Here is a 57,523-nt window from a genome sequence, read left to right on the forward strand (position 1 = left end):
GTTTTGCCCACACCCGTGGGACCGATCATCAGAATATTTTTGGGGGTTATCTCGTCCCGTAGGCCGACCTCAAGCTGCATACGGCGCCAGCGGTTACGCAGGGCGACGGCGACGGCTCGCTTGGCTTCTTCCTGACCGACGATATGTTTGTTGAGCTCATGAACAATTTCGCGGGGGGTCATTCCAGACATGGTGGCTCCAATCACTCGTTGGCAGTGAGCACTTCCAGGGTGCGGTTGTGGTTCGTATAGATGCAAATGTCGGCGGCGATATCCAGGCCCTTCTCGACAATCTCATCCGCTTTCAGATCTGTGTTTTCCAGTAGTGCCCTGGCTGAGGCTTGTGCGAAAGGGCCACCGCTGCCGATAGCAATTAGGCTATCCTCGGGTTCGATAACGTCGCCGTTGCCAGTGATGATCAAAGAGGCGGTGTGGTCGGCGACCGCGAGTAAGGCTTCCAGGCGCCGAAGGGCGCGGTCCGTTCGCCAGTCTTTGGCCAGTTCCACCGCAGCACGCGTCAGATTCCCCTGATGCTTTTCAAGCTGGGCTTCAAACCGTTCGAACAGGGTAAAGGCATCGGCCGTTCCGCCGGCGAATCCTGCCAGTACCTTGTTGTTGTGAAGGCGGCGTACTTTCCGGGCGTTGCCCTTCATGACGGTGTTGCCGAGAGAAACCTGGCCGTCGCCGCCCATGGCGACGGTATCGCCGCGGCGGACCGAAAGAATCGTTGTCATGCGTGCTCCAATTACGAGGTGAGCGATTCAAAGAGTTAGTGCACTGTTTGGTTAATTCGCTGACTTAATGAGACCCTGAAAATCTGGCTAGCAAGGCGCGGTGATGAAGGTGTGGTGGTTCCACATCGAGTCGCCGCAACGCCGCTAGCCAGATTCTCAGGGTCTCCCTTCGGGCGAGCTTCTGAAGGCTTTGGATCTGCGTTGCTGCTCTTTGACATGGAACCACCATGCCTGCAGACCAGCGCCTTGCCCAAAGCCTTCAGAAGCCCGCAGTAAGTCAGCGAATTAGCCAAACAGTGCACTTAGATATGGCCATCGAGCGGCGAATTTCAAGGGCATGCTATTGGTAGTGGGGGTGAAGAAACAGCAATAAAGAAGCGGCGGGGAGGGCATGGCGCCCCGGCTGGCGCTGTGCATCCAGCCGGGGGTGGGAGTCTTATCCTTCTTTGGTCGCTTTTTTAGGGACTTTGCGAACCAGCGGCTGGATGTTGATGCTGACGAGTTTGTCCAGGGCGCTGTTCATCTTGCTACGGGAATCGAACGGACCGACGTTGACGCGATACCAGATTGTGCCGCTATCCAGGGTGATCTTCTCGATATTGGCTCGCAGGCCTTGGAAGGCAATTTGTGCGCGCTGACGTTCGGCATCGGTTTGTCCTTTGAACGAGCCGGTCTGGACCAGATAGCGAAATTGCCTCTCCTCCGGAGCTGGGCCGGGGTCGTACTCCTCGACCTTGGGCGGCACCACTTCCGATTCAGGGAGCATGTCGTAGAACTGAAAAGATTGTTGCTGTTCTTTTGGTTTTTCCGCTGGCGCGGGTTTGAGCGGTTTGGAGGGCGCCGGCTTGGTCGTCGCTGTTTGCCGGTTTTCGGACGTCGGCATGGAGTTCAGATAAGCGATAAACCCGATAAACCCGCCGACCAGCGCCAGTGAAAGAATCCAGCGTAAAGACAGCCCTCCCGACTGGCGCTTAGGCGCTGTCTTGGGACGGGCTGCCGCGCGGGGCTTGGCTTTTGCGTTGGTTCTGGACGTGGCGGCCTGCCGACGACTGTTAGGCTTTTTGGCGTAATCACGTGACATCGAGTGGGGCCTCGCGCGTTAACTGCTCGTGTGTTGCTTTACATCTCTTCCGGCGCGCTGACGCCAATCAAATCCAGACCGTTGACCAAGACCTGCTTTACCGCGAGGCACAGGGCGACGCGGGCATCCCGAAGCTCAGGCTCATCCACCAACACCTTGTGAGCGTTGTAATAGGTGTGGAACTGGCCGGCCAAATCCCGCAGGTAATGCGTCAGGTGGTGCGGTTCGCGCTGGACGGCAGCGCTGGCGATCAGCTCTGGGTACTGGGCCAGGCGATTCGCCAGGTCCCGCTCCTCTTCAAGCTCCAGGCCGTCCAGCTTGTGGGCAAAACGTTTGGTCTCGACCTTAACGCCCAGTCCGTCCAGTTTGCGCAACATGCTGCTAATTCGGGCATGGGCGTATTGCACATAGTAGACGGGGTTTTCATTGGATTGGGAGCGAGCCAGGTCAATGTCGAAGGTCAGTTGCGAATCGACCCGGCGCGCAGCCAGGAAGAAACGAGTGGCGTCACGGCCCACTTCGTCGATCAGATCGCGCAGGGTGACGTAGCTGCCGGCGCGCTTGGACAGTTTTACCTCGACGCCAGAACGTGTCACCAGCACCATCTGATGCAGAACGTAATCCGGCCAGCCCTCGGGGATGCCTGCACTCAACGCCTGGAGTCCGGCCCGGACGCGGGTGACCGTAGAATGGTGGTCGGCACCTTGTTCGTTAATGACGGTGGTAAAGCCACGCTGCCATTTGTCCAGGTGGTAGGCCACATCCGGCAGGAAATAGGTGTAGCCACCGTCGGATTTACGCATCACCCGGTCTTTGTCGTCGCCGAATTCCGTCGTACGCAACCACAAAGCGTCATCCTTTTCGTAGGTATAGCCATTCTCGCTCAGCTTCTCGACCGCCTCGGCTACTTTGCCGTCGTTGTACAGCGAGGATTCGAGGAAATAGACGTCGAATTCGACGCCGAAGGCTTTCAGGTCGAGATCCTGTTCGCGCCGCAGGTACGCCACGGCGAACGCCTTGATGGCATCTAAATCATCGGCATCGCCTTTGGCGGTCACTTCCCGGTCGTCGGCGGACACGGTTTCTTTGGCCAGATAAGCCTTGGCGACATCGGTAATATAGTCGCCGCGGTAGCCATCCTTCGGCCAGCCGGCATCTTCCGGCGTCATGCCTTTGGTACGGGCCTGAACCGACAAAGCCAAGTTGTCGATCTGGGCGCCGGCATCGTTGTAGTAGAACTCGCGGGTCACGCGGTAGCCGTTGGCTTCCAGTAACCGGGCCAGGCAGTCACCGATTGCAGCCCCCCGGCCGTGACCGACGTGGAGAGGGCCGGTGGGATTGGCGGAAACGAATTCGATCTGGACGGACTCGTCCTTGCCCGAATCGTTGCGGCCGAAGGTTTCTCCGGCTTCGATAATGGTGCGGACGATATCGAAGCTGCTGGCGTCGCTCATGAAAAAGTTGATGAATCCGGGCCCGGCGATCTCCACCTTGGCGACGCTTTCATTTTTTGGCAGCTTGTCGATGATCGTCTCGGCCAGCTGTCGCGGTGGTTTTCCGGCTACTTTCGCGGTGGCTAAGGCGATGTTCGTTGCAAAGTCGCCGTGGGCCTTGTCGCGTGTATTGTCCACATTGGGCGTGAAGGTCTGGTCAGACGGCAGAACGCCATCAGCCTGGAGCGCCGCAATAGCGGCTTCAAGTAGCTGGATTACCGTGTCTTTCATACTGGCAGATGACTCAGTCGGATCGGAGCATGGATAGGGGCCGCGGCCCCCGCTATCGGGGACGGCGTATTATCGCGGAAAAATGGGCTTTTAATCAAAGAAGCCAGACAGTTTTGCCGGGCTTCCTCAATTTCTCTGACTTAAATTTCTAAAATTGCTGCAGCTATTTCTTCCTTCGTGTACGCACAGCTGCTGTAACGGTGGCTGAAGCCAAGCCATCGCTGTGATTTGCGTATATGCAGGTGTTGAGCTTTTCTAAATGCCAGGCGCCCCGATAGTGCCTTTGACTTTGCGGTTTATAGTGCTCAGATCATAGCATAACGTGAAAAAACGCTAATCTTGAACGGTATGATTTATGCAAAAGTTTGTAACCGTTCTCATCCCGTTTCCAGCGGATCTACGTCGATCTGCCATTTCAGGGAGGCGGGCTTTTTGCGGTCGTCGAGGTGTAGGCAAAGCGCAGACAAATGGCGCTGCAGAGGGCCTTTTTGATCGCTGACCAGGACGAGTTGAGCGCGGTGGCGGTCGGCGCGTCGGGCGATGACCGCCGGTAGCGGGCCCCAGATTTCAAGATCTTGGCCTTGCAGGCGGCTTTTCGCTTCATCGAGAAAGGCGAGACTTTCCTCCATAGTAGCGGCTTCGGCTCGTAATAAAGCCATCGCACGAAAAGGGGGGAGTTGGACGGCGCGCCGTTCGCTCAGAATGTGTTCGGCCATAGCCAGGTAGTCGCCGGTGCAGAGCTGGTTTAAAAGGGGATGGTCGCTGTGGCAGGTCTGGATGAGTACGGCGCCAGGAATGCGCCCGCGGCCAGCCCTGCCGCTAACCTGAAGTAGGGTCTGGATCAGCTGTTCCGGCGCTCGGAAATCGACGCTGAACAACCCGCCATCAGCGTTGACGACGACCACCAGGGATACGTTGGGGAAGTCGTGACCTTTGGCTAGCATTTGGGTACCGACGAGGATGCAGGGCGCGCCGCTATTGACCGTGTTCAGGATGCGATCGATGCTGCCGCGTGTTCGGGTGCTATCCCTGTCGACTCGTATAACGGGCGTTTCGGGGAACGTGGCCTGGAGAACGTCTTCGGTCCTTTCGGTGCCCTGGCCGACCGGGCTGTAGGCCTCGCTTGCACACTCCGGACAGGTGACCGGCGCTGCGGTCTGATAGTCGCAGTGATGGCAGCGTAGGGCCCGGTCGCGCCGGTGGTAGGTCAGGCGTGAGTCGCAGCGCGGGCATTCGCTGATATGGCCGCAGTCGAAACACATCATTACCGGCGCGAAGCCCCGGCGATTGACAAAAACCAGCACCTGCTCCTTACGGTTTATGCGTTCGCGAATGGCCTGAATTGTGCGATTCGATAGACCGCCTTCGAGTGGGCGGCTGCGGATATCCTGCAGTCGAAGCGCCGGAGGGCGAGCGTCGCCCACGCGCTCTTCCAGTCGAACCAGCGTGTACTTACCGGAGGTTGTGTTTTGGTACGACTCGATCGACGGTGTGGCAGAGCCGAGCAGCACCGGGCATTGGTTGAGGTGGGCGCGGTAGACGGCAAGGTCGCGTCCGGAATAGCGAAATCCTTCGCCTTGCTTGAACGACGTATCGTGCTCCTCGTCGACGACGATCGCTCCCAGCGCAGTGAACGGCAGAGTGACTGCGGAGCGTGTGCCGATAACGATGACGGGATCGCCACGACGGATCCGGAGCCAGGTCTGTAGGCGTTCGCTATCGTTGAGGGCCGAGTGCCAGACGCGAATGCGGTCACCAAAGTAACGGGTGAACCGGCTCACAGTCTGGGGTGTAAGGTTGATTTCCGGTACCAAAACCAACGCTTGTTGGTCAGGTTCCAGGTAGCGCTCAAGATAGTGGAGGTAGATTTCGGTCTTACCGCTACCGGTGATGCCGTAGAGAAGGGCTGCACTAAAGCCTTTTGCGGGCGAGGGAAGTTCGCTGAAGGCTATATTCTGGGCTGGAGTCAGCGGTGGTAGTTTCTCCACTGGCGCTGCGGCTTGGGCTTTTTGTGCCGTTTTTTCGATGAGCTGCCGCCGTTCCAAATTGCGAATCTGATCGAGTGAGTAACCTGCGGCCTGAATAGTGCTTTGACTCGTAGGTTCCGGTTGTGCTCTGAGCCAGCTAAGCAATGCCTTTTGGCGGTGGGCCTGGGCCGGAAGGTCGTCATCCGTTGACGCCCGACGCGCCTGCCAGGCAGGCTCTTCCGTGGCTTCAGCGGGCCGGCCCCGGCGCAGCGCCGGCGGCAGGCTCATAAAAAGACACTCACCCAACGGGTGCTGATAATAGGCAGCGGCCCACTGCATCAGTTGACGGGTTTCCGGGGGCAGAGCCGGCCAGGGTTCGAGGGCTTCGGTGATCTGGCGCAATGTGATGTTGGCAGGAGGCTCGACGCCGGTCTCGACAACCAGGCCTACCAGTGACTGGCGGCCAAAGGGCACACGTACCCGTTGCCCGGGTTCCAGTTCCACACCTGGCGGGATCTGGTAGTCGAATAGTCTGCGCAAAGGGCGGGACAGCGCAATACGTGCCGTCTGAATCACAAAGGCTCCGCTACGAGAAGAAAGGCGCAGTATAGGGGAAGATCACGATCCCCTCATCTATTGCGATCAAGCCGGTTTCTGATATGATTGCCGCCCTGATTTCGGCGGTATTGTTCGTTTTTTGCTCGCCGGATTTTTTCAATATGCGGTGCCTGGCAGCAGATCAGGTGGCGGCATGGCCAGAGAGGTTTCCCTCATGAGAGAAGGTATCCACCCCAAGTACGAAGACATTACTGCAACCTGCAGCTGCGGTAACGTCATCCAGACCCGTTCGACCCTCGGTCGCGACATGCAGCTCGACGTGTGCTCGCAGTGTCACCCGTTCTACACCGGCAAGCAGAAGGTGATGGACACCGCGGGACGTATCGACCGGTTCCAGAAGCGTTTCGGCGGCCGTATCAAGAAAGGCAGCTGATAGACTGTATTCGGCTGGCAGACAGTGCTGGCGAGAGCGGCAAGATGTTGCTGGCAGGATTAGCAGAAAAGGCGCCTTACGAGGCGCCTTTTCTGTTTCTGGCAAACAGTCGGAATTTGGCGGTAAAGCTGGTTAGTATTTGCGCAGCGGCCCTTGTTTGGGTTGGGTAGTCACGCCATAATGTCGCGCTCCCGTCAGCCTTGGCGGGACAATAAAGTGAGAGCAGTGTCGGAGGCTGTGCAGCGACGCATGGACGTCCTCTCAAATCATCCGAAAAACAGGATGGGAGGTCTCCGGCCAGTACAACGAATCTCCACCCTATTAACGTGACAAACGGAACAGTGGCAATGTCTCAAGATCTGAAAGCAGCGGCCCTCGATTATCACGCCAACCCGCGCCCCGGTAAGCTGAGCGTTGAAATCACCAAGCCGACCCAGACCTCCCGCGATCTTTCCCTGGCTTACAGCCCAGGTGTAGCGGAGCCGGTTCGCGAGATCGCAAAAGACCCCGAGAATGCATACAAGTACACCGCCAAAGGGAACCTGGTGGCTGTCATTTCCGATGGTACCGCTATTCTCGGTCTGGGTAATCTGGGCCCGCTGGCCAGTAAGCCGGTAATGGAAGGTAAAGGCGTTCTGTTCAAGCGTTTCGCCGGTATCGATGTTTTCGATATCGAGGTCAATTCCGAGAGTCCCCAGGCATTCATCGAGACTGTGGCGCGCATCGCGGACACGTTTGGTGGTATCAACCTGGAGGACATCAAGGCGCCGGAATGCTTTGAGATTGAGCGCGCCCTGAAAGAACAGTGCAACATTCCTATTTTCCATGACGACCAGCATGGCACGGCGATCGTAACGGCCGCCGGTATGCTGAATGCGTTGGAGCTTCAGGGTAAAACGCCGGAAGAAGCCAAGGTGGTATGCCTCGGTGCCGGTGCAGCGGCGATTGCCTGCATGAAGCTGTTGATCAGCTGTGGCATCAAGTCTGAAAACATCTACATGCTCGACCGCAAAGGCGTTATTCACGCCGGTCGCGACGATTTGAACCAGTATAAGGCCATGTTCGCCAACGAGACGGACAAGCGTACTCTCGACGATGCGATCGATGGCGCCGATGTATTCCTGGGGCTATCCGGTCCTGATCTGCTGACCGCCGATCAGCTCAAGAAAATGGCGGCGAATCCAATCGTTTTTGCCTGTTCGAACCCGGATCCTGAAATTAGCCCCGAAGTCGCTTTGGCGGCTCGCGATGACCTGATCATGGCAACGGGGCGCTCGGATTATCCGAACCAGGTCAATAACGTGCTGGGCTTCCCGTTCATCTTCCGTGGAGCACTGGATGTCCGTGCCACCGCTATCAACGAAGAGATGAAAGTGGCTGCGGTTCTCGCGATCCGTGCCCTGGCCAAAGAGCCGGTGCCCAAGGAGATCTGCGAAGCCTACGGCGTGGAAAGTTTTGAGTTCGGCAAGAACTACATTATTCCCAAGCCGATGGATGTGCGTCTGCTCGAGTTCGTTCCGGCGGCGGTGGCCAAGGCTGCTGTCGATTCTGGGGTGGCTCGCCATGCCTACCCGGCGCATTATCCGCTGAAGTCGCTCGACGACATCAAGTAAGGCCTGCCAATCGACAAAGAACCCGCCAATCGGCGGGTTCTTTGTTTCTGCTGTCATATCCCTTCACCAACTATCTCTTCACCAACGTTGCCGCCTGTCAGCGTGATGGTGCGGTGGCATGCCGGTTAAGCCTAGAAGAGCTCCTGAGGAAGCATGGTATCGCCATCTTCGCCGGTTTGGATGGCATCCGATGACTGCTGGGCTGGCACGTTTTCTTCCCGAAACAGTTCGAATACAGCATTGGTATTGCCGGGCGCGGCGCGCTCGCCCGTTTCCGGATCGATCTTGACCGTCACGATGCCGTTGGGGCGTGGCATGTGGGCGGGCGGCTTATCCGCCAGGGCGACCTCCATGTAGTCGAGCCATATCGGCAGCGCGGCAACAGCGCCATATTCGCCGCGACCCATGGGGCGCGGCTGGTCAAACCCGACCCAGGCCGTGGTGGCAACCGAGTGGTTGAAACCGGAGAACCAAGCGTCCCGCTGTTCGTTTGTCGTGCCTGTCTTGCCAGCGATGTCGTCACGATTAAGGGCAAGAGCCCGACGTCCGGTGCCGCGCTTGATAACGTCGCGCAACATTGAATGCAGGATATAGACTGATCGCTCATCGGCCAGCCGGGGCGCGATCTGGATGGCTGGAAAGCCAACCTCCGGTGTTGGGGTCTGTTGGGCGATTTCGGCACAATTGTCATCGCACTGGATGATACTCGGCGCTGCATACACGATATTGCCGCGGCTATCTTCGATACGCTCGATCAGATACGGCTTGACGTCATAGCCGCCATTGGCGATGACCGCAAAGCCTCGGGCAACCTCCATCGGCGTCAGCAGTCCGCTGCCCAGGGCCAGCGAAAGATCTTTCTGCATCTGGGTCGTGTTGATCTTCAGCTGGTTCAAGTAGTCGATGGCGTAGTCGATGCCGACCGAGCGGAGGAGGCGGATAGAGACCAGGTTGCGGGAGCGATAGAGCGCCTCCCTCAAGCGGGTGGGTCCGTAGAACTCGCCGCTGGAATTTTCTGGCCGCCAAATCGTCTCCAGGCTCGCATCATCGAACACGATAGGGGCATCGTTAATCAGCGTTGCGGCCGTCTTGCCTTTTTCCAGGGCCGAAAGATAAAGGAACGGCTTGAAGTTTGAGCCAGGCTGGCGGCGTGCCTGGGTGGCCCGGTTGTACTTGGATTGCTGGAAGCTGTAGCCCCCCGAGAGCGCGAGAATGCCACCGCTCTGTGCGTCCAGTGAAATCAAGGAGCCTTGAACTTCCGGGAGCTGTGAAAGAGCGACACGAACTGCTTTCGGTTCGGCTTCCGCGGCTTGCTCAGTCACTTCTTGCTCATTGATCGCTTCCGCATACACCACATCGCCAACGGCGAGCACATCGGCGGGTTTTTCAAGCGCTGGACCGCGCCGATCCTGGTTTTCATAGGTTCTGGCCCAGGCCATGGTTTCGAAGGGCATGGTGGCAGCGCCAAATTCCTGGGTGTAGACCTCTGCAGCGTCGTCCGTGAGAGAGGTCACGACGACGGGGCGTAGGGCTGCATAGGTTGGAAAATTGCTGAGCGCCTCGGCGAGGTCGCCGGATTCGAGGGTGCTTTCGTCGAGTTCGCCAACGGCGCCACGGAATCCATGGCGTTGATCGTAGGCTTGTAGTCCGTTCTTTATTGCATGGTTGGCGGCTTGCTGGTTCTCGCTGTTAACGGTCAGGTGGACCGCGTAACCATCGGTATAGGCCTCATCGCCGAACCGTTGCACCATTTCGCCCCGCGCCATTTCGGCAATGTAGTCCGCATTTAATTCGGTTTCCGCACCGTGGAAGCGGGCGGTGATCGGGGCACCGGAGGCCAGTTCGTAGGCGCTATTGGAGGCGAAGCCTAGCTCATTCATGCGCTGGAGGATCCAGTTACGACGGGCCAGGGCGCGCTCGGGGTCGGCCAAGGGGTTATAAGCAGAAGGGGCCTTGGGTAGGCCGGCCAGCATGGCCATCTGAGCGAGCTCCAGCTGTTTGACCGACTTGCCGTAATAGACGTGGGCGGCGGCTTCAATGCCGTAGGCGCGATTCCCCAGATATATCTTGTTTAGATACAGTTCCAGTATCTGGTCTTTAGGAAGTTCGCGCTCGATCTGAAAGGCTAGCAGTATCTCATTGAACTTGCGGATAAACGTACGATCACGTGTCAAAAAGTAATTTTTTGCAACCTGCATGGTGATGGTACTGCCCCCGGAACGGATCGAACCGGTAGATATCAGTTCGACTGCAGCCCGCGCCAGGCCTTTGATGTCGACCCCGCTATGCTCGTAAAAACGTGCGTCTTCAGCGGCCAGGAACGCATGTAACTGAAGTGTTGGGATCTGTTCGATTGTGATCGGAGCCCTTCTCTTTTCACCGAATTCTGCTATTAATCTGTTGTCGCTGGAATAGACCCGAAGCGGCGTCTGGAGCCGGATGTCGACGAGTTGTTCGACGCCGGGCAAACCGGGCCGCAAATAGAGATAAAAACTTGAGAGCACAATGGCGCCAAGTGAAATTCCTATTAGGAAGAACCAGGCCGTTATGCGAGTAAAGCGGATCATTCGGGACATTTTTCTGACAACTGTTAGGTATAGGTCTATTATTTAAGAAATTGCTTTAAGAGTTTAACGCATCTTCCGATGCTTCAGTGCCTTCCTTCCAATGAAAGAATGGGCATTGTAGACGCAAAGCAGAACAAATTCTCTTAAATAAAAAATACGTAACCGGGTGCATTTAACCAGGTATAGGGTGAGCGCGTGTTCGGATTGTTCGGTAAAAAGTCCAGTACCGTTCTGGGCATCGACATCAGTTCAAGCTCGGTCAAGCTCCTGGAACTCTCCAGGCTGAGTGGCGAGCGATATAAGGTGGAAAGTTATGCGGTCGAACCGCTGCCCGCCAATGCTGTAGTCGAAAAAAATATCACAGATGTTGAGGCGGTTGGCGATGCGCTGAAAAAGGTCGCAAGTAAAGCCCGCACCGGCGTGAAACAGGCGGCCGTTGCTGTCTCCGGTTCGGCTGTTATTACCAAGCTGATCCAGATGAATGGTGGTATCAACGAGTTTGAAATGGAAGATCAGATCGCGCTCGAGGCCGATCAGTACATTCCTTATCCTCTCGATGAAGTGGCTATTGATTTCGAAGTTCAAGGGCCTTCTGAAACCAATCCCGATCAGGTCGACGTTCTTTTGGCAGCTTGCCGTAAGGAAAACGTCGATATTCGGGAGGATGCGCTCTCCATTGCAGGTCTTTCTGCCAAGGTCGTCGATGTCGAGGCCTATGCCCTCGAGCGGGCTTACGACCTTATCGAGCCCCAGTTGGATGCCCAGGGCGAAGAGCTGGTTGTCGCTATCGTTGATGTCGGCGCGACCATGACAACGCTGAGTGTTCTCGCCGAAGGCAAAACGGTATACACCCGCGAGCAGATCTTTGGCGGCAAGCAGTTGACCGAGGAAATTCAGCGTCGTTATGGCCTTTCTCTCGAAGAGGCTGGTCTTGCCAAGAAACAAGGCGGTTTGCCGGACGACTATGACTCCGAGGTGTTGTCGCCCTTCCGGGAAGCGGTTGTGCAGCAGGTTGCGCGCGCGTTGCAGTTCTTTTTCGGAGCCAGCCAGTACAACGCCGTCGATTACGTGGTGCTTGCCGGCGGAACGGCCTCTATCCAGGGTTTGACCGAGATGGTGGAGGAAAAGACCGGGACCGCGACTTTAGTTGCCAACCCGTTCGCGGATATGGCGGTAGGCTCCCGCGTCAACGCGTCTGCACTGAGCAATGATGCGCCGTCGTTGATGATTGCCTGTGGTCTGGCGATGAGGAGTTTTGACTGATGGCGAAGATTAACCTCAGACCCTGGCGCGAAGAGCTGCGGGCGGAGAAACAGCAGCAGTTCGTCGCGATGTTGCTGGGTGCCGTTATCGTTGCCGCCGGCCTCGGCTTTTTGTGGAATACCAACCTGGATAATCGTATCGATTATCAGGAATCCCGCAACGCCTATATCGAAAGTGCCACGAAGGAGTTGGACTCGCAGATCAAGGAGATCGAAGATCTGCGCCGCAAGCGCGACGAGTTGATTTCCCGGATGCAGGTTATTCAGGATCTTCAGGGCAAGCGGCCGGTTATCGTGCGCGTCTTCGACGAGCTGGTTAGGACCTTGCCTGACGGGCTGTTCTATATGGATTTGAAGAAAGCCGGTAACACCGTATCCATTGTGGGTATGGCTGAGTCAAATAGCCGGATTTCAAGTCTGATGCGGCAGTTCGATGAGTCGGAATGGTTTGCCAATCCCAACCTGACGAACGTGTCGTCGGCGGATGAACGCCGTGCCGGATACAGCCAGTTCAATCTCTCGGTCAACCAGAAGACGCCTGAGCCCGAAGTGGAGGAGAAGAAATGAGCCTCGCGGACTCAATGAAAAGCCTCAATGAATTCAATATCAACGATCTCGACGTCAATAATGCCGGCATTTGGCCGATGCCGATCAAGATCATCGTCGCCCTGATCGTATTTGGCCTCATTCTCGGAGGTGGTTACTGGTTCTTCGTCAAGGATCAGTACGCGCAGCTTGAGCGAGTGGAAAAGCGTGAAGTCGAGCTGAAGGAACAGTACGAGCAGAAAGCCTATAAGGTCGCCAATCTACAGACCTTCAAGAACCAGATGGCGGAGATGGAAGAAACCTTCGGTGCGCTGGTCAAACAGTTGCCGAGTGACACTGAGGTGCCTGGCCTACTCGAAGATATTACCAATACCGCGCTGGGCAGCGGTCTGGAGCTGCAGGAAATTACGCTTCAGCCCGAGCAGACCCGCGACTTCTACATTGAGTTGCCGATCAACATCCGTGTTCGGGGGACCTACCACGAGTTGGCGTCCTTCGTGAGTAGTATTGCGGGGTTGCCGCGTATTGTGACGCTGCACGATTTTACGATTAAGCCAACAGGCGGTGAAGCGGAAAAGCTGGATATGCAGGTTCTGGCCCGTACCTACCGCTACCGGGCTGGGGAGTGAGCATGATGAAAAAGCATGCAAGTAAGGCCTGGGCCGGCATTTGTCTCGCATCGTTGCTGGCGGGCTGTTCCCAGGGTAGTGGCTATTCCGACTTGGATCAGTTCATGGCAGAAACCCGTTCCAAGCCGCGCGGTTTCGTCGAACCGCTGCCGGAGTTCAAGGCCTACGAGGCATTTACCTACTCGGCCTCGGATCGCCGTTCACCGTTCGAGGTGCCGGTCGAAGTCCAGCTCACGATGGTTGACGAGCCCCCGCAAACCGATATCGAGCCGGATCTGGATCGGCCTAAGGAAGTGCTGGAGAACTTCCAGTTAACGGAGCTCAACATGGTAGGGACCTTGCGCCGTGCCGATGGCAACAGTAGTGGTCTCTATGCCCTGGTCAAGGACACCGGCGGCGGGATTCATCGCGTGCGCAAGGGAAATTACATGGGACAGAATTATGGGCGGGTTGTCGGTGTCAACGAGACCCGTATTGAGCTCATTGAAATCGTGCCCAATGGCCGCGGTGGTTGGGTGGAGCGCCCCCGATCCCTGTCTTTGAATGAGGGCTGAGGAGCGGCGTTATGAAGAATCAAAGAAGACTGTTTGTACAAATAAGTTTGGGGTCGAGGCTAACGATGTTCAGAAAATTCGCAGTAATGTTCGGCATGGCCGCACTCGGCATGTTTTCGGGACTGGCCCATGCTGTCAGCCTGAATGATGTCGATTTTACGTCGCTTCCTGGCGATGGTACCGAGGTAACCTTGACCTTTGACGGCACGCCGCCTCAGCCCACGGGCTACACCATAGAGCGCCCGGCACGTATCGCTGTAGACCTGCGTAACACGCAAAGCGCCCTTGAGAGCCGAAGTGTTTCTCTGGGGGGCGGTAACGCCCAAAGCATGACCGTGGTCGAAACCGACGATCGGACTCGCCTGATATTCAATCTCGTGGAATTGGTGCCCTATACCACGAACGTATCGGGTAACACCGTGACCCTCAGGATCGGTGGCGATGCCGGTGGGTCAGCGTCTGCCCCGGCATCGGCGTCAACATCGTCAGCGCCTGTCGCCTCCGGGCGTGACGCGATCACCAATGTGGACTTCCGTCGGGGTTCGAACGGCGAAGGCCGGATTATCGTCACGATGAGCGATCCCACTATCCCCGTCGATCTGTCGGAAACAGGCGGTCGGATTCGGCTGGTGATGGATGAAGCCCAAGTGCCTGAGCAGCTGCGTCGTCGTCTGGATGTGACGGATTTCGCAACGCCCGTAACCCGAGTCGATACGTTTATGCAGGGTGACGATGCGGTTGTGGAGATTCGCCCTCAAGGCAACTATGACTACCTGGCCTATCAGGCGGACAACCAGTTTACGGTCAGTGTGGAGCCGCTGACGGAAGAAGAAGCCGAAAGCCGTCGTGACGAGAAATTCCCGTATAGCGGTGAAAAGCTCTCTCTGAACTTCCAGGATATTGAAGTCCGTTCAGTTCTTCAGCTGATCGCTGACTTCACCGGGCTGAACCTCGTAGCCAGCGATACCGTCAGCGGCAGCATCACGCTGCGTCTGCAGAACGTGCCGTGGGATCAGGCACTGGACCTCATTCTGAAGACTAAAGGGCTCGACAAGCGTCAGATCGGTAACGTACTGCTGGTTGCTCCGGCGGACGAGATTGCCGCGCGTGAGCGTCTGGAGCTGGAAACATCCAAACAGATTGCGGAGTTGGCGCCTGTACGCCTGGATATTATTCAGGTGAATTACGCCAAGGCAGGGGATATTGTCGCTCTGGTTCAGGCCGATGCGGAGTTGATTTCCGACCGGGGCTTCATTTCATCCGATGCGCGTACTAACACTATTAGCGTGAGGGAGACGGCTGAGAAGCTTGAGGAAATTCGACGCCTGGTTAATACCTGGGACATTCCTGTGCGCCAGGTCTCCATCGAAGCGCGTATCGTACGCGCTCAGACCAACGTGGCCGAAAGCCTGGGTATTCGTTGGGGCGGTGCCGGGTACGATGTGAGCGGCAATAACGTGTTTTCCGTCGGCGGCTCCCAGAGTGCTGTTGGCGAAGCTCGCGATGCGGCCGGCGGCGGATCCGGAGACATTACTTTCCCCGGCGCTTTGGCCGTAGACCTGGGCGTAACCGCGAATGGCGCTTCGTCTTTTGCCTTTGGTTGGGCGAGCGATGACTTCTTGGTTGACCTGGAATTGTCAGCGCTTGAAACCGATGGCAAAGCCGAAGTCGTCTCCCAGCCGCGTGTCGTTACTGCTGATCGCCAAACAGCGTCGATTAAATCCGGTGAAGAGATTCCATACCAGGAAGCGTCATCAAGCGGTGCAACGTCTGTATCCTTTAAAGAGGCTGTGTTGTCTCTCGAGGTAACTCCGCAAATAACCCCTGACAACAAGATCATTATGGATCTCGTGGTCAATCAGGACTCCAGGGGCGAAGTAACCGCGGGCATACCTTCTATTAACACTAACGAGGTGACAACCCAGGTGCTGGTCGGTGACGGAGAAACGGTTGTTCTGGGGGGTATTTTCCAGTCAGAGGTATCGACCAACATTACCAAGACGCCGTTCCTTGGTGATATCCCTTACGTTGGACGTCTTTTCAAGAGAACCGAAAACATCGACGAGCGTAGCGAATTACTTATCTTCATTACGCCGACGATCATGCGCAGCGAGCTCATTAACTAGTCTGTGCATTTGTCCTCGAAGCCGCCTCATTGAGGCGGCTTTTTTGTGTCTTCGCTTAATGATCACGTGGCGCTTATCGGTTAAATAGAGGCTATGCTATGCTCTGCGCCCTGTATTGAATTGAGCTGAACTATGCCATTGCCAGAGCGTATTGTTCTCGTGGGCCCCATGGGTGCAGGTAAAAGCACCATCGGCCGGTTGCTGGCGCGAGAGCTGGGTTATTACTTTGTCGATTCCGACCGCCTCATCGAGGAACGCTGCGGTGCCGATATCCCGTGGATTTTCGATGTTGAGGGCGAAGACGGATTTCGTACCCGGGAAAGTAATATCCTGGAGGAGCTTTCTCGCGAGAAAGGCGCGGTGATCGCCACTGGCGGTGGTGCCGTAATGCGTGAGATCAATCATGAGAGCTTGCGCCGCAATGCGCTGGTCGTCTATCTGAAAACCTCAGTCGAGCAGCAGTACGACCGTACCCGCAGAGATCGTAATCGCCCGTTGCTGCAGCACGATGATCCCAAATCAATCCTTGGTGACCTATTTGCTCGCCGGGACCCACTATACAGCCACCTGGCTGATATCGTGATGATGACCGACCGTAAAAGCCCGCGTCTGGTGGTGCGTCAGTTGATCAATCGCCTTAGTCCTCGCCCTCATCGCAAGAAGCGTCATCTCAGGAAGGAAGGTCAGAATCATGTCTGAATCCAGTCGTGAACTGCATGTGGATCTTGGCGATCGCAGCTATCCGATCATTATTGGCCAGGGTTTACTGGGTCGCCAAGACCTCTCGGTCTTCGTGCCGGGTGAGCGAGTATTGATCGTCACCAACGAAACCCTTGCGCCGCTTTACCTGGATCGGGTTGCTGGCAATTTCCCCGGCAAGCAGGTCGATCACGTCATTCTCCCCGATGGCGAGCGATTCAAGAACTGGGAAACGCTAAACCTCGTGTTCGATGCTCTGCTGGAGCAAAGGCATACCCGGAAAACTACGCTCGTCGCTTTAGGCGGCGGCGTGATCGGCGACATGACGGGTTTTGCGGCAGCTAGCTACCAGCGTGGCGTGAACTTTATTCAAATACCGACAACGCTGTTGTCGCAGGTGGATTCTTCGGTCGGGGGAAAAACGGGCATTAATCATCCGCGTGGCAAAAATATGATCGGCGCTTTCCATCAGCCTCAGGCGGTCATGATCGATACCGATACCCTATCCACCTTGCCTGAAAATGAGCTGGCAGCTGGCTTGGCCGAAGTGATCAAGTACGGGCTGATTCGGGATATCGAGTTTCTCGAATGGCTGGAGCGCACTATCGATCGTCTCAACGGTAAGGACGACGAGCTACTTGCCGAAGCCATCTATCGTTCCTGTGAATGCAAGGCCGACGTGGTGGCTGTTGACGAGCGCGAAGGTGGCCTAAGGGCAATCCTGAATCTGGGGCACACGTTCGGCCACGCGATTGAAACCCACACGGGTTACGGTTCCTGGCTGCATGGCGAAGCCGTGGGGACAGGTATGCTCATGGCTGCGGATCTATCCATGCGGTCCGGGTATATAACTGCCGATGATGTGGCCCGCACGCGGCAATTGCTCGAGCGCGCAAAACTCCCCCTGATACCGCCGTCTGGAATGACGCCGGACCATTTTATGGAACTGATGGCCGTCGACAAGAAAAATGTGGACGGCGCGCTACGGCTGGTCCTATTGGAGTCCCTTGGCGAGGCCGTGGTCACCAGCTCGTTCCGAACCGAAAATCTGCATGAAACCCTTGCGCATTTCTGTCATTAAGAAGAATTGGATGTCTAAGGAAGGGTGCAATGGCTGAAGATCTGCTAACTGGAGATCCGAGTGGGCTGTTCCAGCGACTTCAGGAGCGTTACGGTCTTGGCCAGGACCCACTGGCCATGGATTCGCCGTTCTTCCCTGGCGCACAGCGACAATATGCGCTGGAAACGATCAGGCATCTGGCGGCCTTCGGCGATATGGCATTGCTTGTTACCGGGGCGAGAGGTTCGGGGAAAACCCGATTGCTGGCCGAGTTGGTTCGAGCAGAATCCGAAAGGCTGACGTTTCATCGCCTCACTGTTGCCGAAATCAGCAGTGAGCAAAATCTGGCAGATGCTCTGCTACGTATTGCTCATCGTGGTCTTGGCGCTGGCCGCTCACCGCGGGATGCTATATTCGGCTTCTTCAAGTGGAGCGAAGCCGCCACCCGCAAAGGCAAGCGTCTTGTTTTATTGATGGATGACGCCGACCACATGCCAGCTGCGGTCGTTCGCTCGCTGCTGGCGGCCCATCGCGAGGCGGACTGTAGTCAGTGCGCGGTGCCACTACTGGCTGGTGCCGACACCCTTGTCGCATCTTTAGGTATCGCCGAGGCGGGCGGTAGCGCACAGCCGCATGTTCATCAGGTTCACCTGCGGCCTCTAACCCGGGACGAGCTGAAGGATTATCTGGTACCGCGGATTGAAAGGTCCGGCGTCGATCCGGCCGTGTTGCTCAATAACGCCCGCCTCAAGCAGTTGCACGAATTGAGTCATGGGAGCTTTTCCCGTCTCAAACGAACGGCTCCCGCAGTTTGGCTGGATATGGCGGGGCATCAGCCCAAGCCCTCGGAAAAAGGCGAACCGGGACGAAAAAAATGGCTATGGCCCGCCATGGCCGTAATTCTTCTGGGGGGTTCTTGGCTGCTCGTCTCCTGGCAGTACGACGCCATGATTGCGTCCGAAGCCGAACCGCCCGAGCCATCGGTACCGGAACCGGAGCGTAAAACCGTCAGGTTGGGGCCTGATGCCGAGATCTGGGCCGACGTTCCAGAGCCGGTCGAAGACAACCGTTCGCAGGCTGAGAACTCGGTTGCCGAGGCGCCGGGCGAGTCGGCGGAACAGCCCGCATTCTCCCCTGCAGACACCTTGCCGGAAACGGAAACGGAAACGGAAACGGAAAGCTTTGACCAGCAGCCGGCCATGATCGAGCCGACTGATGCTGCGGAGCGCGAGAGCAGCGGAGAGGGCAGCTCTGAGCAAGTCGAGACGGTTGATGCCGTGGGCACGGAGTCTTCGCCGGAAACGGAGGAAAGTGCTCAGCAGGGTGATAACGGTATCAGTGATCGTGCCGAGTTGCCGGCTGACGATGCCGCGGCGGATCCGGAAATCGCCCAGGAGACAGCTCCGACCGTCGGTGATCAAGCCGCTGAAGCTGAAGAGTCGGCCCCAGCAAGCTCAGTGCAAACGCCGGGATTCGATGCCGGTAACCCCGCGCGCTTTCAGCCTGTCGAGCAGCTGCGCCAACGCCAAGGCTTTACGGTGCAGTACATTGCCGGCTTTGAAGAAGACACTGCGCTGGACTTCCTGGCGCGGTACCCTGATATCGATAACTTGATCTATACCCGCTCTACACGCAAAGGCAAACCGTGGTATGTTGTGATTTACGGAGGGTTTGTCAGTCGTGACGAGGCTGACCGGGCAATCAGTCAGCTTCCGCAGCCGTTGGCCCGCCGCGATGTGTGGGTCCGTGCTTTTTCAGGACTTTAAGGAACTTGCGCCACTCTTCAGGATCTAGTGCACCAGTTGTTCCGCGGTCGCGGTACCCGGCGCGCAAGCAAGTAGGGCGTTGCCAGTGACGGCATGAGCCTTCGGGCCGTACGGCGCTGTTTTTTATTCTTTTTTATACCAATCTCATCGATTTCATATTCCGTAAGTGCGCTAAAAAGTGCTCAATAATTTGAGTAGGTATTAGTGCGCATGTAAAATAGCCAGCCCCCATTTTCAGTGTCAGTGGGAGATGTGCCTGGGCTCTGCAGTTATCCCATTGATTGAAAAAGAATTTTTAAGTGAGAGAACGCTTATGATGACAGGTTTGTATCATCCCAGTGAGTTCAGGGACAACTGTGGATTTGGCCTGATTGCCCACATGAAGGGCGAGGCTAGTCACAAGTTGCTGCAAACTGCCATCGAGTCGCTGACCTGCATGACCCATCGTGGTGGTATTGCAGCGGACGGCAAGACCGGTGACGGCTGCGGCTTATTGCTGCAGAAACCCGATGCCTTCCTGCGCAAGGCTGCCCAGCGGAGCTTCGGCAAAAAGCTCGGCGAACTTTACGGCGTGGGCATGATCTTCCTTGATCAGGATGAGAAAAAGGCCGAGCGTGGCCGCAAGACGCTGGAAAAACATCTGGTCGAGCAAGGGCTCGAAGTCGCTGGGTGGCGTGAAGTGCCAACAGAGAGCGATTGCTTGGGCCCCATGGCCCTGGACTGTCTGCCCCGTATTGAACAGGTGTTTGTCGAGCCTGCAGGTAAGGGCGAGCGGGAGTTTGCGATCAGCCTGTTTTTGAGTCGTCGCCACACCGAGCGCGAAATGGCGGACGACGCTGAGTTTTATATTTGCAGCCTGTCCCACAAGACCCTGGCCTACAAAGGCCTGATGATGCCGTCCGATCTGCCGACGTTCTACAAGGACCTCGGCGATCCGGATCTGCACACCGCGATTTGCGTGTTTCACCAGCGTTTTTCCACCAATACCATGCCGCGCTGGCCCTTGGCGCAACCGTTCCGCTTTTTGGCCCATAACGGGGAAATCAATACCGTTGAGGGTAACCGCAACTGGGCGATTGCCAGGGCCTCCAAGTTCAAATCCGACGAATTGCCAGACCTTCAAACGTTGCAGCCGCTGGTTAATCGGACCGGGTCCGACTCTTCCAGCATGGACAACATGCTGGAAATCCTGCTGGCCGGTGGCGTCGATTTGTTCCGCGCGGTACGTATGATGATTCCGCCTGCCTGGCAGAACGTGGACACCATGGATTCCGACCTGCGGGCGTTCTACGAATACAATTCCATGCATATGGAGCCGTGGGACGGTCCGGCAGGTATCGTGCTATCGGACGGCCGTCATGCCGTCTGTATGCTCGATCGCAACGGCTTGCGTCCCGCGCGGTGGGTGATCACCAAGGACGACTTCATTACCCTGGCTTCGGAAATCGGCACCTACAGCTACAAGCCGGAAGACGTGGTTGCCAAGGGACGGGTCGGTCCGGGACAGATCCTCGCCATCGACACCGAGTCCGGTGAAGTGCTGCATACCCATGACGTCGATAGCCGGCTCAAGAACAGTCAGCCCTACAAGCGCTGGCTACGCGAGAACGCACTGCGGGTCGAGGCAACCCTTAATCAGGACACGCCCGAGTTCAAGCTGATGGAAAGCGACGACCTCAAAATCCATCAGAAGATGTTCCATGTGTCGTTCGAAGAGCGTGATCAGGTGCTGCGTCCGCTGGCTGAAAATGGCCAGGAGGCGGTGGGTTCCATGGGGGACGATACCCCTATGGCCGTGCTCTCCAGTCGCGTGCGTCACGTTGCCGATTATTTCCGCCAGAAGTTTGCCCAGGTCACCAATCCGGCCATCGACCCGTTGCGGGAATCGATCGTCATGTCGCTGGAGACTTGTCTTGGCGCCGAGCGTAATGTTTTCGAGGAGACGCCGGATCACGCCAACAGGATCATCCTATCGACGCCAGTGCTGTCGCCTGCGAAATTCCTGAAAATCGAAAGTAACGACCGCCCCGGGTTCGAAGTGGCTCGCATTCGGATGAGCTATAGGCCGGAACTGGGCCTGAAGCAGGCTGTGGAAGCAGTGTGCGCCGAAGCCGAGCAGGCCGTGCGCAACGGTAAAGTTCTGCTGATCTTGTCGGACAAGGATCTCAAGGAAGGCGAATTGCCGGTCAACGCGTTGATGGCTACAGGTGCGGTGCACCATCACCTCGTCAACAAAGGCCTGCGGTGCGACTCCAATCTGATTGTCGAAACCGGCTGGGCGCGGGACTCGCATCAATTCGCTGTGCTGTTCGGGTTCGGTGCGACGGCGGTTTACCCGTATCTCTCGTATCAGCTTCTCAATGACTTGATCCGTACCGGTGAAGTCATGATGGACCCGATTGAGGCCAAGAATAACTACCGCAAAGGGATCAATAAGGGGCTGCTGAAGATACTGTCGAAGATGGGTATCTCTACCATTACCTCTTACCGTGGCGCGCAGCTGTTCGAGGCGATTGGTCTGGCCGAAGAAGTGGTCGATCTATGTTTCCCGGGGGTGCCAAGCCGTATTAAAGGCGCGACCTTCTACGACTTCCAGCAAGATCAGGCGTTGCTCGCCAGCACCGCATGGAAGCCGCGCAAGCCGATCAATCAAGGCGGCTTGCTGAAGTATGTCCACGGGCAGGAATACCACGCGTTCAATCCCGATGTGGTCAACACCTTGCAGCGTGCGGTTATTGATGGCGATTACGGTATCTACCGCGAGTATGCCGGCCTGGTGAATGAGCGCCCCGTAGCGACACTCAGAGACCTGCTGGGTTTCAAGCCGGGCATCAAGGCAGTTGAACTCGATACTGTCGAGCCGGTGGAGAAAATCTTCCCACGCTTCGATTCCGCCGCTATGTCCCTGGGGGCTCTTTCGCCGGAAGCGCATGAGGCGCTAGCGATGGCGATGAACACCTTGGGTGGGCGCTCCAACTCGGGTGAGGGTGGCGAAGACCCCGCTCGTTACGGCACGGATCGTCGCTCCAAGATCAAGCAGGTCGCCTCTGGACGCTTTGGTGTGACTGCGCAATACCTGCGCAGTGCCGATGTCATGCAGATCAAGGTGGCTCAAGGCGCCAAGCCGGGTGAGGGCGGACAGCTCCCAGGCGGTAAGGTCAACGAGCTGATTGCGCGTCTGCGCTATTCCGTACCCGGTGTGACTTTGATTTCACCGCCACCGCACCATGATATTTACTCGATTGAAGATCTGGCGCAGCTGATTTTCGATCTCAAGCAGGTTAACCCGAAAGCGCTGGTCTCGGTAAAGCTGGTATCCGAGCCGGGTGTGGGCACGATTGCCGCCGGTGTGGCTAAGGCCTATGCCGACCTGATCACCATTTCCGGCTACGACGGCGGGACGGCCGCCAGTCCGCTGACATCCATCCGTTACGCGGGTTCGCCGTGGGAACTCGGTCTGAGCGAAGCGCAGCAGGCGCTGCGTTCCAACGATCTGCGCGGCAAGGTGCGGCTGCAAACCGATGGTGGCCTCAAGACAGGCCTGGATGTGGTGAAGGCGGCGATCCTGGGCGCGGAAAGTTTTGGTTTCGGAACGACGCCGATGGTTGCTTTGGGCTGTAAGTACCTACGCATCTGTCACCTCAACAACTGTGCGACCGGTGTGGCGACGCAGAATGAGCGTCTGCGGGAAGATCACTTCAAGGGTACGGTTGAAATGGCGATGAACTTCTTCCGCTTTGTGGCGGAAGAAACCCGGGAGTGGATGGCGAAGCTAGGCGTGACCAACCTGGAAGAGCTGGTGGGCCGGACTGACTTGCTGGAGGCGCTGCCGGGCGATACGCCGCGCCAGAAGAATCTGGACTTGAGCCCCATTCTGGGCAACGACCTGATTCCCGCGGACAAGCCGCATACGTGCCAGGTCGAGCGCAACGAGCCCTTCGACCAGGGCCAGCTCGCCGAGCAAATGGTCAGCGATGTCAGCGAGGCCATTACCCACAAGTCCGGCGGCACCTGGCAGTATCGGGTGACCAACTGCGACCGCTCCATCGGCGCACGGATTTCCGGCGAGATTGCCGATAACCACGGCAATCAAGGCATGGCGGCTTCGCCGATTACCCTGGAGTTGACGGGTACAGCCGGACAGAGCTTTGGCGTCTGGAACGTCGGCGGTCTGAACCTGGTCCTTGAGGGCGATGCCAACGATTACGTTGGTAAGGGGATGACGGGCGGTAAACTGGTGGTTCGTCCGCCTCGGGAAAGTAATTTCAAGACGCAGGAAACGTCGATCATCGGCAACACCTGTCTCTATGGTGCCACCGGTGGCCAGCTGTTTGCCGCTGGCACCGCCGGTGAGCGCTTTGGTGTCCGTAACTCCGGTGCCCATGCAGTCGTCGAAGGTGTCGGTGACCACTGCTGTGAGTACATGACCGGCGGTCTGGTCACTGTTCTCGGCCATACCGGGCATAATTTCGGCGCCGGTATGACCGGCGGCTTCGCCTATGTTCTGGACCAGAAGAACACCTTTGTCGACAAGTACAACCACGAGCTGGTGGAAATCCAGCGTATTGCTAGCGAAGATATGGAGCCGTACCGTAACCACCTTCGCAGTGTTATCCGGGAGCATGTGACTGAGACCCAAAGCGAATGGGCAGAGCACATTCTCGACAATTTCGATGATTACATCGGTCGTTTCTGGCTGGTCAAACCGAAGGCGGCAAGTCTGCGGACGTTGTTGGCCAGCACCCGCGCCCGTCCGGAATAAGGGCGCGCTGAAACGAACCTTCCAGCATCGAAATTGAATAATTGAGAGTCGCGTGATGAAAGAGAGACTGAATAACGATTTCCAGTTTATCGAGGTTGGCCGTGTGGACCCGAAAAAGGTCCCTGCCAGCAAGCGGAAAAAACAGTTCCAGGAAATCTATCACCCGTTCAAGCAAGACGAAGCCGCCAGTCAGGCGCATCGCTGCCTGCACTGTGGTAATCCTTACTGTGAATGGAAGTGCCCCGTTCACAACTACATTCCGAACTGGCTGCAATTGGTATCCGAAGGGAATTTGCTGGAGGCCGCCGAGCTGTGCCATCAGACCAACTCCCTGCCGGAAGTCTGCGGCCGTGTTTGTCCCCAAGATCGCTTGTGCGAAGGCGCCTGTACCCTGAACGATGGTTACGGCGCGGTGACTATCGGTTCGGTGGAAAAATACATTACCGACACCGCATTTGCCTTGGGTTGGCGGCCAGACCTGTCGCACGTGCAGTGGACTGACAAAAAAGTGGCCATCATCGGCGCTGGTCCGGCGGGTCTCGGCTGTGCCGATATACTGGCGCGAAACGGCGTCAAACCCGTGGTTTTCGACCGCTACCCCGAGATTGGCGGTTTGCTGACATTTGGTATTCCTGAGTTCAAGCTCGAAAAGAGCGTCATGACCCGTCGCCGCGAGATTTTCGAATCCATGGGTATCGAGTTCCGTCTCTCGACCGAGGTGGGCAAAGACGTGCTGTTGGAAGACATCATCGATGATTACGACGCTGTCTTCATGGGCATGGGCACCTACACCTACATGAAGGGTGGCTTCCCGGGTGAAGAACTGCCGGGCGTTTACGATGCCCTTCCGTACCTGGTTTCCAACGTCGACCGGCGGCTGGGTTTCGGTGCGACCGATAGCGAGTTTATCGACATGAAGGGCAAGCGGGTGGTCGTGCTCGGTGGGGGCGACACGGCCATGGACTGCAACCGCACCGCGGTTCGTCAGCAGGCGGCGAGTGTGACTTGTGCCTATCGTCGTGACGAAGAGAACATGCCAGGCTCTCGTAAAGAGGTGACCAACGCCAAGGAAGAGGGCGTTAAGTTCATGTTTAACCGTCAGCCGATTGCAATTATTGGTGAGGACCAGGTTGAAGGGGTCAAGGTTGTCCAAACCCGTTTGGGCGAGCCTGACGAGAACGGCCGCCGCCGTCCGGAAGTCGTGACCGGCAGTGAAGAGGTCATCCCTGCAGATGCCGTGCTGGTTGCCTTCGGCTTCCGCCCCAGTCCGGCGGAATGGTTCAACAAGCTGAGCGTCGGTATCGACGATTCCGGCCGTGTGACGGCTCCGGAGCAGTCCGATTTTCCGTTCCAGACGTCTAATGCAAAGATCTTTGCCGGAGGCGATATGGTTCGTGGATCCGACTTGGTCGTGACGGCCATCTGGGAAGGTCGCCAGGCGGCGGAAGGCATCATGGACTATCTCGACATCTAACTATCTCGACATCTCATTGTACCCGGATGCCCGAGAAGAGCCTGAAATGTTCCTGATAACGAGAGCAGTATGACAGAACTCAAGAATGACCGGTTGCTGCGGGCACTGCAGCGCCAGCCCGTGGACCGGACCCCTGTCTGGATGATGCGTCAGGCAGGGCGTTACCTCCCCGAGTACCGGGCCGCCCGAGCCAAGGCCGGCGATTTCCTGAGCCTGTGTAAGAACACCGAACTGGCGTGCGAGGTCACCTTGCAGCCGCTTGAGCGTTACCCTCTCGATGCGGCCATCCTGTTCTCGGATATTCTCACGATTCCCGATGCGATGGGGCTCGGGCTCTACTTCGAAACAGGCGAAGGGCCCAAGTTCCGCAACACGGTTCGTTCAGCGGCTGATGTCGAGGCATTGCCGGCCCTCAAGGCGGAAACGGATCTGGGCTATGTCATGTCAGCCGTGTCGGCCATTCGCGGCGCCCTCGCGGGCCGGGTTCCGCTGATTGGGTTTTCCGGTAGCCCCTGGACTTTAGCGACCTATATGGTTGAAGGGAGCTCCTCCAAGGACTTTCGCGAAGCCAAGCGTCTGATGTACAGCGAGCCCCAGGTCATGCATGCGCTTCTGGATAAGCTCGCTGTAGCGGTGACCGACTACCTGAATGCCCAGATTCGCGCCGGAGCACAGGCGGTGCAGATTTTCGATACTTGGGGTGGCACATTATCCAGCTGGGCCTATGCCGAGTTTTCGCTGGCCTACATGAAAAAGATTGTTGACGGGTTGATTCGTCAACAGGATGGACGCTACGTCCCGGTGGTTCTGTTTACCAAGAACGGCGGTCAATGGCTGGAATCGATGGCCGATACCGGCGCCGACGCCCTTGGCCTGGATTGGACGACGGATATCGGTCATGCCCGTGCTCGAGTCGGCGACCGGGTTGCCCTACAGGGCAATATGGACCCTTCGATGCTGTATGCGCCGCCCGAACGGATCCGCCAGGAGGTGGCTGACATTCTGGCGCGGTTTGGCGAGGGTAGTGGTCACATTTTCAATCTCGGTCACGGCATCACGCCGGATGTGGATCCGGCACACGCGGGAGCCTTCATCGAAGCGGTATGTGAGCTAAGTGGGGCCTATCACGGCTGAAGCGCCCAGCGTCAAGCGTGGGCGAGCGCCCCTGGGTGATGCTTGGAAGCGGCGGCAGAACAGCGCTATAGTAAGTTCTGTTACAGTGCGAGTTCATGTTTCATTTGATATGAGTTAAGAACGAAAGGTCGCGCCAGCGTGAATGAAGGCAAGTCGTTAGATCGTCGCCGGTTTGAGAGAATTCTCTTCGATGCTCCGTGTGAGTTGCACTCGGGCGATAGCGTATGGCCATCCCATGTGCTGGATATCTCCATGAAGGGCGTTTTGGTCAAGCGTCCCGCCGGCTGGGAAGATCCTTTAAATCAGCCTTTTGAAGTTACCATCCATCTCAACGACCGCGACACCGGCATCGTGATGGCGGTCGAACTGCGTCATGTTGAAGACGATCACCTGGGCTTCAAGTGCCGGTACATTGATATTGAAAGCGCCTCGCACCTCAAACGTTTGGTGGAGTTGAATCTCGGCGACCCGGCCTTGCTGGATCGGGAGTTACGCTACCTCGACGGTGCTTGAGAATGCGATCAACGTAAGCCCGGTAATACCGTAGGGTGGGCTGACGAAGGAAGCCCAATATAATGATTGGCGATCGGGGCGTTGGGCTTCGCAAGCTCAACCCAGCCAACATTTTTTTCGCTGCTCAACCACCGCCCCGGCGAGGGGAAGTTCTGTACGTCAATTGACAGTATCGCTAATGGGCCAGATCCAGTAGCGCATCCAGCGCTTCGCTCAGTTTCGTCACCGGAATAATGTTCATATTGGCAATCGGCTTTCTAGGGACATTGGCCTTAGGCACCACGGCCCGGGTAAAGCCATGCTTTGATGCCTCGTAAATCCGCTCCTGTCCGCTAGGTACCGGGCGGATCTCGCCTGAGAGTCCCACTTCCCCAAAAATGACAAGGTCCTGCGGCAAGGCTTTGTCCCGGAAAGAAGAAACGACGGCGGCCAGCAATGCCAGATCGGCACTGGTTTCACTGACCTTAACCCCACCCACCACATTGACGAAGACGTCCTGATCGGCGCAGTGCATGCCCCCATGCCGATGCAAGACAGCGAGCAGCATGGCTAAGCGGTTCTGATCCAGGCCTACGGCAACTCGGCGGGGATAGCTACCTTGGGCCACATCCACCAAGGCTTGAATTTCGACCAGCATGGGCCGGGTGCCTTCCCAGACCACCATCACCACGCTGCCCGGGGCCGCCTCGTCGCCACGGTTGAGGAAGATGGCACTCGGGTTCTTCACTTCTTTCAGGCCCTGTTCGAGCATGGCGAACACGCCCAGCTCGTTGACGGCGCCAAACCGGTTCTTGATGCCGCGTAGGGTGCGGAACCGGCTATCGCTGGAGCCTTCCAGCAGGATGGAGCAGTCGATCATGTGTTCCAGTACCTTGGGGCCGGCCAGGCTGCCGTCCTTGGTGACGTGCCCAACCAGGAACAGGATGGTGCCGGTTTGCTTGGCAAAGCGTGTCAGGTAGGCAGCACTCTCTCGCACCTGCGAAACGCTGCCCGGTGCGGATTCAACCTCACTGATGTGCATCACCTGGATACTGTCGACCACCAATATGCGTGGCTTCTCCGCTTCGGCGATCTGGAGGATGCGCTCGACACTTGTTTCCGAGAGCATTTTCAAGTCTTTGGTAGGAACGCCCAGGCGCTTCGCGCGTAAAGCGACCTGCTGTAGCGACTCCTCGCCAGTTACGTAGAGCGCCGGGAGCTGGGCAGCCAAGTGGCATACGGTCTGCAGCAAGAGCGTACTCTTGCCGGCGCCCGGATGGCCGCCCATCAGGATGGCCGAGCCTTCCACCAGCCCGCCGCCCAGCACGCGGTCCAGCTCTTTCATGCCGGAACTGACGCGGGGTTGCTCGGCCAGATTGATTGAATCCAGTGACTGCACGCCGGTCAGGCTGCCGGCAAAGCCCTCGAAACGGGCGCCCCTATGGCCGACGTTACCCGGAGCGCTAACGCCACGCACCTCGCTAATGGTGTTCCAGGCGTTACAGGCCGAGCATTGGCCTTGCCATTTCGAATAATCGGCACCGCATTCGGTGCATACGTAGGCGATCTTGGTCTTTGCCATTGTTGCTCGACAGGCTGGTGGTTGGGGAAGAAGGAAGGCGCGGGCGGTCGGATGCGAACAGCCGCCCGCCGGCGGTCAGGCCAGTTTCTTATACTTCATGCGCTGAGGCACCATCGCGGAATCGCCTTTGCGCTTGCGGTGATCTTCGTCGTATTCATAGAAGTTACCTTCGAAGAACACGACCTCTCCGTCATCCTCAAAGGCCAGGATATGAGTAGCCACACGGTCGAGGAACCAGCGGTCGTGCGAGATCACTAACGCCGCGCCGGGGAAGTTGAGCAGCGCGTCTTCCAGAGCACGCAGGGTTTCCACGTCCAGATCGTTGGTGGGTTCGTCCAGCAACAGGACGTTGCCGCCTTCCTTCAAAAGCTTGGCTAAGTGCAGGCGGTTACGCTCGCCCCCGGAAAGATCGCCAACCCGTTTCTGCTGGTCGCTGCCCTTAAAGTTGAAGCGGCCGACATAGGCCCTGGAGGGCGTTTGATAGTTGCCGACCTGAATGAGGTCCTGGCCGTCACTCAGTTCTTCCCATACGGTCTTGGAGCCGTCCAAGTCGCGCATTTGGTCAACATAGGCGAGCTTGACGGACTCGCCGACGGTAATGCTGCCGACATCCGGTTCGTCCTTGCCGGCGATCATGCGGAACAGGGTGGATTTGCCCGCACCGTTGCCGCCGATAATGCCGACAATGGCGCCGGGTGGCACGCTGAAGCTAACGTTCTCGTACAGCAGGCGGTCGCCGAACGACTTGCTGATGTTGTCGACCTCGATCACCTTGTCGCCCAAGCGCGGGCCGGGTGGAATATAGAGCTCGTTGGTCTCGTTGCGTTTCTGGAAGTCCTGGGAGTTCATTTCCTCGAAGCGGGCCAGGCGAGCCTTGCTTTTGGACTGGCGGCCTTTGCTGTTACTACGGACCCACTCCAGCTCGTGCTTGATCGATTTCTGCCGGGCGGCTTCTTGCTTGGCCTCGGTCTCCAGGCGTTTCTCCTTGGCTTCCAACCATTGGCTGTAATTGCCTTCGAAGGGAATGCCATGACCGCGGTCGAGCTCGAGAATCCAGCCGGCCACGTTATCGAGGAAATAGCGGTCGTGGGTGATCGCCACCACCGTGCCGGTGTAGTCATGCAGGAAGCGCTCAAGCCATGCCACGGATTCCGCATCGAGGTGGTTGGTGGGCTCGTCCAGTAGCAGCATGTCCGGACCGGACATCAGCAATCGGCATAGCGCCACCCGGCGGCGCTCACCACCCGAGAGTTGATCGACCTTGGTGTCCCACGCCGGCAGGCGAAGGGCGTCGGCAGCCACTTCGAGCTTGCGTTCGATGTCGTGGCCGTCTGCGGCCTGAATCAGGCTTTCCAGCTCGCCCTGCTTTTTTGCCAGGGCGTCGAAGTCGGCATCAGGTTCAGCGTAGGCCGCATACACTTGGTCCAGTTCGGCTAACGCATTGTGGATGCTGGCGACTGCCTCGTCGACGATCTCCTTGACGGTCTTGCTTTCGTCAAGTTCGGGCTCCTGGGGTAGATAGCCGACGTTGATGCCGGGCTGAGGGCGGGCTTCGCCGATGTAATCCTGGTCGACGCCGGCCATGATGCGTAGCAGGGTCGATTTACCCGAGCCGTTGAGGCCGAGGACGCCGATCTTGGCGCCGGGGAAGAAACTCAGGGAAATATCTTTGAGGATTTCGCGCTTGGGTGGTACCACCTTGCCCACGCGATTCATCGTATAGACGTATTGGGCCATGATCCGGCAGTGTCCTTTCGAAGAGTTGTATCGAATAAATGTATCGAATGAATGTCTCGGTTGAATGGAGACGTACGGAGCGAAAACAGTAGTGGAAAGCCCCGAAAAATGTCCGACTCAGAAGGTTTCTTACGGTAGCGAAACGGGCTCGCTTTGGCAATTGGAACCCCCACCTGCCAACCCGCGCGGAAAACCCGTATCATGCGGGTTAAAAGATGATTTCGACGGGGCTTTTGGGCTAGAATACGGCCCCTTCAATTTCCACTGATAGCAATTTTCACCGATAGCGATTACAGGGGCAGCGCATCCATGTTCAACCGTGAAATGAAAATCGCCGGCTTCGATGATGATGTCTGGAACGCCATCCAGGCCGAAAACGAACGGCAGGAAGCTCATATCGAGCTGATCGCCTCGGAAAACTACACCAGCCCGCGAGTCATGGAAGCGCAGGGGAGCGTACTGACCAACAAGTATGCCGAAGGCTACCCCGGTAAGCGTTATTACGGTGGTTGCGAGCACGTCGATGTGGTCGAAGAGCTGGCTGTTGCCCGTGCCAAAGAGCTGTTCGGCGCTGCTTATGCAAACGTTCAGCCGCACTCCGGCTCCCAGGCCAATAGTGCAGTCTACATGGCGCTGGTCAAGCCTGGCGATACCGTGTTGGGGATGAGTCTGGCCCATGGTGGTCACTTGACCCACGGCGCGTCCGTCAATTTTTCAGGCAAGATCTACAAGGCCGTCCAGTATGGCCTGAACCCGGAGACCGGCCTGATCGACTACGACGAAGTCGAGCGCTTGGCCGAAGAGCATAAGCCGAAGATGATTGTCGCCGGTTTCTCGGCCTACTCCCAGCACCTGGATTTCGCTCGCTTCCGTGCCATCGCCGATAAGGTGGGCGCTTACCTGTTCGTGGATATGGCGCATGTCGCCGGTCTGGTGGCCGCTGGCGTCTACCCGGATCCGGTTCCTCATGCCCATGTTGTTGCAACAACCACACACAAGACCCTGCGCGGTCCACGTGGCGGTCTGATCTTGGCTTGCGCCGACGAGGATATTCAGAAGAAGCTCAATTCCGCCGTCTTCCCCGGTGGTCAGGGCGGGCCGCTGATGCATGTGATCGCAGCCAAGGCCGTATGCTTCAAGGAAGCCATGGGCGATGAGTTCCGTGATTACCAGAAGCAGGTGGTCAAGAACGCTCAGGTTATGGCCAGCGTCTTTATCGACCGCGGTTACGATGTGGTTTCCGGCGGTACCGAAAATCATCTTTTCCTGGTCAGCTTGATCAAGCAGGATATCACCGGAAAAGACGCCGATGCCGCACTGGGCAAGGCCCATATTACGGTTAACAAGAACGCGGTTCCCAACGACCCGCGTTCGCCGTTCGTCACCTCCGGCTTGCGTCTCGGTACGCCGGCCGTAACCACCCGTGGTTTTGGCGAAGGTGAGTGTCGGGAGCTTGCCGGCTGGATGTGCGACATCCTGGATGACCTCGAGAACGAAGACACCATTAACCGGGTACGCGAGCAGGTTCAATCTCTGTGTGAGCGTTTCCCTGTATACACCGGCTGAAGCCGCTTGAGTTGAGGGGCTTCAGCCGAGGCCCCTGATCGGTTCCGGAGCAAACGACATGCACTGTCCCTTTTGCGGAGAGGCGGATACCAAGGTGATCGACTCCCGGCTGGTGGCCGAAGGCGACCAGGTGCGGCGCCGTCGTGAGTGCCTGTCCTGTAAGGAGCGTTTTACCACCTTTGAGTCTGCCGAGCTGGTGATGCCTCGGGTGGTAAAGCAGGACGGCACGCGTCAGCCGTTCGATGAGGACAAGCTGCGCTCGGGCCTCATGAAGGCTCTTGAGAAACGGCCGGTCAGTATCGAGGAAATCGATGCGGCTCTGAATCGCATTAAGTTCCGCGTGCGGTCTCGGGGCGAGCGGGAGATAAAGTCCATGGAGCTGGGGGAAGAGGTCATGACCGAATTGCGCCAGCTCGACAAGGTGGCCTATGTGAGGTTTGCTTCCGTCTACCGCAGTTTTCAGGATATCAATGAGTTCAAGGAAGAGATCGAGCGCCTCAGCGCCAATATGGGCGATAAAGCTGATCCGGTGGATGTCGCCAAGGCGCTGACAACTCCGGGTAAATCCAAGGGCTGAAGGGCGGCGTCTTGAGTTCTGCAAGCCGGCAAACCGACATTGATGTGGCGATGATGGCGCGGGCGGTCCAGCTTGCCTGGCGCGGTCGCTACTCCACGCATCCCAATCCGCGGGTCGGTTGCGTGATCAGCCGTCAAAACGAAATTGTTGGCGAGGGCTGGCATGAACGGGCGGGTGAGCCTCATGCCGAAGTGCATGCCCTCCAGGCTGCTGGCTCAAGCGCGCGTGGAGCGACTGCATATGTGACGCTGGAGCCCTGCAGCCATTACGGCCGAACGCCCCCGTGCGCCGAGGCTTTGGTCGATGCGGGTATTGCTCGCGTGGTGATGGCGATGACCGATCCCAACCCGGCCGTTTCCGGGCGTGGACTGAAGCACCTTGGAGACGCGGGTATCGACGTCGTGCAGGGTGTTTTGGGCGCGGAGGCGGAAAAACTCAATCCGGGCTTCCTTAAACGTATGCGGACCGGTCGTCCTTTTTTCCGTATCAAAGTGGCGACAAGCCTGGATGGGCGTACGGCGATGGCCTCAGGCGAAAGCCAGTGGGTCACCGGGCCGGCCGCACGGCGCGATGTCCAGCGTCTGCGTGCCATGAGTGCGGCGATTGTCACGGGTATCGGCACGGTGTTGGCCGATGATCCGTCGCTGACCGTTCGCCCTGGCGAGATGGGGGGGCTGGACGACGCGGTGCCGCCGGGCGATCAACCGCCTCGAATCATCCTGGACCGCCTCTTGCGCACGCCGCCTGTAGCGCGAATCCTCGCTCAGGGGCCCGTCTGGATTGTCTGCGATTCGGATTGTCTTGAATCGGCAGAGGCCGACAAACTGCGCGCCGCTGGCGCCACACTGTATGGCGTACCCGTGGTGGACCGGCGCCTTGATCTCGATGCGGTGGCACAGGTTTTGGCCGACGCCGGCTTGAACGAAGTTCTGGTTGAGGCGGGCCCCATGCTCTCCGGCGCCTTTGTCGCTGCGGGCCTGGCGGATGAGCTCTGGCTCTACCAAGCGCCGGTTTTTCTCGGCAGCGATGGAATGCCCACCGTGACCCTGGCCATCTCCCGGATGGCCGACCGGAAAATATGGACGGTTCATGAACGTCGCCAGATTGGCGACGACCAACGTCTGATCCTTGTCCCCGAAAATCCCTCGTCCGGACAGCTGTCAGGGGCGTATTGAGGTCGGGCCTGGCCCGTCGGACAAGTAACTGGCCCGCTACATGAGTAAAAGGGTGCAAGCACTTATGGCACTGAACACGATCGAAGAGATTATCGAAGACATCCGCCAGGGCAAGATGGTGATCCTGATGGATGACGAAGATCGCGAGAACGAAGGCGATCTGGTCATGGCGGCAGAGTTCTGCACCCCGGAGGCGATCAACTTCATGGCGCGCTTCGGCCGCGGTCTGATTTGCATGCCGATGACGCCCCAGCGCTGCGAGCAGCTCGATCTGCCGCTGATGGTCCAGAAGAATGCGTCCGGCTTCGGTACCAAGTTCACGTTATCCATTGAGGCAGCCGAAGGGGTGACCACGGGTATATCCGCCGCCGACCGTGCGCGTACGGTACAGGCTGCTGTTGCCAAGAATGCGAAACCGTCCGATATCGTCCAGCCGGGCCATATCTTTCCGCTGATGAGCAACCCGGGTGGCGTTTTGAGTCGTGCCGGTCATACCGAAGCTTCATGCGACCTGGCGGCTCTGGCGGGTGCAGAGCCTGTGGGCGTGATCTGCGAGATCATGAACGAAGACGGCACCATGGCCCGTAGAGAGGATCTGGAGGTTTTCGCCAAGGCGCATGATCTCAAGATCGGCACCATCGCCGATCTGATTCACTACCGTACACTGCACGAGCGCACGATCGAGTGTATCGAAGGCTACGATCTTGAAACCGAGCATGGCGTGTTCAAGTTGCATACCTATCGCGACACGATCCAGGGTGGCACTCATTTGGCTCTGACGATGGGAGAAATCCATAAGGACGACCCGCTTCTGGTGCGAGTGCATATCACTGACACGCTTCGGGACTTACTGGGCGCGCGCCGTTCAGGGTCGCATAGCTGGCCGCTGCACCATGCGCTGGAAAAGGTGGCCGAGGAAGGCCGGGGCGTTGTCGTGCTGCTCAACGGTCTCGAGGACAGTTACAACCTGGATGACCGTATTCACGAATTTTTCGAGCACAGCCGCCCTTCGATGACTAAAGGCGGGTCCGGCGTCTACTTCACCGTGGGCACAGGGTCCCAAATCTTGCGGGACCTGGGTGTTGGCAAGATGCGTCTGCTGAGTGCACCGATTAAGTTCTCGGCCATTTCCGGCTTCGATCTGGAAGTGGTCGAGTATCTGCCCTATAACCCTTAAATTATCCGGCGTCATTTGTGATGGCGCTGGGAACAGGAGTTTTACATGTCTGGAATCAAGACGCTGGAAGGTGATTTTACCCAGTGCAGTGGGCGCTATGCCTTGGTCGTCGGCCGCTTCAACGCCTTTGTGGTGGACAGTCTGGTTGAAGGCGCCATCGATACGCTGCGCCGTCATGGTATTGCGGAAAGCGACATAACCCTGGTTCGTGTGCCTGGCGCCTTTGAGATGCCGCTGGCGGTCAAGCGGGTTGCAGAGAGCGGCAATTACGACGCCATTATCGCCTTAGGCGCGGTTATCCGTGGCGGAACCCCGCATTTCGAATACGTGGCGGGTGAAGCCGCGAGCGGTATCGGGGCGGTGAGCCTGGAAACCGACGTGCCGGTTGCCTTCGGTGTGCTAACCGTGGATTCTATCGAACAGGCCATCGAGCGTTCCGGCACCAAAGCCGGCAACAAGGGCGCCGAAGCCGCTGTGACAGCGCTGGAAATGGTCAGCCTGTTCAAGAAGATAGGTGAGTAATGAGCGACCAGGAAACGACCGCGCCCGAAGCCTCCGGCAGTGGCGCCCCCAAAGCCGGGGAACGTCGTCGCGCCCGCGTGCTGGCCATGCAGGCGCTTTATCATCGTCACTATTCCAAGAGCACGGTCAGCAATATCGAAGCCGAGTTCATGGTGGACAACGACATGTCCAAAATTGACTCAGCTTACTTTCGTGATCTCCTGCGCGGCGTTCATCGGGAGCAAGCGGATCTCGACAAGACGCTCGAGCCCTACCTCGACCGTCCCCTGCATGAAGTTGACCCGATCGAGCTGGCCATCGTGCGCCTGGGAACCTACGAGCTCAAGCACCGCATTGACGTGCCTTACCGTGTGGTGATCAACGAGGGTATCGAGCTTGCCAAGCGTTTTGGCGGCACCGAGGGGCATCGGTTCGTTAACAGCGTCCTGGACAAGCTTAGTCGTCGCCTGCGACTGGCGGAAACCCGGCCTCGCTAAACCATGATGGGTGAGTTCGAGCTGATCCAACAGATCTTTGAGCCGATTGCAAAGTCGACGCAACGGCCGGATCTGGTCTTCGCGATCGGCGACGACTGCGCGATTCAGCGGATACCCGCGGGCCACGAACTGGTTTTTTCAGTGGACACACTGGTCGAAGGTGTCCATTTCCCCCATGACTACATGCCTGAACATTTAGCGACGCGAGCGCTGGCCGTAGCCGTCAGCGACTTGGCTGCCATGGGGGCCGATCCGGTTTGCTATACGTTGGCGCTGACGCTTCCCTCGGCCGACCGAGCTTGGCTGGAGGCGTTCGGCCAGGCGTTGGCGAGAGCCAGCCAAGCCTTCGGTATTGCCCTTGCGGGCGGCGACACCACGCGGGGGCCATTGACGCTCACTGTGCAGGTTCACGGTACCGTACCTGAGGGTGCGGCCTTACGGCGCAATGGCGCTAAACCGGGGGATCGCGTGGTCGTTTCAGGGACGTTAGGCGAAGCGGCAGAGGCGCTGAACTGGCTGGACGCAGCGTCTCCACGCGAGTCCGTGGCGACTTTGCTTGACCGTTACCATCGCCCCCAGCCCCAGTTGCAGCTCGGCCGTTATCTTCGTGGGCGGGCCAGCGCCGCGATCGATATTTCCGACGGCCTGATTTCCGATTTGCGGCATATTATGCGGGCATCCGGGGTGGGCGCCGAAATCGACGCTTCAGCCCTTCCGCTTTCCCGGGCGCTACAGGCAGTGGCTGGTGAGAAAGGGCCCCAACTGGCCCTGGAAGGCGGAGACGACTATGAGCTTTGCTTCACCGTCCCACCTGAGCGCTGGCCTGAAGTGCAGCGGGACGCCCCTGAACAACTTACGGTCATTGGCGAGATCACTGAAGTCGAGGGGTTGGTGCTTTGTAATGCCAGCGGTATCGCAGGTAACTTGGTGGGCTACGATCATTTCCGTTAGGGTTTGTTGCGTCGCTAACAAAAAAACCGTCCTAAGCCACCTATTGGCTATCGGCGCGCGTGAATTGCAGCGGTTAGTGAAACGCGACGTCGTCGGGCATCAATTTAATAACATGGAGGAAGCGCTTAAGACCAATCTCGGCGCGATCTCTCGAAGCGAACGGCCCGCTATCGAATCCTTCCCTTGTCGTGAAATACCATTTGCTCCCGACGCAGAAAAAACGGCTGCAGCGGAAAGGAATCGGTCCGGCCTCTCCGTCTCTATGCTTGGTATTCATAACGTTGCTCCTGTGCCTCGCCTATAGTTATCACTTCTTCGGACGTACCGTCATGTGTTTCGGATGCCGATGGCTTGAATTTAATCTATACACGCCGGAATTCAACGTTCGGCCACCTGATATTCGATGGTCTGATAGCGGTGATTTGATAGTAGTGAACTAATAGGGCGGTGAACTAATAGAGGGCCGGTAGGAGTCACTTTTCGACACTTGAAAGTGCGTCCCCGACTGGGTCAGTCTTGCGCTAGCCTCGGGCAATCGTCAAAATGCCGATTCGGTCGCGGAACCCGCCGCGGGCCGCCTTCTGCTCACAGAAATATCGTCGCGAGGTTTTCATGTCATCAGGTCTTAACGGACAGGGGCTTACGAGCCGTCTGAAACTGCTTTTTGTGCTGTCTGTCGCTGTGGTGCTCGCAGGCTGTGGCACAGCGCTCAAGAACGTTCAGACCTGGGAAGGGCCTTCAGCTGAACGAAGCCAGATCGCCATTCTGGAAAAGCCGGGATCGGTGAAAGTTCTGTCCGTTAATGGCGAGGACATGAGCAACTTCCTGATGGACGATATCGAGCTGAATTACGAGCTATTACCGGGGGAAAACACGGTGGTATTCACCCACAAGACCATTTGGGCTAAAAAAACGGTCGTTGATAACGGCGAGTCCAAAGTGCACGTGGTGGAGACGGAGCCTCAGCAGGTGGTTATCAATGCGCAGGCTGGTGAAACCTATTCTTTTGTGCTGCCTGAGCCGGCGGGGCAGCGTGAAGCCGAGAGCATTGCCAAGAATTTTCAGGCCACGATTGTAAACAGCCAGAGTCGCCAGGTGGCCCAGTCCACGGACTCCGTAGTCCCGAAGCAACAATTGCCGACATTGAATGCGGCTAGTGAGCAAGCGGCTCCCGCTCAAGCGCAGGCCGCTGCGCCCGCGGCCACCGGCGCTGCGGGTGGTATCGCAGCCTCTCAGGGTGCCGCGCCGTCTGCGGCTAATAACCTGCCGACGCTGGAAGGGTTGAAGGTGTTGTGGGAACGCGCCAGTGCCGAAGAGAAGAAAAACTTCCTGCGCTGGGCCTTCCAGTAGGCCAGTAGGATTCTCATTTTGAGGGGCAGTCGTTGCTGCCCCTTTATGTTTCCGATTTACCCCGAGCTACCGCTTAAAACGTCCTACCGATTTTCGTATCACGCCTTCCATTACACTCAATGCGTCATCCAGCAAGGTTGAGCCGTGTCCGTTAGGTTCCATCTGTTCGGATGTCTCCATCGGAAGCTTGGCCGCGGCGGCCTCTATGCTGTCGAGGCTGGGTTCAACCAGCTCTATCAAACGATGTCCGTCGGGCACTACATCCGGACAAAGGGTAAAATTCAGGGTTAACTGGCCTTCATAGCTCACGGCCACAATGACCAGGCCCATGCTGTCGAACAACGGCGCGGTATTGTACTGATGGGTCAGCTTGGCTCCCTGTAAATAAAGCGGCACCTGCGGCCCGGGCACGTTCGTGATGGGAACGTTGAAAACCGGCTGGTAGCGTTGGGCCAGCTGCAGCTCGGTGTAAAGGCGCGCGGATAGAGCAAGCATGGTGGAGGGCACCAGCTCGGTCAGCCGATCGGCGGCAATGGCTTCCTGGTAGGGTTCGGATGCCACGGCATTCCAGTGAATCCTACGGATGCGGGTAGCCGGACAGGTTTCATTCGTGGCCAGATCCAGCAGCATGGCCGACATCTGGTTGCCGGTCGGCCGGCGCAGGCTTTTCGAACGCACCGAGACCGGCGTCATCGCCACTAGCGAACGCTGCAGCTCGACATTGTTTTCCACCAGGTAACGCCGCAGAATTTCCGCGCACAGACCTAATACCACGTCATTGAGGGTGACGTCGCCGATACTGGCCTTGATTGCCTTGAGTCGGGACAGCGGCATGCTCTTGCCCAGGACGCGGCGATTAGCGGTGATTTGGCGGTTGAAAGGGCTATGGGGGGCGGAAAAAAGCGGCAGTGGCAAGGGGAGCTTGCGTAGCTGTTTCTGGATCACGCCCCGTGTGGTGGCTTCGATAGCCGTCGAGGCCAAAGACGCGAAACGGAATGGCTTGCGGATCAGGTTGGCTCCCACATGCAATAGTGCCCGCTCATCGGTAGGCGCTGGTCGGGGGCGCCAGGGTTGGGGGGATTTGATCGGGTCCGGATGGGGGCTGTATTCCAGCAGCTTGCCCATGATTTCTTCGCCACTGAACGCGTCGATGGCGGCGTGATGCAGGCGCACGATCAGCGCAAATCCCTGACCTTCGTCCGGGGCGCGATTCTCTGCGCTGGTGTTTAGTCCATCGACGAAAGTGATATGCCATAGGGGGCGATCGCGCTTGAGCGGCTCTTGCAAGATGCGCGACGCCAGCGCCATGAGGCTGTCTGCATCGTTGCGCGCCCCCATTTTTACGTAGGCCAGGTGGCGTTCGATACTGAAGTTGGCATCATCGACCCAATAAGGGGCACCCAACCGAAGTGGCACCTGCTGCAGTTTTTCCCGAAAGAACGGAACCACATGAAGGCGGCTTTGCAGATAGGCGACGAAGGTGCTGAACGAAAGGGGAGTCCGGCACTCCTGGCCATCGAAAATGTATATGCCGCCGATATGCATCGGGGCGGTGTCGGATTCCAGATAGAGAAAAGAGGCATCCAGTTCGGACAGCTGCCGCATGAATCACTCCCTGCATTAACGGCCGGGTCATCATTGAGAGTAGGGGTCGTAATTGAAAGTAGTAGCCGGCGCCATTTTGCGCCCCCTGTGCCGAGTCGTCGAGTGTCATTACAGGCTTTTTTGGCGTTACAGGTCAGACGGGGGCAAAGCTAACGGCTGAGCGGGTCGATCCAGCGGCTAAACTGATGGGGTTCCGACAGTTTATCCCAGAACCATCGGAGCGCGTTGCCCTGGCAGGCATGGTCGTCTCCCTGGCTTTCATGGTGTCGCACCAGGTGCAGAACCACCGGTTGTCGAACCGCCTCCACGTCAAGTCCGACCAGCGTACCGTTGGCAAGGCGTTCTCGAATTCGTGGCTCGGGTAGCCAGCCTACCCCTAGCCCGGCGGCCTGGGCACTGATTTTCTGGTCGATGTTGGTAACCGTGATTGTCCGCTGACGTGAAAAAATGCCTGCCGTCGCGGGCTGCATATGACGGGCGCTATCCGCAGCGACGATGGCTGGGTAGCGGGCCAGGGTGTCTTCGGGAATAACGCCCGTTTCATGGCACAGGGGATGGTTCGGCGCAACCGCATAAACAAAGGGAACCTGGCCTAGAATGCGGGTGGCGAAAGGCCCTGCAGGACGGCTGAGCGAATCGGCGCCGAATACGAGATCTACCCGCCGGCACTGCAGTGCATCCCAGGCCCCGGCGAAGACTTCCTCCACTAACTGAATTTCCACGGGCACATCCAAAGCCTGGAAAGCACGAATGGCCGGAAACAGGGCGTCCATGGGCAGTAGCGTATTGACGGCGATCTTGATGCGAGTTTCCCAGCCCTGGGCAACTTGCTTGGTGGCGTGAGCTAGGGCGTCCGTAGCATCCAGGAGGGCGCGGCCCTCGTTGAGCAGGTAGAGCCCGGCCGGGGTCAGCTTGGCCCGATGCCCGGAACGGTCAAAAATGTCGATACCCAGGTCATCCTCGAGTTTTTGCACGGTGTAGCTGATGGCCGAGGGTACACGAAACAGTTCTGCTGCGGCGCCAGCGAAACTGCCTCTACGGTCAATAGCATCAAGGACTTTGAGAGCATCAATGGTGATTGCGTTATGCATGTTCAGTCATTCTGAATAAGTTGGCCAGAAATCATCGTTTGAGTGGACGACAGTGTAATCGTAGTCTCAATGCATGCTCCAGTCGGTCTTATGTTTTAACGTCGACCGAATTGAGCCCACTCTACACCCCGATTATCAAGGAGATCTCCATGGGATTGCTGGTTGATGGGAAGTGGCAGGATAAGTGGTACGACACCGACAAGTCTGGCGGTAAATTCGAGCGTGAAAAATCCCGGTTTCGCAATTGGGTGACGGCTGACGGTTCGCCCGGCCCGTCAGGCAGGGGGGGATTCGCTGGCGAATCGGGCCGCTATCACCTATACGTTTCCATGGCTTGTCCCTGGGCTCATCGCACGCTTGTCTTCCGTGCGCTGAAGGGGCTTGAGCCGCACATCTCGGTCTCTGTCGTGCACCCGCACATGCTCGAGAATGGTTGGGAGTTCAGGCCGGACGATCCTGTCCATCGGGACCACATTAACGGAAAGCAGTTCCTGCATCAGGTTTATACCCAGGTTGCTCCCGATTATACCGGGCGGGTGACGGTACCTGTGTTATGGGATCGCCAAACTGGCGAAATTGTCAGCAATGAGTCGGCCGAAATCATCCGCATGTTCAACGATGCGTTCGATCATCTCGAGGGGGTTAGGGGCGATATCGATTTCTACCCCGATACGCTGCGCGCCGATATTGAAGCCGTTAATGAGCGGGTCTATCGCTCCGTCAATAACGGTGTTTATAAGGCGGGCTTCGCAACGGCTCAGGCTGCTTATGAAGAAGCCTACCGTGCGCTGTTCGACTCGCTGGACTGGCTGGACGAGCGCCTCGCCGGGCAGCGCTACCTGGTGGGAAATGTTTTAACTGAAGCCGACTGGCGCCTGTTCACGACGCTGGTACGCTTCGACGCGGTGTATTATTCCCACTTCAAGTGCAATCGCCAGCAATTGGCCAGCTTCGCCAATCTGTCCGGGTATCTGCGCGATCTTTATCAGGTGCCGGGCGTGGCGGAAACAGTCGATATCGAGCAGATCAAATCGCACTACTACGTTAGTCAGCGTACCGTTAACCCCACCCAGATCGTCCCGGTCGGCCCGGCGCTGGATCTGGATGCGCCCCATGGTCGCGATTCTATGGGGCCGGCCTTCGGTAGGGGGTGAGCGGTCAGGCGGTCCGTGCCACCGCGACGTCAGTGAGTAAAATCAGCGCGTCGCGGTGGGGCGACGCGGGCAGCTCAGTGACGCAAGCGCGTGCCTTTTCGGCCTCGGTTTTGGCTTTGGACACCGTATAGTCCAAGGCACCGGAGGTTTCCACGATCTGGAGGATCCGGGCCATCTCGTCGAGTCCGCCTTTCCGGATCGCTGAGCGAATCAGCTGACTCTCGGTTTCGTTGGCGTTGGCTATCGCGTGGATCAAAGGCAGGGTTGGTTTTCCTTCGGCCAAGTCGTCCCCCACGTTTTTGCCCATGGTTTGGGCGTCGCCACGGTAATCGAGAACATCGTCGACCAGCTGAAATGCCATCCCCAAGTGTTTGCCGTACTGCCGTAAGTTGGACTCGGTGGCCGCATCGGCGCCTGCGAGTATGGCGCCGGAGTGGGATGCTGCTTCAAATAGCATGGCCGTCTTATTGTGGATAACTGTCATGTACTGACTTTCCGAGATATCCGGATTGCGGGTATTCATCAATTGCAGTACTTCGCCCTCGGCTATAACAGCGGTGGCATTGGATAGCACCTCCATGATGGGCACGCTGCCCAGCTCGACCATCATCTGGAAAGCGCGGGAGTACAGAAAATCTCCCACCAATACGCTGGGCGCGTTGCCCCAGTGGGCATTCGCCGTCGCTTTTCCGCGGCGCAGATCCGAGGTATCCACCACGTCATCGTGGAGCAGGGTGGCGGTATGCAGGAATTCGATGACGGCGGCGAGTTTGAGGTGGTCGTCGCGCTCGTAGTCCAGGGCGCGAGCCGTTAGGAGCACCAGCAAAGGGCGCAGGCGCTTGCCGCCGCTGTCGACGATGTACTGGGCGATCTTCTCCACCAGTGGAACATCGGACGATAAACGGCGGGTAATCAGATCGTTGACGCGGGCGAAATCGTCCGCCACGGTTTCATAGATACGCTGCGCTGTCATGCGGGTAGTCCGGTTGTTATCGGGTGGGACGCGGCAATGCTAGGTACTGCTCCCAGGCGTGTCAACTTGATGGACGCGCCAACAGGGCAATAATTGCCCGCAACCAACATAGCCTTATGTTATATGCCGACGCGTTGGAAATTAAGGCTTTTGGTTGCTTGTAAAGAACGGGTGGTTTTCGTACAATTGCGCGCCCTGGGATTTGCCGGATGCATAACGGTGTACGGCAGTCCTGTACTCATCCCAACCTGCGCTCCCTGCTATAGGGTTGCCAGAGCGCCTCCCTTAGAACCAGGTGGATTCAAGAGCAGGGATGGGTCATACGCGGCTTGTACAAGAGACGGCAGGCCAGCAGAACGCAGCGGAGTAGAGCATGTACGCAGTGATTGTCAGCGGTGGCAAGCAGCACCGTGTAGCTGAAGGCGAAGTCCTGAAGCTGGAAAAAATTGAAGCTGAAACCGGTGGTACGGTCGAGTTTGATCGCGTATTGCTGGTTGCCGATGGCGACAGCGTTAAGGTTGGCGAGCCGATTGTTAGCGGTGCGTCTGTCACCGCCGAAGTGGTCCGTCATGGTCGTGGCGACAAGGTGCAGATCATCAAGTTCCGTCGTCGCAAGCACCACATGAAGCGTCAGGGCCACCGTCAGTGGTTTACTGAGGTCAAGATCACGGGTATCAAGGGCTAAAGTCCGGGAAACCCCATTAAAGGAGGCTAGTCATGGCTCATAAAAAAGCAGCAGGTAGTACCCGTAACGGTCGCGATTCTGAGTCGAAACGACTTGGGGTCAAGCGTTTCGGCGGCCAGCTCGTAACTGCGGGCAGCATTATTGTGCGCCAGCGCGGCACTCGTTTCCGTGCGGGTAGCAACGTGGGTCTGGGTCGTGATCACACATTGTTCGCAAAGTCGGACGGTGTTGTTAAGTTCGAGATCAAAGGTCCTCAGAGCCGCAAGACTGTGAGCATCGTTCCGGCCCAATAAGGGGCTGACTGCTTGCACAGCTGTTCCAAAAGCCCCGCAGCCTCTGATTGAGCCTGCGGGGCTTTTTCGTCTAAGGAGTCATCACTCCCCAGTCCACTGCTTTTTACAGTGCTCTGGCAATGCAATCCGAGCGGGCAAAACCATGAAGTTCGTAGATGAGGCGACAATTCGGGTCCAGGCGGGCAATGGCGGCCATGGTTGCCTGAGTTTTCGTCGCGAGAAATATGTGCCCAAGGGTGGGCCTGACGGTGGCGATGGCGGCGACGGCGGTTCGGTATACCTGGAAGCCGATTCGGCGCTGAATACGCTGGTCGACTACCGTTTTCAGCGCTCCCATAAAGCGCCCTCAGGCGAGGGTGGCGCCGGCCGTAACTGCTCCGGTAGCAAGGGTGAAGACCTTGTTCTTCAGGTCCCGGTGGGTACTACGATTGTCGATATGGACACCCATGAGGTGTTGGGTGATCTCACTCATGCCGGCGAGCAGCTTAAGGTGGCGCAAGGTGGTTTTCATGGACTGGGCAACACACGTTTCAAGTCGTCCATAAACCGAGCGCCCCGTCAGACCACGAAGGGCACGCCCGGTGAGGTGCGTAACCTGCGGCTGGAGCTGAAGGTGTTGGCGGATGTAGGATTGCTGGGGCTTCCCAACGCGGGTAAGTCGACCTTTATTCGTGCCGTGTCGGCCGCTCGCCCAAAAGTTGCCAACTACCCGTTTACCACGCTGGTCCCCAATCTCGGTGTGGTGAGTGTTCAGGCTCATCAAAGTTTTGTAGTCGCTGACATTCCTGGATTGATCGAAGGCGCCGCCGAGGGGGCCGGTTTGGGTATCCGCTTCCTCAAGCACTTGGTGCGTACGCGGCTGTTGCTGCATCTGGTGGATGTGGCGCCTTACGATGGTACAAATCCGGTTGAAAGTGTCCGCGCGATCGTTGGCGAATTGAACAAATTCAGCGCCACCCTGGCTGGCCGGGAGCGCTGGCTGGTCTTTAACAAAGTCGATGTCTTGCCGGAGGATGAGCGCGAGTCCGTCTGCCAGGCCGTTGTCGACGAGTTGGGCTGGGACGGTCCGGTGTACAGTATCTCCGCTTTGAGTGGTGAGGGTACGAAACCTCTGTGTCAGGCGGTTATGCGTTGGATTGAACGCCGGGCCGAGGAGGAAGCGGATAGCCCGGAGGTTGCCGAGCAGGAGGCCGCTCTGCGTCGCAAGATGGATGATGAGGCTCGGGCTCAGATCGACGCGATTAAAGAAGCGCGGCGTGCGGCGCGGATAAATGACGATGATTTTGATGACGACGACGATGATGATGACGTCGAGGTCGTGTACGCGCCGGAGTAAGGCTTGCGTCGTTAGCCAAGCTGGGCGTTTGCGGGTGAAACGAGTGTTTGAGGTAATTAGGGAACTATGGCGGAACGTGGACGGGTGCAGCGGGCTCGGCGCCTGGTTGTAAAGATTGGCAGTGCGTTGCTCACCAACGATGGTCGAGGGCTCGATGTGGCGGCGCTTGCTGGCTGGGTGGATCAGCTGGCGGCGTTGATTCGCGACGATGTCGAGGTTGTTCTGGTGTCATCCGGCTCGGTCGCGGAAGGCATGAGTCGCCTGGGGTGGCGCGAGCGTCCGCAGCATCTGCACGAACTCCAGGCAGCGGCGGCTGTGGGGCAGATGGGGCTGGTCCAGACCTGGGAGGCTCAGTTCAAGCGCCACGGTCTCCATTCCGCGCAGATCCTGCTAACGCATGACGACCTGTCCGATCGCAAGCGCTACCTCAATGCACGGAGCACGCTGCGCACCTTGCTGGATCTGGGTGTGGTGCCCATCGTCAACGAAAACGATACGGTCGTCACCGACGAGATTCGTTTCGGTGACAACGATACGCTTGGCGCGTTGGTGGCCAATTTGATCGAGGCTGACGGCCTGGTCATCCTTACCGATCAGGATGGGTTGTTTGATCGTGACCCACGCAAACATGCCGATGCCAGTCTGGTCGAAGAGCGGCTGGCCAGCGACGTAGAATTGGACGCTATGGCTGCCGGTGGCGCGGGTATGCTGGGGCGAGGCGGAATGCAGACCAAGGTTCGGGCGGCTCGGTTGGCGGCGCGCTCCGGGGCTTTTACTGTCATTGTGGGTGGGCGTTTGGAACAGGCAATCGCGCGCCTGCGCTCGGGCGAGGTGCTGGGCACGTTGCTTTTACCTGAACAGGGGCGGATCGCGGCGCGTAAGCAGTGGCTGGCGAGTCATCTCAAGACTCGTGGCCAGCTGGTGCTGGATGCCGGTGCGGTGCGCGTACTTTGTCAGGGCGGTCGCAGTCTTCTGCCTGTCGGCGTGCGTTCTGTAACCGGCCAGTTTCGGCGAGGGGAGATGGTGTCCTGTACTGACGAGTCCGGATGTGAAGTTGCCCGTGGCCTGGTGAACTACGATGCTGACGAGGCGAGAGCCATTGCCGGGCGTTCGAGTGATCGGATCACTGAAGTCTTGGGCTACATTTCCGATGAGGAAATGATTCACCGGGATAACCTGGTTATTGTTTAGGTGTCGTAATTGCGGACGCAAAAAAACCGACCAGCTGGTCGGTTTTTTTGTTTGGCTTTCAGGCTAGCCCATCAGGCGCTTTTCAGGCCTTTGATCTTGGTGGTCATGCGGCTCTTGATGCGCGCCACCTTGTTCTTGGGATAGATGCCCTTGTTAACCATGCTGTCCAGGATCGGCTGAGCCGTCTTGAATGCAGCCTGAGCTTCGTCGTAGTTGCCAGCATCGATTTTGCTTTCTACTTTCTTCACGTAGGTACGCGACATGGAACGCAGGCTGGCGTTGTGCTTGCGATTCTTTTCGTTCTGACGAGCGCGCTTACGGGCTTGGGGAGAGTTTGCCACCGTATAACTCCTGAATTCGTTTCTGAATAAATAGCGGGCGCGCTAACAATCAGCGCCTCAAAATAAATGACGCGGAATGATGCCGCTCAAGGCCTTTTATGTCAAGTTAAAAACCGCTGTGATGCGGGCTGTACAGGGTATGGTAGACTCCCGTGCGGCAATCGGCGGCCACCGTTTGTCCAGCGGTCCCTCAAGTCGCCTGATGGCCCATTCCTAAGTGCCTGTTTTCGACAACAAGGATGATGTTTGATGGCGTCCGATCCCGTCCCGCCCAAAACCCCTGAGCCAGCGCCGAAGGCCCCCGGCCTATTGCGTTCTTCGGGTGTCGTGGGTTCGATGACCATGCTTTCTCGCGTGTTGGGGCTGGTCCGGGATATGGTTATCGCACGTTATTTCGGCGCGGGTGCCGGAGCGGATGCGTTCTTCGTAGCCTTTAAGATCCCTAATTTTCTTCGCCGGCTTTTTGCGGAGGGGGCCTTTGCCCAGGCCTTCGTGCCGGTACTGTCTTCTTACCGGCACACTCAGTCGCTGTCTGACGTTCGTCAGCTCGTGAATGCAGTCGCTGGGACCTTGGGCTTGGTTCTCCTGGGGGTGACGCTGATCGCCGTGATAGGCGCCCCCGTACTGACGTCAGTCTTTGCCCCCGGGTTTACCGACGACCCGGAGAAATTCGCTCTAGCCAGCGATATGTTACGTATTACTTTCCCTTATTTGTTGTTGATCTCTCTGACAGCCTTCGCGGGTGCGATTCTTAACAGCTACGACCGGTTTGCGGTACCGGCCTTTACGCCGGTTTTGCTGAATTTGGTCATGATCGGGGCGGCGGTCTTCCTGTCTCCACTGATGCAGACGCCGATCATGGCGCTGGCCTGGGGCGTTTTTATTGCGGGGGCGATTCAGTTGTTTTTTCAGCTGCCGTTCCTCATGCGTTTGGGGCTGATGCCGCGCCCGCGCGTGGATTATCGTCACGAAGGTGTAAACCGTGTGCTGAAGCTGATGGCGCCGGCTCTGTTCGGCGTTTCCGTTAGTCAGATCAATCTCTTATTGGACACGGTGCTGGCCTCGTTTCTGCAAACCGGGAGTGTCTCCTGGCTCTATTACTCGGATCGTCTCTCGGAGTTGCCGCTCGGGGTATTCGGGGTGGCCATCGGTACGGTGATTTTGCCTAACCTGTCGCGTAAGCATGCCGCAGAGCGACCTGAGCATTTTGCGAAGACGATCGACTGGGCCATTCGTGCCGTTCTGCTCATCGGCGTTCCGGCTGCCGTGGCGCTGGTGCTTTTGGCTGAGCCGCTAATTGCCACCCTTTTCCACTATGGCGAAGTGACAGGCCGGGATGTCGTCATGTCCGCACAGAGTCTGCGGGCCTACTCGGTTGGTCTGATGGCGTTCATGTTGATCAAGGTGCTGGCCCCCGGATTTTTTGCCCGTCAGGATACGCGCACGCCGGTGAAGATTGGCGTCATCGCCATGGTGGCCAATATGGTATTCAATTTGGCGTTGGTATTTCCGCTGGCCCACGCCGGTCTTGCGCTGGCGACCTCTTTGTCTGCATGGCTTAACGCGGCGTTGCTATGGCGAGGGCTGAAGCGTCAGGGCGCCTGGAAGGTTCAGCCTCAGTGGGTGCGGTTTTTGGTTCAGCTGGGGCTGGCAAACGGCGCTTTGGCTGTGGTTATTGTCTTGTTGAACGTGCCGGGTGAGGCCTGGTTCGAGATGACTGGGCTGCAGCGTGCTGCAAAAATGGCGATTCTGGTGGGCGCCGGGGTGGCTGTTTATTTTGCCGTTCTGGCGATTGCCGGCGTGCGGGTACGGCATTTCCGGTTAAAGTAAATCAGCCGGGGCTCTGAAGGGCAGGAACCGCACCTTATCCCCCAGGTCCAGATCGTTTATAATCGCGTGTTTTCCTTAAACCACCCGCGAAGGTATGTAGTGCATGCGGCTTATTCGAGGCCTCGCCAATCTGCAATCACTAAGTGGTCGACCCGATTCGCCATTGAAAGATGGCTGTGTCGCCACCATTGGCAATTTTGATGGGGTGCATGTAGGGCATCAGACCATCATCGAGCAGGTCCACGAGCGCGCGGCCGCCGAGGGCTTGCCCAGTCTGGTGATGATTTTCGAGCCCCAGCCCCGGGAGTTTTTCCAGGGCGACGAGGCCCCGCCACGATTGACGGGTTTTCGTCAGAAGCTGAAAGCCCTGAAAGCGCAGGATGTGGATGTGGTGCTTTGCGTGCGCTTCGATGAGCGATTCCGCAGCTATTCCGCCCGAGGCTTTATCGACGACATCCTGATTGAGGGTCTGGCCGTCAGGCACTTGGTGATCGGTGACGATTTCCGCTTTGGTTGCGATCGTGCCGGCGACTTCAAGCTGCTGCAAACGGTTGGGCGAGAAGAGGGTTTCGGGGTAGAACGCACCGTAACCGTTGAGGTGGAAGGCGAGCGGGTCAGCAGTACGCGTGTACGGGAGTGCCTGCAGCGCAACGCGCTGGATGTCGCGGAAAAGTTGCTTGGCGCCCCGTATGCTATCGAAGGTCGCATTGTTTACGGGCGCCAGCTCGGTCGCGACCTGAATGCGCCCACTGCGAACATCAATCTGAAGCAGAGTGCGGCGTTGCGGGGCGTCTACGTGGTCCGCGCTACACTAGCCGATGGGCGCGTTTGTGACGGTGCTGCCAATATTGGCCTAAGGCCCACGGTTGACGGCCGGCAGCCTTCCCTGGAAGTGCACCTTTTCGACTTTGCTGGCACACTGTACGGTCAGCGGATGCGGGTGGAATTTCGCCATCCGCTGCGGGACGAGATCAAGTTTGATTCCGTCGATGCACTGAAAGCCCAGATTCACCAGGATTTTGCAGATGCGCGAGCCTGGCTGGCAGCGCACTGACCCCTGACGAAAGCATCCTTCTCCAAGATTCACCATTGACTGACAGAGCACTATGAGCGATTACAAGCATACCCTGAACCTGCCGGAAACCGGGTTTCCGATGCGCGGTAATCTCGCTAAGCGCGAGCCCGAAATGCTCCAGAAATGGCAGGATGCTGATATTTACGGAAAGCTGCGTAAGTCCCGCGAGGGCCGTGATCGCTTTATACTCCACGACGGTCCTCCATACGCAAACGGCAGCATTCACATTGGTCATGCGGTCAATAAAATTCTCAAGGATATGATCGTCAAATCCCGTAGTTTTATGGGTTATGACGCGCCTTACGTGCCGGGCTGGGACTGTCATGGCTTGCCTATCGAGCACAAAGTCGAGCAGGAAATCGGTAAGGCCGGGGGCAAGGTGGATTACAAAACCTTCCGTCAGGCTTGCCGAGACTATGCAGCCAAGCAGGTCGAAGGGCAAAAGGCAGACTTCATCCGTCTGGGTGTGTTCGGCTCCTGGGATAAGCCCTACCTGACCATGGACGCCAAGGTCGAAGCCGATATTATCCGTGCGCTTGGTCGTATCGTCGAAAACGGTCACTTGGTGCGGGGTTACAAGCCGGTGTACTGGAGTGTGGTCGGTCAGTCCGCGCTGGCAGAGGCTGAGGTGGAATACCAGGATAAAACCTCAACCCAGATCGATGTGCGTTTCACGGCGGTGGATCAGGCTGGTGTTCTGTCCCTGTTCGGTGAGTCGGGCGGCGAAGGCCCGGTGTCGGTGGTGATCTGGACGACGACGCCGTGGACCATGCCCGCCAACCAGGCGGTATCGCTTAATGCTGAGCTCGACTATGCGCTGGTTCAGTTGGATGCCGGCAATGGGCGTGAGCGTATGGTGCTGGCGGCCGATATGGTCGACGACATCATGGGCCGCTGGTCCGTGGAAGATTACCAGGTGCTTGGTACGTGCAGCGGTCAGTCGCTGGAACACCGGAAGCTCCAGCACCCGCTCTACGACAAGCAGGTGCCGATCGTCCTTGGCGACCACGTCACCACCGATGCCGGTACAGGGGCAGTTCACACCGCGCCGGATCACGGTATTGAGGACTTCACCGTCGGTAAGGAATACGGCATCGATACCCTGAACCTGGTTCAGGCGGACGGTACCTATACCTCCGCAGCCGGTGAGTTTGCCGGTATGCACGTGTACAAGGTGGACGACCCGATCTCCGATGCGCTGGAGCGGGTGGGCAAGCTCGTACGCAAGGAAAAGTTCCAGCACAGTTATCCGCATTGCTGGCGCACCAAGACGCCGCTGATCTACCGCGCAACGCCGCAGTGGTTTATCAGCATGGATGTCAAAGGCCTGAAAGCGGACGCGCTTGAGGCCATTGAGGGCGTTCGCTGGGTTCCGGCCTGGGGTCGGAACCGTATCGAAGCCATGGTTGAGCAGTCGCCGGACTGGTGTATCTCACGTCAGCGGACCTGGGGTGTACCCATTGCTCTGTTCATCCACAAAGAGACTCAGGAGCTGCATCCCAATACGCCGGAACTCATCGAAGCTGTCGCCAAGCAAATCGAAGAGGGCGGCATCGATGCTTGGTACGAACTGGACGCCGCCTCTCTGATTGGCAGTGACGCCGAACACTACGACAAAGTCACGGATACACTGGATGTCTGGTTCGATTCAGGCGTGACTCACGCGTCCGTTCTACAAAAGCGTGACGACCTCGGTCAGTTCCCGGCGGATATGTACCTGGAAGGGTCCGATCAGCATCGGGGCTGGTTCCAGTCCTCGCTTAAAACGTCAATCGCTATCAACGGCGTGGCGCCTTATAAGCAGGTCCTGACGCACGGTTTCACTGTCGATGGCAAAGGACGCAAGATGTCCAAGTCGCTGGGCAACGTCATCGCTCCCCAGGAAGTCATGAACGAGCTGGGTGCCGATATACTGCGTCTGTGGGTTGCGGCGACGGACTATAGCGGCGAGATGACGGTGTCCAAAGACATCCTCAAGCAAACCGCTGATGGTTATCGTCGGATCCGTAACACAGCACGTTTCCTGCTCAGCAACCTCAACGGTTTCGATCCGTCCAAGCATGCGGTGGCTCCGGAGGAAATGCTGGCGCTGGATCGCTGGATGGTAGATCGCGCCCTGACAATGCAGCAAGAGCTGAGTGAGGATTACGCCAATTACGCGTTCCTCAAGGTGTACCAGAAGATCTACAACTTCTGCGAGGCGACTCTGGGTGGGTTTTACCTGGATATCATCAAGGACCGTCAGTACACCACGCAAACGGATAGCCTGGCGCGCCGCTCTTGCCAGACCGCGCTTTATCACGTTGCTGAAGCCCTCGTGTGTTGGATTGCACCGATCCTGAGCTTCACCGCCGATGAAATCTGGCAGCACCTGCCGGGTGAGCGCGGTGAGAGCGTGTTCCTGGAAGACTGGTATGCCGGTTTGACGGCGCTGCCGGCGGACACCGACATGGGGCGTGACTATTGGGAGCGTATTCAGGAGGTCAAGGAGGCCGTCAACAAATGCCTCGAAGACGCACGAAATCGCGGGGTAATCAAAGGTTCGCTCAGTGCCGAAGTCACGCTTTACTGTGACGGCAGCTTGAAATCGGATCTGGAATCTCTGGGCGAGGAACTTCGCTTCGTACTGATTACCTCGGAAGCGCGAGTGGCACCTGTTTCTGAGGCCGGCAGTGCCGAAGTCACGAATTACGAAGGTCTACGCGTGGGCGTTGTGCCGGCCGAGCACGCAAAGTGCGACCGTTGCTGGCACCATCGAGCTGACGTGGGTAGGCACCCTGAGCACCCCAAACTCTGTGGCCGCTGTATCGATAATATCGATGGACAGGGTGAGGCGAGGGCGTTTGCCTGATGATGGCGGATACGAAGAGCGCTGAAATGGCTCGGTCACCCTTGAATTGGCTGTGGTTAGCGGCCGTTATTATTGCGCTTGACCTCGGCACGAAGGCCCTGGCTTCGAGTATGTTGAGCTACGGCGAGCCCGTGCCGGTGCTGCCGTTCTTCAACTTCACATTGCTTCACAACACCGGTGCTGCATTCAGCTTTTTGGCGGGTGAAGCCGGATGGCAGCGCTGGTTCTTCGTGGGCCTTGCGGCAGTTGTCTCGGTGGTGCTGGTGCGCTGGCTTGCAGCGTTGAAGGCCGGTGAACGTTGGGCGGCCGCGGCGATTACGTTGATCCTGGGCGGTGCGATCGGCAATGTTTACGATCGCGTCGTGCACGGCTACGTTGTGGATTTCCTGCATTTTTACTGGAATCAATATCACTTTCCGGCCTTTAATATCGCCGACACGGCGATCACAATCGGTGCCATCATGATGGTGGTGGACCTTTTTCGTAAGCCGCAGGAGCAGAGAGATTGACGATGAACACGCTTCCAATCGATACAGGGACCCGTGTTACGCTGCATTTCGCACTGAAACTGGAAGATGGTAGCGAGATCGATTCGACCTTCGATAAGGCGCCGGCCACCCTGGAAATCGGGGACGGTAATCTACCGGAAAATTTTGAGTCTTATCTGCTTGGTTTGACCGTCGGCGAGCGCAAGACGTTTGAGGTGCCGCCGGAAAAAGGATTTGGCCAGCACAATCCTTCAAACATCCAGACGTTCAAACGCTCCGAGTTTGGTCCGGATATGGTACTCGAGCCCGGTGCCGTTATTTCGTTTGCCGACGCCCGCCAGGGAGAATTGCCCGGGATCGTGCACCATGTTGAAGGTGATCAGGTCGAGGTCGATTTTAACCACCCCCTTTCAGGGCGTACACTGACGTTTGAGGTCGAGATTGTCAGCGTGGACGCCGCGCAGACAGCACACTGACGCCAAAGAAGCGACTCCCGAGCCGCTTCTTCCAGAAACAGTAGGACAAGCAATGCAGATTCGACTGGCCAATCCCCGCGGCTTCTGTGCCGGTGTAGACCGGGCAATCGAGATCGTCAACCGGGCGCTCGACGTCTTCGGTGCGCCGATTTACGTACGTCACGAAGTCGTGCACAACAAGTTTGTCGTCAGCAATCTGCGTGATCGCGGGGCTATCTTCGTCGACGAGCTGGACGAAGTGCCGGACGACCACCTGGTCATCTTCAGTGCTCATGGTGTTTCCCAGGCGGTGAAAAACGAAGCCGAGCGCCGTGGGCTTAAAGTCTTCGACGCGACGTGTCCGCTGGTTACCAAAGTGCACATGGAAGTCATGCGCTACAGTCGCGACGGGCACGAGTGCATCCTCATTGGCCATCAGGGCCACCCCGAGGTGGAAGGCACCATGGGCCAGTATGATCGCGGTAATGGCGGTGATATCTACCTGGTGGAAGACGAGGCCGATGTCCAGCGCCTGCAGGTTAAGGATCCATCGCGCTTGGCGTATGTCACCCAGACCACGCTCTCGATGGACGATACTGCCCGCGTGATCGACGCCCTGCGCGAGAAGTTCCCCGACATCCAAGGCCCCCGCAAAGACGACATCTGCTACGCCACCCAGAACCGCCAGGACGCGGTCAAACAACTCGCCGGAGGCTGCGACCTCATGCTTGTCGTCGGCTCTCCTAACAGCTCCAACTCCAACCGCCTACGCGAACTCGCCGAGCGCATGGGCACCCCCGCCTACCTGATCGACGACGCCGGCCAAATCGATCCTACTTGGCTGGCAAGCCGCAAATCCGTTGGTGTCACGGCCGGTGCTTCCGCCCCGGAAGTGCTGGTGCACGATGTGATCGCACGTCTGCGCGAACTTGGGTGCGATGCGCCTGAAGAGATCGCTGGGCGTGAGGAGAATATTGTGTTTTCTATGCCGCGGGAATTGCGGATACCGACAGCCCAAATTGATTGAGCGTTGCTTCTCCAGCGTAACTTATAGTTATTCGCACTTCCTGGGCGTTTTCACGCGCCCTAATTATCCGGGCTGAATCGGGCGGCGGTCAGCGACTCCTGCTGTCTCAGGGTGGCAGTTCACGTCCCGTTCCGCGCTTTTAATCGACCGCATATCCTCTCGAAAGTCCCGTTTGTCGACTCTTGGTCGCCTCTGGTTTTACCGCTGGTTACGATTCAAGTAATTCAGGCTGGACGACTTATATGCTTTCCAATCGAACACCAAAAAATGGCGGCTTTACTCTAATCGAGCTCATGATTGTCATTGCTCTGGTTGCTATTGTCGCGACCATGGCGCTGCCCTCCTTCACCCAGGTTTTGGCCAGTAATAGGGTTTCCTCCACGACGAATAGCGTGATCGGTATCCTTAACTTTGCCCGTGGCGAAGCGGTTAAGCGGGCGCGGACGGTGAACGTGCGTCCTGCTGATGGGGCCGATTGGGACAGTGGTGTGTTGCTGTGGGTGGATGCCGACTCGGATAGCACCTTTGATGCAGCGGAGGAGGTCAGACGCTCTGAACCCATGCCCGGAAACATAGGTATGGCGGCCTCTGGTAGCCTCCTGGCGATGGGGTTCAGGGGCAACGGTTACCTCGCTTCGGGTTCTACCACCGAGTTCATCTTGCGCATATGCAGTCCGGATACGACCCAGGGTAGTGCTGTCTCCGTCGGCTTCTCCGGCCGTATCCGTTCCAATGACGTGAATTGCAATTAATGAGAGCTAACGTAATGCCTTACAGATCGCAGTCCGGGTTCACAATGATCGAAGTGCTGGTGGCGCTGCTTGTGTTTGCCATCGGGCTGCTTGGCGTGGCCGGCATGCAGACCCTGGCGCTCAAGTCGACTGAGAATTCGAATATACGGTCACTGGCCAACCTGCATGCCTATGAAATCGTCGAGAGAATGCGGGCCAACATGCCGGGGGTGACGGCGGGCGCCTACAGCAGTATTACGGGCAAAACCGGAGCTACGAATTGCCAACCGGCTTGTACCGCATCCAATTTGGCTGCCTGGGATGCGGAGCAGTGGCTCAGCAACCTGTCGGCGGATATACCAAGCACCACATCCGCCAGCGTGTCTTATGCCGGAGGCGTCGCCACGGTAACGGTTAACTGGAATGAGCGGGGCCTCGGAAGCGACGCCGAAGCGCAGACTTATGTATTGCAGGCGAGGATTGACCAGTAATGAATAAGATTGGCTACAACCAGCGAGGTCTTTCTCTCATCGAGTTCATGGTTGCCGGTGCAATCGGTCTGATCCTGACCCTTGGACTGTTTCAGATTTTCGTGAGTAACCAGCGCGCTTTTACAGTGACCGGCGCGAGCTCCTACGTTCAGGAAAGTGGCCGGATGGCCACCGAAATTCTGAGTAAGGCCATCCGCAATGCGGACTACTGGGGGTGTGTCAGCCGGTCGTCGGTGTTCAATAACCTGAATATTGATCCAACGGACGATGTTTTGGGCTTCGGTCAAGGCGTCAACGGCGAAGATAACAACAGCGATAGCTCGGACGCCGTAATCAACGGTACAGACGTCCTTACCCTTCGTGGTGCCCGCGGATCAAATGGGATGCAGACCGATTCACCCATGCCAAACTCGTCGGCAGTTCTCGATGTCAAGACGAGCGCTGGTCTAGAAGAAGGCGAGGTCGTGGTTATCAGCAATTGTCGTGGGGCGGATATTTTTCAGATTACTAGCCTCCCCGGTAGCGGGGACAAGATCCAGCACAACACAGGCAGCTCGGTGTCGCCGGGCAATGGCAAGAATGTCTCCAATTGCGGCAGCTCAAACTGTCTGTCCCAGTTGTATGACAAGGGCTCTGATATCTTGCGTCCGTACTCAGATACCTACTACGTCGGAACCGGAACCAGCGGACAACCCGCCCTTTTTCTGCGCAGCGGTTTAATGAAGGGCTCGAGTATAGGCTCGGTTCAGGCCATAGAGCTGGTTGAGGGAGTGGAGGATATGCAGGTGCTATATGGCGAAGATACGAATGGCGACGGGGCTGTGAATCGATATGTGTCCGCTGGCTCGGTCACAGACATGGCCTCGGTCATAGCGCTTCGAATTTCACTTCTGGTGCGGTCGGCAGAAGATAGCGTCCTCGATACTTCTCAGAACGTTACCTTCGATGGCGTCGCGGTGGACGGTAGCGATCGTCGCCTGCGTCGAGTTTACTCCATGACCTCAACAATCAGAAACAGGATATAAGGCATGTTCAATGCGCAGGTATCGTTACGTAATCGCCAGTGCGGTGCGGCCTTGTTAACCAGTCTTTTGATATTGCTTGTCCTGTCATTGCTTGCCGTTGCATCGATGCAGAATGTGTCTCTCCAGGAGAAGATGGTTTCGGCCGTTAAGGACGGACAGGTTGCGCTGGAGGCCGCAGAATATGCAGCCCGTCAGGCAGAGCTTGAACTGGAGAACAATACGGTCACGCTCGGTAATTTTGGAGTTAAGACAGGACTCTATCTTAAATCTGAGGCCCCCAACGTCTTCGCAGCGACAACCTGGTCGGCTGGCGAGGGAGCCAAATCGGTTGCTGCCAGCGGATTTCCCACCGATGAACTGGCCGAAGCGCCTCGTTATTTGATTGAGCATGTCGGCCAGGTGATAACCAGTGAGCAAATTGATGATCTTGCTATCGGCAATTATGGAGGCGCCTCAGCCGCAGCCCCGCCCGAAGGTTTCAGGATTGTCGCATGGAGCTCCGGTCGTACCGGACAAACAACTCGCATAGTTGAAGTTTTCTACGGGAAGGATTGATTGTCCTCGTGCTGGAGTTTTCTATGAAAAAGC

The 57,523-nt window shown here is 57.6% G+C and carries 51 protein-coding genes (2 of these 51 only partly in view); 38 read left to right on the top strand and 13 right to left on the bottom strand.

Features of this window, described 5'->3' with window-relative positions:
* From hslU to FXO11_RS04105, 5 genes are all read right to left on the bottom strand, one after another.
* Positions 1-191, bottom strand: the 5' end (the start) of a protein-coding gene (gene hslU / locus FXO11_RS04085) for an ATP-dependent protease ATPase subunit HslU (RefSeq protein WP_148861695.1). 1,138 nt of this gene lie to the left of the window's left edge; the window shows 191 of its 1,329 coding nt (coding positions 1-191); the start codon lies at positions 189-191; its stop codon lies off the left edge, out of view.
* Positions 192-202: 11 nt separating this feature from the next.
* Positions 203-733, bottom strand: a complete 531-nt coding sequence (gene hslV / locus FXO11_RS04090; RefSeq protein ID WP_148861696.1) for an ATP-dependent protease subunit HslV — start codon at positions 731-733, stop codon at positions 203-205.
* Between the two features lie 436 nt (positions 734-1,169).
* Positions 1,170-1,814: an SPOR domain-containing protein gene (locus FXO11_RS04095; protein WP_148861697.1), complete on the bottom strand. Its 645-nt coding sequence runs from the start codon at positions 1,812-1,814 to the stop codon at positions 1,170-1,172.
* A gap of 38 nt (positions 1,815-1,852) precedes the next feature.
* Complete coding sequence (gene argS, locus FXO11_RS04100; protein ID WP_148861698.1) at positions 1,853-3,538, bottom strand: arginine--tRNA ligase; 1,686 nt, start codon at positions 3,536-3,538, stop codon at positions 1,853-1,855.
* Positions 3,539-3,915: 377 nt separating this feature from the next.
* The gene (locus FXO11_RS04105) at positions 3,916-6,081 is read right to left on the bottom strand and encodes a primosomal protein N' (protein WP_148861699.1); all 2,166 of its coding nucleotides are present in this window, start codon (positions 6,079-6,081) and stop codon (positions 3,916-3,918) included.
* A gap of 196 nt (positions 6,082-6,277) precedes the next feature.
* Here FXO11_RS04105 and rpmE point away from each other — a divergent pair, with 196 nt between their 5' ends.
* Both rpmE and FXO11_RS04115 read left to right on the top strand, forming a co-directional pair.
* On the top strand, positions 6,278-6,496 hold the full coding sequence (gene rpmE / locus FXO11_RS04110) for a 50S ribosomal protein L31 (protein ID WP_148861700.1): 219 nt from the start codon (positions 6,278-6,280) through the stop codon (positions 6,494-6,496).
* Between the two features lie 347 nt (positions 6,497-6,843).
* A complete protein-coding gene (locus tag FXO11_RS04115) occupies positions 6,844-8,109 on the top strand; it encodes a malic enzyme-like NAD(P)-binding protein (RefSeq protein WP_148861701.1) in 1,266 nt (421 codons plus the stop codon).
* A 131-nt stretch (positions 8,110-8,240) separates the two neighbouring features.
* Here the strand turns inward: FXO11_RS04115 and FXO11_RS04120 are convergent, their stop codons facing one another.
* Entirely contained in the window at positions 8,241-10,676 is a 2,436-nt protein-coding gene (locus tag FXO11_RS04120) for a penicillin-binding protein 1A (RefSeq protein ID WP_455024929.1), read from the bottom strand.
* Between the two features lie 195 nt (positions 10,677-10,871).
* Here FXO11_RS04120 and FXO11_RS04125 point away from each other — a divergent pair, with 195 nt between their 5' ends.
* From FXO11_RS04125 to FXO11_RS04180, 12 genes are all read left to right on the top strand, one after another.
* Positions 10,872-11,939, top strand: a complete 1,068-nt coding sequence (locus FXO11_RS04125) for a pilus assembly protein PilM (RefSeq protein WP_148861703.1) — start codon at positions 10,872-10,874, stop codon at positions 11,937-11,939.
* On the top strand, positions 11,939-12,505 hold the full coding sequence (locus FXO11_RS04130) for a PilN domain-containing protein (RefSeq protein WP_148861704.1): 567 nt from the start codon (positions 11,939-11,941) through the stop codon (positions 12,503-12,505). Before FXO11_RS04125 ends, FXO11_RS04130 begins: the two co-directional genes overlap by 1 nt.
* A complete protein-coding gene (pilO, locus tag FXO11_RS04135) occupies positions 12,502-13,113 on the top strand; it encodes a type IV pilus inner membrane component PilO (RefSeq protein ID WP_148861705.1) in 612 nt (203 codons plus the stop codon). The genes FXO11_RS04130 and pilO overlap by 4 nt, the downstream gene beginning before the upstream one ends.
* 2 nt (positions 13,114-13,115) lie before the next feature.
* The gene (locus FXO11_RS04140; RefSeq protein ID WP_148861706.1) at positions 13,116-13,667 is read left to right on the top strand and encodes a pilus assembly protein PilP; all 552 of its coding nucleotides are present in this window, start codon (positions 13,116-13,118) and stop codon (positions 13,665-13,667) included.
* 65 nt (positions 13,668-13,732) lie between these two features.
* A complete protein-coding gene (gene pilQ / locus FXO11_RS04145) occupies positions 13,733-15,793 on the top strand; it encodes a type IV pilus secretin PilQ (RefSeq protein ID WP_202980284.1) in 2,061 nt (686 codons plus the stop codon).
* A 132-nt stretch (positions 15,794-15,925) separates the two neighbouring features.
* Positions 15,926-16,492, top strand: a complete 567-nt coding sequence (aroK, locus tag FXO11_RS04150) for a shikimate kinase AroK (protein ID WP_148861708.1) — start codon at positions 15,926-15,928, stop codon at positions 16,490-16,492.
* A complete protein-coding gene (aroB, locus tag FXO11_RS04155) occupies positions 16,485-17,573 on the top strand; it encodes a 3-dehydroquinate synthase (protein WP_148861709.1) in 1,089 nt (362 codons plus the stop codon). Before aroK ends, aroB begins: the two co-directional genes overlap by 8 nt.
* A gap of 29 nt (positions 17,574-17,602) precedes the next feature.
* On the top strand, positions 17,603-19,318 hold the full coding sequence (locus FXO11_RS04160; RefSeq protein ID WP_148861710.1) for an SPOR domain-containing protein: 1,716 nt from the start codon (positions 17,603-17,605) through the stop codon (positions 19,316-19,318).
* A 313-nt stretch (positions 19,319-19,631) separates the two neighbouring features.
* Positions 19,632-24,080 (top strand): glutamate synthase large subunit, encoded by a 4,449-nt coding sequence (gene gltB / locus FXO11_RS04165; RefSeq protein ID WP_148861711.1) that lies wholly within the window; start codon positions 19,632-19,634, stop codon positions 24,078-24,080.
* 55 nt (positions 24,081-24,135) lie between these two features.
* Positions 24,136-25,554, top strand: a complete 1,419-nt coding sequence (locus FXO11_RS04170) for an FAD-dependent oxidoreductase (protein WP_148861712.1) — start codon at positions 24,136-24,138, stop codon at positions 25,552-25,554.
* A 69-nt stretch (positions 25,555-25,623) separates the two neighbouring features.
* Positions 25,624-26,688 (top strand): uroporphyrinogen decarboxylase, encoded by a 1,065-nt coding sequence (gene hemE / locus FXO11_RS04175; protein ID WP_148861713.1) that lies wholly within the window; start codon positions 25,624-25,626, stop codon positions 26,686-26,688.
* A gap of 138 nt (positions 26,689-26,826) precedes the next feature.
* Positions 26,827-27,201 carry a PilZ domain-containing protein gene (locus FXO11_RS04180; RefSeq protein ID WP_148861714.1) on the top strand — a complete coding sequence of 125 codons (375 nt, stop codon included), beginning with the start codon at positions 26,827-26,829 and terminating at the stop codon, positions 27,199-27,201.
* 175 nt (positions 27,202-27,376) lie between these two features.
* Here the strand turns inward: FXO11_RS04180 and radA are convergent, their stop codons facing one another.
* Together radA and ettA are read right to left on the bottom strand one after the other, a co-directional pair.
* On the bottom strand, positions 27,377-28,762 hold the full coding sequence (radA, locus tag FXO11_RS04185) for a DNA repair protein RadA (RefSeq protein WP_148861715.1): 1,386 nt from the start codon (positions 28,760-28,762) through the stop codon (positions 27,377-27,379).
* A 75-nt stretch (positions 28,763-28,837) separates the two neighbouring features.
* On the bottom strand, positions 28,838-30,499 hold the full coding sequence (gene ettA / locus FXO11_RS04190; RefSeq protein WP_148861716.1) for an energy-dependent translational throttle protein EttA: 1,662 nt from the start codon (positions 30,497-30,499) through the stop codon (positions 28,838-28,840).
* A 309-nt stretch (positions 30,500-30,808) separates the two neighbouring features.
* Between ettA and glyA the strand changes: the two genes are divergently transcribed.
* From glyA to thiL, 7 genes are all read left to right on the top strand, one after another.
* A complete protein-coding gene (gene glyA / locus FXO11_RS04195) occupies positions 30,809-32,065 on the top strand; it encodes a serine hydroxymethyltransferase (RefSeq protein ID WP_148861717.1) in 1,257 nt (418 codons plus the stop codon).
* Between the two features lie 58 nt (positions 32,066-32,123).
* Positions 32,124-32,642, top strand: coding sequence for a transcriptional regulator NrdR (gene nrdR / locus FXO11_RS04200; protein WP_148861718.1), 519 nt, complete (start codon positions 32,124-32,126; stop codon positions 32,640-32,642).
* Positions 32,643-32,692: 50 nt separating this feature from the next.
* Complete coding sequence (ribD, locus tag FXO11_RS04205; RefSeq protein WP_148864785.1) at positions 32,693-33,817, top strand: bifunctional diaminohydroxyphosphoribosylaminopyrimidine deaminase/5-amino-6-(5-phosphoribosylamino)uracil reductase RibD; 1,125 nt, start codon at positions 32,693-32,695, stop codon at positions 33,815-33,817.
* Between the two features lie 64 nt (positions 33,818-33,881).
* On the top strand, positions 33,882-34,994 hold the full coding sequence (ribBA, locus tag FXO11_RS04210) for a bifunctional 3,4-dihydroxy-2-butanone-4-phosphate synthase/GTP cyclohydrolase II (RefSeq protein ID WP_148861719.1): 1,113 nt from the start codon (positions 33,882-33,884) through the stop codon (positions 34,992-34,994).
* A 45-nt stretch (positions 34,995-35,039) separates the two neighbouring features.
* Positions 35,040-35,516, top strand: a complete 477-nt coding sequence (gene ribH / locus FXO11_RS04215; RefSeq protein ID WP_148861721.1) for a 6,7-dimethyl-8-ribityllumazine synthase — start codon at positions 35,040-35,042, stop codon at positions 35,514-35,516.
* Complete coding sequence (gene nusB, locus FXO11_RS04220) at positions 35,516-35,992, top strand: transcription antitermination factor NusB (protein ID WP_148861723.1); 477 nt, start codon at positions 35,516-35,518, stop codon at positions 35,990-35,992. The genes ribH and nusB overlap by 1 nt, the downstream gene beginning before the upstream one ends.
* Positions 35,993-35,998: 6 nt before the next feature.
* Positions 35,999-36,943 carry a thiamine-phosphate kinase gene (gene thiL / locus FXO11_RS04225; protein WP_148864786.1) on the top strand — a complete coding sequence of 315 codons (945 nt, stop codon included), beginning with the start codon at positions 35,999-36,001 and terminating at the stop codon, positions 36,941-36,943.
* 73 nt (positions 36,944-37,016) lie between these two features.
* On the opposite strand, the gene FXO11_RS20390 is transcribed toward thiL, so the two are convergent.
* Positions 37,017-37,220: a DUF6316 family protein gene (locus FXO11_RS20390; RefSeq protein ID WP_148861724.1), complete on the bottom strand. Its 204-nt coding sequence runs from the start codon at positions 37,218-37,220 to the stop codon at positions 37,017-37,019.
* Between the two features lie 335 nt (positions 37,221-37,555).
* Here FXO11_RS20390 and FXO11_RS04235 point away from each other — a divergent pair, with 335 nt between their 5' ends.
* Entirely contained in the window at positions 37,556-38,293 is a 738-nt protein-coding gene (locus FXO11_RS04235; protein ID WP_148861725.1) for a DUF2057 family protein, read from the top strand.
* Positions 38,294-38,359: 66 nt separating this feature from the next.
* Here FXO11_RS04235 and FXO11_RS04240 read toward each other — a convergent pair whose 3' ends face one another.
* Complete coding sequence (locus FXO11_RS04240; RefSeq protein ID WP_148861726.1) at positions 38,360-39,898, bottom strand: WS/DGAT/MGAT family O-acyltransferase; 1,539 nt, start codon at positions 39,896-39,898, stop codon at positions 38,360-38,362.
* 149 nt (positions 39,899-40,047) lie between these two features.
* Complete coding sequence (locus FXO11_RS04245; RefSeq protein ID WP_148861727.1) at positions 40,048-40,989, bottom strand: LysR family transcriptional regulator; 942 nt, start codon at positions 40,987-40,989, stop codon at positions 40,048-40,050.
* 149 nt (positions 40,990-41,138) lie between these two features.
* On the opposite strand from FXO11_RS04245, the gene FXO11_RS04250 reads away from it, so the two are divergent.
* Positions 41,139-42,143, top strand: a complete 1,005-nt coding sequence (locus FXO11_RS04250; RefSeq protein ID WP_148861728.1) for a glutathione S-transferase family protein — start codon at positions 41,139-41,141, stop codon at positions 42,141-42,143.
* Between the two features lie 4 nt (positions 42,144-42,147).
* On the opposite strand, the gene ispB is transcribed toward FXO11_RS04250, so the two are convergent.
* Entirely contained in the window at positions 42,148-43,116 is a 969-nt protein-coding gene (gene ispB / locus FXO11_RS04255; protein WP_148861729.1) for an octaprenyl diphosphate synthase, read from the bottom strand.
* A gap of 373 nt (positions 43,117-43,489) precedes the next feature.
* On the opposite strand from ispB, the gene rplU reads away from it, so the two are divergent.
* From rplU to proB, 4 genes are all read left to right on the top strand, one after another.
* Positions 43,490-43,801 (top strand): 50S ribosomal protein L21, encoded by a 312-nt coding sequence (gene rplU, locus FXO11_RS04260; protein ID WP_148861730.1) that lies wholly within the window; start codon positions 43,490-43,492, stop codon positions 43,799-43,801.
* 32 nt (positions 43,802-43,833) lie between these two features.
* The gene (gene rpmA / locus FXO11_RS04265; protein WP_148861731.1) at positions 43,834-44,094 is read left to right on the top strand and encodes a 50S ribosomal protein L27; all 261 of its coding nucleotides are present in this window, start codon (positions 43,834-43,836) and stop codon (positions 44,092-44,094) included.
* A 142-nt stretch (positions 44,095-44,236) separates the two neighbouring features.
* A complete protein-coding gene (gene cgtA, locus FXO11_RS04270; RefSeq protein ID WP_148861732.1) occupies positions 44,237-45,430 on the top strand; it encodes an Obg family GTPase CgtA in 1,194 nt (397 codons plus the stop codon).
* Between the two features lie 66 nt (positions 45,431-45,496).
* Positions 45,497-46,621, top strand: a complete 1,125-nt coding sequence (gene proB / locus FXO11_RS04275) for a glutamate 5-kinase (protein ID WP_148861733.1) — start codon at positions 45,497-45,499, stop codon at positions 46,619-46,621.
* 71 nt (positions 46,622-46,692) lie between these two features.
* On the opposite strand, the gene rpsT is transcribed toward proB, so the two are convergent.
* Entirely contained in the window at positions 46,693-46,962 is a 270-nt protein-coding gene (gene rpsT / locus FXO11_RS04280) for a 30S ribosomal protein S20 (protein WP_148861734.1), read from the bottom strand.
* A gap of 249 nt (positions 46,963-47,211) precedes the next feature.
* On the opposite strand from rpsT, the gene murJ reads away from it, so the two are divergent.
* The 11 genes from murJ to FXO11_RS04335 all read left to right on the top strand — a co-directional run.
* On the top strand, positions 47,212-48,792 hold the full coding sequence (gene murJ / locus FXO11_RS04285) for a murein biosynthesis integral membrane protein MurJ (RefSeq protein WP_148861736.1): 1,581 nt from the start codon (positions 47,212-47,214) through the stop codon (positions 48,790-48,792).
* A gap of 103 nt (positions 48,793-48,895) precedes the next feature.
* On the top strand, positions 48,896-49,846 hold the full coding sequence (gene ribF / locus FXO11_RS04290) for a bifunctional riboflavin kinase/FAD synthetase (protein WP_148861737.1): 951 nt from the start codon (positions 48,896-48,898) through the stop codon (positions 49,844-49,846).
* 52 nt (positions 49,847-49,898) lie between these two features.
* Complete coding sequence (ileS, locus tag FXO11_RS04295; protein WP_148861738.1) at positions 49,899-52,718, top strand: isoleucine--tRNA ligase; 2,820 nt, start codon at positions 49,899-49,901, stop codon at positions 52,716-52,718.
* A 2-nt stretch (positions 52,719-52,720) separates the two neighbouring features.
* The gene (gene lspA / locus FXO11_RS04300; protein ID WP_264766214.1) at positions 52,721-53,227 is read left to right on the top strand and encodes a signal peptidase II; all 507 of its coding nucleotides are present in this window, start codon (positions 52,721-52,723) and stop codon (positions 53,225-53,227) included.
* Positions 53,228-53,229: 2 nt separating this feature from the next.
* Positions 53,230-53,682: an FKBP-type peptidyl-prolyl cis-trans isomerase gene (gene fkpB, locus FXO11_RS04305; RefSeq protein ID WP_148861739.1), complete on the top strand. Its 453-nt coding sequence runs from the start codon at positions 53,230-53,232 to the stop codon at positions 53,680-53,682.
* Between the two features lie 52 nt (positions 53,683-53,734).
* Positions 53,735-54,688, top strand: coding sequence for a 4-hydroxy-3-methylbut-2-enyl diphosphate reductase (gene ispH, locus FXO11_RS04310; RefSeq protein WP_148861740.1), 954 nt, complete (start codon positions 53,735-53,737; stop codon positions 54,686-54,688).
* A gap of 242 nt (positions 54,689-54,930) precedes the next feature.
* Complete coding sequence (locus FXO11_RS20320; RefSeq protein ID WP_148864788.1) at positions 54,931-55,440, top strand: GspH/FimT family pseudopilin; 510 nt, start codon at positions 54,931-54,933, stop codon at positions 55,438-55,440.
* A 14-nt stretch (positions 55,441-55,454) separates the two neighbouring features.
* Positions 55,455-55,910, top strand: a complete 456-nt coding sequence (pilV, locus tag FXO11_RS04320; RefSeq protein ID WP_168203123.1) for a type IV pilus modification protein PilV — start codon at positions 55,455-55,457, stop codon at positions 55,908-55,910.
* Positions 55,910-56,935 carry a PilW family protein gene (locus FXO11_RS04325; protein WP_148864789.1) on the top strand — a complete coding sequence of 342 codons (1,026 nt, stop codon included), beginning with the start codon at positions 55,910-55,912 and terminating at the stop codon, positions 56,933-56,935. The genes pilV and FXO11_RS04325 overlap by 1 nt, the downstream gene beginning before the upstream one ends.
* A gap of 3 nt (positions 56,936-56,938) precedes the next feature.
* A complete protein-coding gene (locus FXO11_RS20250; RefSeq protein WP_168203124.1) occupies positions 56,939-57,490 on the top strand; it encodes a pilus assembly PilX family protein in 552 nt (183 codons plus the stop codon).
* Between the two features lie 23 nt (positions 57,491-57,513).
* On the top strand, positions 57,514-57,523 hold the start of the coding sequence (locus FXO11_RS04335; RefSeq protein ID WP_148861742.1) for a pilus assembly protein. The gene runs 4,304 nt beyond the window's last position; 10 of the gene's 4,314 nt are visible here — the first part of the coding sequence; it begins with the start codon at positions 57,514-57,516; the stop codon falls past the right edge of the window.

Source organism: Marinobacter fonticola (assembly GCF_008122265.1).
Classification (GTDB): domain Bacteria; phylum Pseudomonadota; class Gammaproteobacteria; order Pseudomonadales; family Oleiphilaceae; genus Marinobacter_A; species Marinobacter_A fonticola.

What these genes read in the sequence shown, in the direction of transcription:
- FXO11_RS04120 (WP_455024929.1), bottom strand. Translation starts at nt 10,676, where the DNA reads ATGATCCGCTTTACTCGCATAACGGCCTGGTTCTTCCTAATAGGAATT.
- rplU (WP_148861730.1), top strand. Translation starts at nt 43,490, where the DNA reads ATGTACGCAGTGATTGTCAGCGGTGGCAAGCAGCACCGTGTAGCTGAA.
- pilQ (WP_202980284.1), top strand. Translation starts at nt 13,733, where the DNA reads ATGTTCAGAAAATTCGCAGTAATGTTCGGCATGGCCGCACTCGGCATG.
- FXO11_RS04130 (WP_148861704.1), top strand. Translation starts at nt 11,939, where the DNA reads ATGGCGAAGATTAACCTCAGACCCTGGCGCGAAGAGCTGCGGGCGGAG.
- FXO11_RS04325 (WP_148864789.1), top strand. Translation starts at nt 55,910, where the DNA reads ATGAATAAGATTGGCTACAACCAGCGAGGTCTTTCTCTCATCGAGTTC.
- ribF (WP_148861737.1), top strand. Translation starts at nt 48,896, where the DNA reads ATGCGGCTTATTCGAGGCCTCGCCAATCTGCAATCACTAAGTGGTCGA.
- hemE (WP_148861713.1), top strand. Translation starts at nt 25,624, where the DNA reads ATGACAGAACTCAAGAATGACCGGTTGCTGCGGGCACTGCAGCGCCAG.
- FXO11_RS20320 (WP_148864788.1), top strand. Translation starts at nt 54,931, where the DNA reads ATGCTTTCCAATCGAACACCAAAAAATGGCGGCTTTACTCTAATCGAG.
- FXO11_RS04245 (WP_148861727.1), bottom strand. Translation starts at nt 40,989, where the DNA reads ATGCATAACGCAATCACCATTGATGCTCTCAAAGTCCTTGATGCTATT.
- hslV (WP_148861696.1), bottom strand. Translation starts at nt 733, where the DNA reads ATGACAACGATTCTTTCGGTCCGCCGCGGCGATACCGTCGCCATGGGC.
- pilV (WP_168203123.1), top strand. Translation starts at nt 55,455, where the DNA reads ATGCCTTACAGATCGCAGTCCGGGTTCACAATGATCGAAGTGCTGGTG.
- FXO11_RS04095 (WP_148861697.1), bottom strand. Translation starts at nt 1,814, where the DNA reads ATGTCACGTGATTACGCCAAAAAGCCTAACAGTCGTCGGCAGGCCGCC.
- FXO11_RS04250 (WP_148861728.1), top strand. Translation starts at nt 41,139, where the DNA reads ATGGGATTGCTGGTTGATGGGAAGTGGCAGGATAAGTGGTACGACACC.
- FXO11_RS04115 (WP_148861701.1), top strand. Translation starts at nt 6,844, where the DNA reads ATGTCTCAAGATCTGAAAGCAGCGGCCCTCGATTATCACGCCAACCCG.
- gltB (WP_148861711.1), top strand. Translation starts at nt 19,632, where the DNA reads ATGATGACAGGTTTGTATCATCCCAGTGAGTTCAGGGACAACTGTGGA.
- FXO11_RS04235 (WP_148861725.1), top strand. Translation starts at nt 37,556, where the DNA reads ATGTCATCAGGTCTTAACGGACAGGGGCTTACGAGCCGTCTGAAACTG.
- rpmE (WP_148861700.1), top strand. Translation starts at nt 6,278, where the DNA reads ATGAGAGAAGGTATCCACCCCAAGTACGAAGACATTACTGCAACCTGC.
- pilO (WP_148861705.1), top strand. Translation starts at nt 12,502, where the DNA reads ATGAGCCTCGCGGACTCAATGAAAAGCCTCAATGAATTCAATATCAAC.
- FXO11_RS04170 (WP_148861712.1), top strand. Translation starts at nt 24,136, where the DNA reads ATGAAAGAGAGACTGAATAACGATTTCCAGTTTATCGAGGTTGGCCGT.
- fkpB (WP_148861739.1), top strand. Translation starts at nt 53,230, where the DNA reads ATGAACACGCTTCCAATCGATACAGGGACCCGTGTTACGCTGCATTTC.
- ispB (WP_148861729.1), bottom strand. Translation starts at nt 43,116, where the DNA reads ATGACAGCGCAGCGTATCTATGAAACCGTGGCGGACGATTTCGCCCGC.
- proB (WP_148861733.1), top strand. Translation starts at nt 45,497, where the DNA reads ATGGCGGAACGTGGACGGGTGCAGCGGGCTCGGCGCCTGGTTGTAAAG.
- argS (WP_148861698.1), bottom strand. Translation starts at nt 3,538, where the DNA reads ATGAAAGACACGGTAATCCAGCTACTTGAAGCCGCTATTGCGGCGCTC.
- ribBA (WP_148861719.1), top strand. Translation starts at nt 33,882, where the DNA reads ATGGCACTGAACACGATCGAAGAGATTATCGAAGACATCCGCCAGGGC.
- ribH (WP_148861721.1), top strand. Translation starts at nt 35,040, where the DNA reads ATGTCTGGAATCAAGACGCTGGAAGGTGATTTTACCCAGTGCAGTGGG.
- glyA (WP_148861717.1), top strand. Translation starts at nt 30,809, where the DNA reads ATGTTCAACCGTGAAATGAAAATCGCCGGCTTCGATGATGATGTCTGG.
- murJ (WP_148861736.1), top strand. Translation starts at nt 47,212, where the DNA reads ATGGCGTCCGATCCCGTCCCGCCCAAAACCCCTGAGCCAGCGCCGAAG.
- ileS (WP_148861738.1), top strand. Translation starts at nt 49,899, where the DNA reads ATGAGCGATTACAAGCATACCCTGAACCTGCCGGAAACCGGGTTTCCG.
- aroB (WP_148861709.1), top strand. Translation starts at nt 16,485, where the DNA reads ATGTCTGAATCCAGTCGTGAACTGCATGTGGATCTTGGCGATCGCAGC.
- nusB (WP_148861723.1), top strand. Translation starts at nt 35,516, where the DNA reads ATGAGCGACCAGGAAACGACCGCGCCCGAAGCCTCCGGCAGTGGCGCC.
- aroK (WP_148861708.1), top strand. Translation starts at nt 15,926, where the DNA reads ATGCCATTGCCAGAGCGTATTGTTCTCGTGGGCCCCATGGGTGCAGGT.
- FXO11_RS04240 (WP_148861726.1), bottom strand. Translation starts at nt 39,898, where the DNA reads ATGCGGCAGCTGTCCGAACTGGATGCCTCTTTTCTCTATCTGGAATCC.
- rpmA (WP_148861731.1), top strand. Translation starts at nt 43,834, where the DNA reads ATGGCTCATAAAAAAGCAGCAGGTAGTACCCGTAACGGTCGCGATTCT.
- radA (WP_148861715.1), bottom strand. Translation starts at nt 28,762, where the DNA reads ATGGCAAAGACCAAGATCGCCTACGTATGCACCGAATGCGGTGCCGAT.
- FXO11_RS04160 (WP_148861710.1), top strand. Translation starts at nt 17,603, where the DNA reads ATGGCTGAAGATCTGCTAACTGGAGATCCGAGTGGGCTGTTCCAGCGA.
- FXO11_RS04140 (WP_148861706.1), top strand. Translation starts at nt 13,116, where the DNA reads ATGATGAAAAAGCATGCAAGTAAGGCCTGGGCCGGCATTTGTCTCGCA.
- ribD (WP_148864785.1), top strand. Translation starts at nt 32,693, where the DNA reads ATGATGGCGCGGGCGGTCCAGCTTGCCTGGCGCGGTCGCTACTCCACG.
- thiL (WP_148864786.1), top strand. Translation starts at nt 35,999, where the DNA reads ATGGGTGAGTTCGAGCTGATCCAACAGATCTTTGAGCCGATTGCAAAG.
- FXO11_RS20250 (WP_168203124.1), top strand. Translation starts at nt 56,939, where the DNA reads ATGTTCAATGCGCAGGTATCGTTACGTAATCGCCAGTGCGGTGCGGCC.
- nrdR (WP_148861718.1), top strand. Translation starts at nt 32,124, where the DNA reads ATGCACTGTCCCTTTTGCGGAGAGGCGGATACCAAGGTGATCGACTCC.
- ettA (WP_148861716.1), bottom strand. Translation starts at nt 30,499, where the DNA reads ATGGCCCAATACGTCTATACGATGAATCGCGTGGGCAAGGTGGTACCA.
- FXO11_RS20390 (WP_148861724.1), bottom strand. Translation starts at nt 37,220, where the DNA reads ATGAATACCAAGCATAGAGACGGAGAGGCCGGACCGATTCCTTTCCGC.
- cgtA (WP_148861732.1), top strand. Translation starts at nt 44,237, where the DNA reads ATGAAGTTCGTAGATGAGGCGACAATTCGGGTCCAGGCGGGCAATGGC.
- lspA (WP_264766214.1), top strand. Translation starts at nt 52,721, where the DNA reads ATGGCGGATACGAAGAGCGCTGAAATGGCTCGGTCACCCTTGAATTGG.
- ispH (WP_148861740.1), top strand. Translation starts at nt 53,735, where the DNA reads ATGCAGATTCGACTGGCCAATCCCCGCGGCTTCTGTGCCGGTGTAGAC.